General features: G+C 68.5%; 49 protein-coding genes (2 of these 49 running past the window's edge). 34 read left to right on the top strand and 15 right to left on the bottom strand.

The window, feature by feature from the left end:
• The 5 genes from kdd to KY501_RS02805 form a co-directional block, all read right to left on the bottom strand.
• Positions 1 to 67: the start of an L-erythro-3,5-diaminohexanoate dehydrogenase gene (gene kdd / locus KY501_RS02825; protein ID WP_224360885.1), read on the bottom strand. The gene continues 965 nt to the left of window position 1, outside the view; the window shows 67 of its 1,032 coding nt (coding positions 1-67); the start codon lies at positions 65 to 67; its stop codon lies beyond the left edge, outside the window.
• A 9-nt stretch (positions 68 to 76) separates the two neighbouring features.
• A complete protein-coding gene (locus KY501_RS02820; protein WP_224360883.1) occupies positions 77 to 1,084 on the bottom strand; it encodes an alpha/beta hydrolase in 1,008 nt (335 codons plus the stop codon).
• Between the two features lie 27 nt (positions 1,085 to 1,111).
• Positions 1,112 to 2,122 carry a uracil-DNA glycosylase gene (locus tag KY501_RS02815; protein ID WP_224360881.1) on the bottom strand — a complete coding sequence of 337 codons (1,011 nt, stop codon included), beginning with the start codon at positions 2,120 to 2,122 and terminating at the stop codon, positions 1,112 to 1,114.
• Positions 2,123 to 2,275: 153 nt separating this feature from the next.
• Entirely contained in the window at positions 2,276 to 3,520 is a 1,245-nt protein-coding gene (gene coaBC, locus KY501_RS02810) for a bifunctional phosphopantothenoylcysteine decarboxylase/phosphopantothenate--cysteine ligase CoaBC (protein ID WP_224360879.1), read from the bottom strand.
• A 50-nt stretch (positions 3,521 to 3,570) separates the two neighbouring features.
• Entirely contained in the window at positions 3,571 to 6,540 is a 2,970-nt protein-coding gene (locus KY501_RS02805; protein ID WP_224360878.1) for a carboxypeptidase regulatory-like domain-containing protein, read from the bottom strand.
• A 248-nt stretch (positions 6,541 to 6,788) separates the two neighbouring features.
• On the opposite strand from KY501_RS02805, the gene KY501_RS02800 reads away from it, so the two are divergent.
• Positions 6,789 to 7,928, top strand: a complete 1,140-nt coding sequence (locus KY501_RS02800; RefSeq protein ID WP_224360877.1) for an oxygenase MpaB family protein — start codon at positions 6,789 to 6,791, stop codon at positions 7,926 to 7,928.
• 3 nt (positions 7,929 to 7,931) lie between these two features.
• On the opposite strand, the gene KY501_RS02795 is transcribed toward KY501_RS02800, so the two are convergent.
• The 4 genes from KY501_RS02795 to KY501_RS02780 form a co-directional block, all read right to left on the bottom strand.
• Positions 7,932 to 9,320 carry a ribonuclease H-like domain-containing protein gene (locus KY501_RS02795; RefSeq protein WP_224360875.1) on the bottom strand — a complete coding sequence of 463 codons (1,389 nt, stop codon included), beginning with the start codon at positions 9,318 to 9,320 and terminating at the stop codon, positions 7,932 to 7,934.
• A gap of 12 nt (positions 9,321 to 9,332) precedes the next feature.
• A complete protein-coding gene (locus KY501_RS02790) occupies positions 9,333 to 11,747 on the bottom strand; it encodes a DEAD/DEAH box helicase (RefSeq protein ID WP_224360874.1) in 2,415 nt (804 codons plus the stop codon).
• Between the two features lie 71 nt (positions 11,748 to 11,818).
• A complete protein-coding gene (locus tag KY501_RS02785) occupies positions 11,819 to 12,460 on the bottom strand; it encodes a glutathione S-transferase N-terminal domain-containing protein (RefSeq protein WP_224360873.1) in 642 nt (213 codons plus the stop codon).
• A gap of 414 nt (positions 12,461 to 12,874) precedes the next feature.
• Positions 12,875 to 13,210, bottom strand: a complete 336-nt coding sequence (locus tag KY501_RS02780) for a DUF5953 family protein (RefSeq protein WP_224360871.1) — start codon at positions 13,208 to 13,210, stop codon at positions 12,875 to 12,877.
• 513 nt (positions 13,211 to 13,723) lie between these two features.
• Here KY501_RS02780 and KY501_RS02775 point away from each other — a divergent pair.
• Together KY501_RS02775 and KY501_RS02770 are read left to right on the top strand one after the other, a co-directional pair.
• Positions 13,724 to 13,924, top strand: a complete 201-nt coding sequence (locus tag KY501_RS02775; RefSeq protein ID WP_224360870.1) for a hypothetical protein — start codon at positions 13,724 to 13,726, stop codon at positions 13,922 to 13,924.
• On the top strand, positions 13,921 to 14,196 hold the full coding sequence (locus KY501_RS02770; protein ID WP_224360868.1) for a hypothetical protein: 276 nt from the start codon (positions 13,921 to 13,923) through the stop codon (positions 14,194 to 14,196). The genes KY501_RS02775 and KY501_RS02770 overlap by 4 nt, the downstream gene beginning before the upstream one ends.
• 84 nt (positions 14,197 to 14,280) lie before the next feature.
• Here the strand turns inward: KY501_RS02770 and KY501_RS02765 are convergent, their stop codons facing one another.
• Complete coding sequence (locus KY501_RS02765) at positions 14,281 to 16,719, bottom strand: lytic transglycosylase domain-containing protein (protein ID WP_373691546.1); 2,439 nt, start codon at positions 16,717 to 16,719, stop codon at positions 14,281 to 14,283.
• Between the two features lie 338 nt (positions 16,720 to 17,057).
• On the opposite strand from KY501_RS02765, the gene KY501_RS02760 reads away from it, so the two are divergent.
• The 6 genes from KY501_RS02760 (at position 17,058) to KY501_RS02735 (ending at position 24,970) form a co-directional block, all read left to right on the top strand.
• Positions 17,058 to 19,289 (top strand): patatin-like phospholipase domain-containing protein, encoded by a 2,232-nt coding sequence (locus tag KY501_RS02760; RefSeq protein WP_224360865.1) that lies wholly within the window; start codon positions 17,058 to 17,060, stop codon positions 19,287 to 19,289.
• A 153-nt stretch (positions 19,290 to 19,442) separates the two neighbouring features.
• Positions 19,443 to 20,123, top strand: coding sequence for a serine O-acetyltransferase (locus KY501_RS52975; RefSeq protein WP_255635727.1), 681 nt, complete (start codon positions 19,443 to 19,445; stop codon positions 20,121 to 20,123).
• Positions 20,124 to 20,134: 11 nt separating this feature from the next.
• Positions 20,135 to 21,109, top strand: coding sequence for an NAD(+) synthase (nadE, locus tag KY501_RS02750; protein WP_224360864.1), 975 nt, complete (start codon positions 20,135 to 20,137; stop codon positions 21,107 to 21,109).
• Positions 21,110 to 21,111: 2 nt separating this feature from the next.
• On the top strand, positions 21,112 to 23,127 hold the full coding sequence (gene asnB, locus KY501_RS02745; RefSeq protein ID WP_224360863.1) for an asparagine synthase (glutamine-hydrolyzing): 2,016 nt from the start codon (positions 21,112 to 21,114) through the stop codon (positions 23,125 to 23,127).
• Entirely contained in the window at positions 23,124 to 24,680 is a 1,557-nt protein-coding gene (locus KY501_RS02740) for a class I adenylate-forming enzyme family protein (protein ID WP_224360861.1), read from the top strand. Before asnB ends, KY501_RS02740 begins: the two co-directional genes overlap by 4 nt.
• Before the next feature lie 20 nt (positions 24,681 to 24,700).
• The gene (locus tag KY501_RS02735) at positions 24,701 to 24,970 is read left to right on the top strand and encodes an acyl carrier protein (protein ID WP_224360860.1); all 270 of its coding nucleotides are present in this window, start codon (positions 24,701 to 24,703) and stop codon (positions 24,968 to 24,970) included.
• 6 nt (positions 24,971 to 24,976) lie between these two features.
• Here KY501_RS02735 and KY501_RS02730 read toward each other — a convergent pair whose 3' ends face one another.
• Both KY501_RS02730 and KY501_RS02725 read right to left on the bottom strand, forming a co-directional pair.
• A complete protein-coding gene (locus tag KY501_RS02730) occupies positions 24,977 to 26,251 on the bottom strand; it encodes a Stp1/IreP family PP2C-type Ser/Thr phosphatase (RefSeq protein ID WP_224360858.1) in 1,275 nt (424 codons plus the stop codon).
• A 120-nt stretch (positions 26,252 to 26,371) separates the two neighbouring features.
• Positions 26,372 to 26,809, bottom strand: a complete 438-nt coding sequence (locus tag KY501_RS02725) for a hypothetical protein (protein WP_224360856.1) — start codon at positions 26,807 to 26,809, stop codon at positions 26,372 to 26,374.
• A 285-nt stretch (positions 26,810 to 27,094) separates the two neighbouring features.
• On the opposite strand from KY501_RS02725, the gene KY501_RS02720 reads away from it, so the two are divergent.
• The 7 genes from KY501_RS02720 (at position 27,095) to KY501_RS02690 (ending at position 32,512) form a co-directional block, all read left to right on the top strand.
• The gene (locus tag KY501_RS02720) at positions 27,095 to 27,733 is read left to right on the top strand and encodes a BMC domain-containing protein (protein WP_224360854.1); all 639 of its coding nucleotides are present in this window, start codon (positions 27,095 to 27,097) and stop codon (positions 27,731 to 27,733) included.
• Positions 27,734 to 27,804: 71 nt separating this feature from the next.
• Positions 27,805 to 28,107 (top strand): ethanolamine utilization microcompartment protein EutM, encoded by a 303-nt coding sequence (eutM, locus tag KY501_RS02715; protein WP_224360853.1) that lies wholly within the window; start codon positions 27,805 to 27,807, stop codon positions 28,105 to 28,107.
• A 57-nt stretch (positions 28,108 to 28,164) separates the two neighbouring features.
• Positions 28,165 to 28,455 (top strand): EutN/CcmL family microcompartment protein, encoded by a 291-nt coding sequence (locus tag KY501_RS02710; protein ID WP_224360852.1) that lies wholly within the window; start codon positions 28,165 to 28,167, stop codon positions 28,453 to 28,455.
• 7 nt (positions 28,456 to 28,462) lie between these two features.
• Positions 28,463 to 28,651, top strand: coding sequence for a hypothetical protein (locus KY501_RS02705; protein WP_224360851.1), 189 nt, complete (start codon positions 28,463 to 28,465; stop codon positions 28,649 to 28,651).
• A 40-nt stretch (positions 28,652 to 28,691) separates the two neighbouring features.
• Positions 28,692 to 30,218: an aldehyde dehydrogenase family protein gene (locus KY501_RS02700; RefSeq protein WP_224360850.1), complete on the top strand. Its 1,527-nt coding sequence runs from the start codon at positions 28,692 to 28,694 to the stop codon at positions 30,216 to 30,218.
• A complete protein-coding gene (locus KY501_RS02695; protein WP_224360849.1) occupies positions 30,211 to 30,780 on the top strand; it encodes a BMC domain-containing protein in 570 nt (189 codons plus the stop codon). Before KY501_RS02700 ends, KY501_RS02695 begins: the two co-directional genes overlap by 8 nt.
• A gap of 169 nt (positions 30,781 to 30,949) precedes the next feature.
• The gene (locus KY501_RS02690) at positions 30,950 to 32,512 is read left to right on the top strand and encodes an ATP-binding protein (RefSeq protein ID WP_224360848.1); all 1,563 of its coding nucleotides are present in this window, start codon (positions 30,950 to 30,952) and stop codon (positions 32,510 to 32,512) included.
• Positions 32,513 to 32,536: 24 nt separating this feature from the next.
• On the opposite strand, the gene KY501_RS02685 is transcribed toward KY501_RS02690, so the two are convergent.
• The 3 genes from KY501_RS02685 to KY501_RS02675 form a co-directional block, all read right to left on the bottom strand.
• Positions 32,537 to 34,033: a glycosyltransferase gene (locus tag KY501_RS02685; RefSeq protein ID WP_224360847.1), complete on the bottom strand. Its 1,497-nt coding sequence runs from the start codon at positions 34,031 to 34,033 to the stop codon at positions 32,537 to 32,539.
• Positions 34,034 to 34,061: 28 nt separating this feature from the next.
• Entirely contained in the window at positions 34,062 to 34,577 is a 516-nt protein-coding gene (locus tag KY501_RS02680; protein ID WP_224360846.1) for a hypothetical protein, read from the bottom strand.
• Positions 34,578 to 34,642: 65 nt separating this feature from the next.
• A complete protein-coding gene (locus tag KY501_RS02675; protein ID WP_224360845.1) occupies positions 34,643 to 35,143 on the bottom strand; it encodes a hypothetical protein in 501 nt (166 codons plus the stop codon).
• 795 nt (positions 35,144 to 35,938) lie between these two features.
• Between KY501_RS02675 and KY501_RS02670 the strand changes: the two genes are divergently transcribed.
• The 18 genes in view from KY501_RS02670 to KY501_RS02585 are tightly spaced (at most 15 nt apart) and all read left to right on the top strand, a layout consistent with a single transcriptional unit that may run on beyond the window.
• Positions 35,939 to 36,541 (top strand): Pvc16 family protein, encoded by a 603-nt coding sequence (locus KY501_RS02670; protein ID WP_224360843.1) that lies wholly within the window; start codon positions 35,939 to 35,941, stop codon positions 36,539 to 36,541.
• Positions 36,538 to 37,320, top strand: coding sequence for a hypothetical protein (locus KY501_RS02665; protein WP_224360841.1), 783 nt, complete (start codon positions 36,538 to 36,540; stop codon positions 37,318 to 37,320). The genes KY501_RS02670 and KY501_RS02665 overlap by 4 nt, the downstream gene beginning before the upstream one ends.
• Before the next feature lie 15 nt (positions 37,321 to 37,335).
• Positions 37,336 to 39,180 (top strand): phage tail sheath subtilisin-like domain-containing protein, encoded by a 1,845-nt coding sequence (locus KY501_RS02660; protein ID WP_224360840.1) that lies wholly within the window; start codon positions 37,336 to 37,338, stop codon positions 39,178 to 39,180.
• 15 nt (positions 39,181 to 39,195) lie between these two features.
• Positions 39,196 to 39,669 (top strand): phage tail protein, encoded by a 474-nt coding sequence (locus KY501_RS02655; RefSeq protein ID WP_224360838.1) that lies wholly within the window; start codon positions 39,196 to 39,198, stop codon positions 39,667 to 39,669.
• 14 nt (positions 39,670 to 39,683) lie between these two features.
• The gene (locus tag KY501_RS02650; protein WP_224360837.1) at positions 39,684 to 41,687 is read left to right on the top strand and encodes a phage tail sheath subtilisin-like domain-containing protein; all 2,004 of its coding nucleotides are present in this window, start codon (positions 39,684 to 39,686) and stop codon (positions 41,685 to 41,687) included.
• 3 nt (positions 41,688 to 41,690) lie between these two features.
• Positions 41,691 to 42,308 carry a phage tail protein gene (locus KY501_RS02645; RefSeq protein ID WP_224360836.1) on the top strand — a complete coding sequence of 206 codons (618 nt, stop codon included), beginning with the start codon at positions 41,691 to 41,693 and terminating at the stop codon, positions 42,306 to 42,308.
• 2 nt (positions 42,309 to 42,310) lie between these two features.
• A complete protein-coding gene (locus tag KY501_RS02640) occupies positions 42,311 to 43,666 on the top strand; it encodes a CIS tube protein (RefSeq protein ID WP_224360835.1) in 1,356 nt (451 codons plus the stop codon).
• Positions 43,657 to 43,833 (top strand): hypothetical protein, encoded by a 177-nt coding sequence (locus KY501_RS02635; RefSeq protein WP_224360834.1) that lies wholly within the window; start codon positions 43,657 to 43,659, stop codon positions 43,831 to 43,833. Before KY501_RS02640 ends, KY501_RS02635 begins: the two co-directional genes overlap by 10 nt.
• Complete coding sequence (locus tag KY501_RS02630; RefSeq protein ID WP_224360833.1) at positions 43,826 to 44,908, top strand: phage late control D family protein; 1,083 nt, start codon at positions 43,826 to 43,828, stop codon at positions 44,906 to 44,908. Before KY501_RS02635 ends, KY501_RS02630 begins: the two co-directional genes overlap by 8 nt.
• Entirely contained in the window at positions 44,908 to 45,567 is a 660-nt protein-coding gene (locus KY501_RS02625; RefSeq protein ID WP_224360832.1) for a phage baseplate assembly protein V, read from the top strand. Before KY501_RS02630 ends, KY501_RS02625 begins: the two co-directional genes overlap by 1 nt.
• Before the next feature lie 3 nt (positions 45,568 to 45,570).
• Positions 45,571 to 47,292 carry a hypothetical protein gene (locus KY501_RS02620; protein ID WP_224360831.1) on the top strand — a complete coding sequence of 574 codons (1,722 nt, stop codon included), beginning with the start codon at positions 45,571 to 45,573 and terminating at the stop codon, positions 47,290 to 47,292.
• Positions 47,289 to 47,675, top strand: coding sequence for a GPW/gp25 family protein (locus KY501_RS02615; protein WP_224360830.1), 387 nt, complete (start codon positions 47,289 to 47,291; stop codon positions 47,673 to 47,675). Before KY501_RS02620 ends, KY501_RS02615 begins: the two co-directional genes overlap by 4 nt.
• Before the next feature lie 6 nt (positions 47,676 to 47,681).
• The gene (locus tag KY501_RS02610) at positions 47,682 to 49,853 is read left to right on the top strand and encodes a putative baseplate assembly protein (protein ID WP_224360828.1); all 2,172 of its coding nucleotides are present in this window, start codon (positions 47,682 to 47,684) and stop codon (positions 49,851 to 49,853) included.
• Positions 49,854 to 49,855: 2 nt separating this feature from the next.
• Positions 49,856 to 52,072 carry a phage tail protein gene (locus tag KY501_RS02605; RefSeq protein WP_224360827.1) on the top strand — a complete coding sequence of 739 codons (2,217 nt, stop codon included), beginning with the start codon at positions 49,856 to 49,858 and terminating at the stop codon, positions 52,070 to 52,072.
• Positions 52,073 to 52,075: 3 nt separating this feature from the next.
• Positions 52,076 to 53,659 (top strand): DEAD/DEAH box helicase family protein, encoded by a 1,584-nt coding sequence (locus KY501_RS02600; protein ID WP_224360826.1) that lies wholly within the window; start codon positions 52,076 to 52,078, stop codon positions 53,657 to 53,659.
• Complete coding sequence (locus KY501_RS02595; RefSeq protein ID WP_224360824.1) at positions 53,652 to 55,679, top strand: ATP-binding protein; 2,028 nt, start codon at positions 53,652 to 53,654, stop codon at positions 55,677 to 55,679. Before KY501_RS02600 ends, KY501_RS02595 begins: the two co-directional genes overlap by 8 nt.
• A gap of 9 nt (positions 55,680 to 55,688) precedes the next feature.
• Positions 55,689 to 57,056, top strand: a complete 1,368-nt coding sequence (locus KY501_RS02590) for a hypothetical protein (protein WP_224360823.1) — start codon at positions 55,689 to 55,691, stop codon at positions 57,054 to 57,056.
• A gap of 10 nt (positions 57,057 to 57,066) precedes the next feature.
• Positions 57,067 to 57,671, top strand: partial view of a hypothetical protein gene (locus tag KY501_RS02585; protein WP_224360822.1) — the start only. It continues 745 nt past the right edge of the window; 605 of the gene's 1,350 nt are visible here — the first part of the coding sequence; it begins with the start codon at positions 57,067 to 57,069; its stop codon lies off the right edge, out of view.

The raw sequence follows: 57,671 nt of genomic DNA, 5'->3' as shown, positions 1-57,671 counted from the left end.
GCGCACGCTGAGGAAGCACACCCTTCTCGCCGAGGACCCGAGACAACCCGTAGAGATCGATGCCCATGTCCCGCTCTTACTCCCGCGCCATGCGCGGCACCAGGAACCCCAACGAGCGCTCGAAGCGGTACGTCACCCCCGAGTGCGAGTCATCGAACTCCTCGTGGGCCAGCTCCGCGCCGCTGGCCTTGAACTCCTCAGCCAGCATGCGCGTGCCCCAGCGCAGGTTGAACTCGTCCCGAGTCCCGCAGTCGAGGAACACCGACTTCACCTTGCGGAACGCATCCAGGAACTTCGGCACGAAGCGCACCGGATCGTGCACCAGCCAGCGGTTCCACACATCCAGCTTCAACCGCGCCGTCTGCAGATCGAACGGGAGCTCGAGGTTGAGCGGCTCGCCCTTCTTCGGCGAGTACGCCGCCGCCATGGCCAGCACGTTGATCACCGTGAAGTCCTCGCCGCGAGGCTTCGTCTCCCGCGAGCGCTTCTTGAAGTCCTGGTACCAGGCCTCCACCCCGCCCGCCTTCAGCAGCGCACTGGCCGCCTTGGGCAGATCCGGCAGGTAGCAGTACTCGAAGTAGCAGTCGCCGGCGTGGCTCCCCAGGTGGCTGAACAGCTCCGGGTGGTAGCGCCCCATCACCAGCGCGCCATAGCCCCCCGAGCTGTGCCCCACCACCGCCCGCGAAGCCGCCTTCGGCAGCGTCCGGTACGTGCGGTCCACGAAGCCCACCACGTCCTTGGCCACGTAGTCCCGGTAACGACCGATCGCGTCACTGTTGATCCACTGGCTGCCGCCCAGCGCCGTCCACCCGTCCGGGAACACTCCGATGACGGGAGGAATCGTCCCCGCCTCGACCAGCGCGTCCAGCCGATCCAGCGCACTCAGGCCGAATGCCGAAACGTTCGTCCACGAGGCCCCGCTGTTGGAGAAGGCATGCAGGAAGTACACGACGGGATAGCGCTGCGTGCCCTCGCTGTAGCCGGGCGGCAGATACACCCTCAACTGCCGGCGGGCCACGTCCGCCAGCGGGTTGGACTCCAGCGCGGGCGACGGCAGCTCGCGCGTCTCGAGTACTCCCTTCATCCGTGAAACCCCCTCCGGGCCTCCCTCTCAGGAACGGGAGCCGGGTTGCTTTCCGAAGATCTTCATCACCTGCTGCAAATCGTCCCACGCCTTCTTCTTCTCGTGTGGGCTCCGGAGGAGGTACGCAGGGTGGAAGGTCGGCATCAGCTTCACTCCCTGGTACTCGCGCCAGTTCCCCCTCAGGCGTGTAATGGGTGTGGAGTCCCGAAGCAACGTCTGTGCGGCGAATTTCCCCAGCGCCACGATGACCTTGGGCTGCAGCGCCACCAACTGCGCGCGAAGGAACGGCTCGCACGCGGCGATCTCGTCCGGTTCCGGGTTGCGATTGCCCGGCGGCCGGCACTTCACCACGTTGCAGATGTAGACCTGGTCCCGGGTGAACCCCATGGCCTGAATCATCTTCGTCAGGAGCTCTCCCGCAGGCCCCACGAAGGGCACACCCTGCAGGTCCTCTTGCTCTCCCGGACCCTCGCCCACGAAGACCAGCTCCGCCCGGGGATTCCCCACCCCGAAGACGAGGTTCTTGCGCCCCGTACACAGCTTGCAGCGCCGGCAGTCACCCAGCTCGCGCCGGATTTGATCCAAGGTGGGGATCTCTCCCTCCACCACGCCCGGCAGGGGGCCCGGGTACGGCGGCGCTTGCTGCGGTACGTCAATGAGCATCCCGCTGCTGGCCGCCGCGGAGGACCGGGCCGGAGCCGGGCGCGAAGGAGCCTCGGAAGACACCGCGCGAGGCGCCGGGGCCGAGCTGGCGGAGACGGGAGGAGCCACAGGCCGGGACACCGGAGGCGGCGCTGGAGTCGGTTCAGGTGCGACAGCGGCCGCGGGCTCTGGAGCCGCGGGACTCTCCGTCCCTGAAGGCGCTTTCGCGGGGCGAGCACCCAGCATCGCCCGGAGTGAACCCGCGCGCTCGGCGGCCTGCTTCGCCGCATCGACGAGCAGCGCGCGGCCTCCCGCCTCCTCCTGCCACAGCAGATGGCGGCGCAGGTCTTCTACGACTTCACCCAGTTCCTCGGCGGATTCGTGCGGGTCGCTCACGTTAGCTCGATGGGTAATGGAGGCGGTGCCTCCGGATCAATGAGCCAGCCTGCGCCCGCCCCCCGCACGCTTACCGCACGGGCGGGCACGGCGCCACGGACAACGGCACCATCTTACAGGTAGGCTCTCGCGATTCCAACCCACTGCGTCGGTTTACGCTCCGGGGGCCTGCTGGCCCGCCAGCGCGGGAGACAGGCTCATCAACAGTTGGAGGATGCCCTCGGCGACCTCGCGCTTGCTGCCCTGAAGCTCCCGGGGCTCGCCCGAGCGCGTCAGCACCGTCACCCGGTTGGTGTCCGTCCCGAAGCCCGCGCCGGGCACGGTGACGTCATTGGCGACGATGGCATCCAGCCCCTTGCGCTCCAGCTTCTCCCGAGCGTGCTCCAGCACTCGCTCCGTCTCCGCGGCAAAGCCCACCAGCAGCGGCCGCTTCCGAGCCCCCGCCACCTTCCGCGAGGCCTCCGCGAGCACATCCGGCGTGCGCACCAGCTTCAGTTCCTCGGGGCGCTCACCCTTCTTCACCTTCTGGGGTGCACGCGTCTCTGGCCGCCAGTCGCTCACCGCCGCCGAGGCAATGAACCAGTCCACCGACTCCACCCGAGAGAGCACCTCGCGCGCCATGTCCTCGGCGCTGACCACGTCGACCACCTCAAAGCCCGAGCGCTCCACCGCCCCCACCGGCCCGAGAACCACCGTCACCTTCGCCCCGAGCTTTCGAGCCGCCTCCGCGAGCGCCAGTCCCATCTTCCCCGTCGAGGGATTCGAGATGAACCGCACCGGATCCAGGAACTCGCGCGTAGGGCCAGCGGTGATGAGCACGCTCCGGCCCGCCAGCGGTCCGCCGCCCAGCCGGGACGCCGCCGCGGCCACGATGAACTTCACCTCCGCCAGGCGCCCGGCCCCCACGTCTCCGCAAGCCAGCATCCCCGCTCCGGGCCCCACGAATGCGTAGCGAGGATCCGCCGCCAGCGCCGCCACGTTCTCCTGCGTCAGGCGGTTCTCCCACATGGCCACGTTCATCGCCGGAGCCAGCAGCACCGGGCCTCGGAAGGCCAGCAGCGACGTCGTCACCGCATCCCCGGCCATCCCCGCTCGGATGCGGGCCAACAGGTCGGCCGTCGCGGGCGCCACCACATAGAGATCCGCCCAACGCGCCAGGTCCAGGTGGCCGAAGTTCCCCTCTTGGTGGGGATCGAAATAGTTCGTGAGGACGGGGTGCCCACTGAGTGCCTGGAAGCTCAGCGGGGTGACGAACTCCTTGGCCGCCTCTGTCATGGCGACGCGCACCTCGGCGCCCGCACGCCCGAGTTCGCGCACGAGATCGCACGCCTTGTACGCCGCGATTCCTCCGCCGACTCCCACGACAACCCGGCGGCCCTGCAATGCCGACACGTCCATGGGACTTCCTTATGCGCGGGCGAGCGGGCTCGCAACCTCACGGCGCACGGTCAGCGCACCAGCGAGAGTTCCTGCGAGCCCGGAACGTCCACCGTCCGGATCACCGGCCCCTCTGGGGTCTCCGAGTGGAAGTTCCCCCACACCACCGTGTACCGCCCCGGCGGCAGCCCTTGCAGCGTCACCCGCTCCGAGCGGGGTTGGTAGATCATCTGCCCGTAGCTGGCGCGCATCAGCTCCGTAGGAGGACTACCCACGGCGGCCACGTTGCCCGCCACCACCCAGAGGGCCTTGCCTCGCTCCGGCCTGATGACGATCGTCAGGGAGCCGGAGCCCGGTGCCGGTCCGATGTTCAGCCGCTGTTCCGTGCCATCAATCCGCACGAGCAGCGCAGGCTCCCCCGCGAACTCGCGATCCGCTCCGAGCATGAAGCGGTAGTTGCCCGGCGCCAGATCCACGCTGTACTGGCCATCTGGCCCCGTCACCACGACCACCGGGTCTCCCCGATCCGCGTTCACCCCCTCGAGCTGATAGCCCGCCGCGGGCTGACCGCTCGCCAGGTACACGGAGCCGGACACACGTGTCGCCGGCCGCAGGATGAGCTCCACCGGCCCATCATCCGAACGGGTGAGGGCCTGCGTCGCACTCAGCCGGCCCTTGCGCGCCGACACCGAGAACTGCGCCACGTACGGTGGACTGGAGAGCGTGAACCGCCCATCCGGCCCGGAGAGCACGGACTCGTCACACACCTCGCAGCTCACCACTGCGTCCCCTACCGGGGATCCGCTCTCGTCGCGAACCAGGCCGGAGAGCGTCGGAGCCCGCTGCAGCACCAGATCGCCGAGGTCCGGCGTCACGGGCCGATCCACCATCAGTGGCTCGTACCCCTGCGCATCTACCGAGACGATGACGCGATCGCCCGCAACGGGCAGCGCCACCTCGAAGCGCCCGTCCGGCGAGGACACGTCATGCTCGTCCAGGCGGAAGCGCTTCACTGGAGCCCCATCGTCTCCCACGACCCGGCCCCGGAAGACGGGGCGGCGCTTGAGCACCACCTTCACGGGAGGCCCACCCGGGCGGCCCTCGGCCCGATCGATCTGGTCATACCCGGGGTGCCGAGCCTCCACGCGGTAGGTGCTCTCCGGACGCAGCGCGCGGATCTCGAAGTGCCCGCGAGCATCGCTCGCCACCGGCTCACCGCCGCGAGGCATCACCACCAGCGTGGCCCCAGCCACGGGCGCGCCCTGATCATCCGCCACGTCTCCCGTGATCGAGGCGCCTGGCTTGAGCTCGGCGGTAGCCTTCGTGACCTGCCCGTCCGCCACCTGCACCTGCTGGCGCTCCGAGGGCAGGTAGTCCGGATGCGAGGCCACCATCCAGAAGGTGCCCACCGGCAGGCCGCGCATGGGCACCACGCCGTCCGGCCCCGAGGGACGATCACTGCGGAAGATGCCCTGCTGATCGACCCAGAGGACGACGTCCGCACCCTCCACGCGGCGGCCCTCGGACATCACCGTCACCTCCATGGCAGCGGCCTGCTCCAGCTCCAGCCGCACCCCGGAGGCGGGCGCCGTCACCTTCACCTTGCCGCCACCCCACTCCGAGTGGTGCGCGTGCAGCTCATACAGGCCCGGCGTCGGCACCTGCGCCGTGAAGCGGCCATCCACATCCGCGAACACGCTGTCGCCCGTCGGCTGGACGAGCACGGAGACGTTGGGTGCGGGCCGACCGTACTCGTCGATCACCTGGCCGGAGATGAGCGTCGCCTGGGACATCTCCAGTTCGAGCTGCGTCTCCCCGGCCTTCACTCGCGCGGGGAGGTCCACGTCCCGGAAGCCCTCGGCATGCCCGGACAGCATGTAGTCGCCCACCGCCAGTGGCCCCAACTCCACGAGCGCTCCCGTGGCGGCCTTCTCCTTGCGGATCACCTCGCCCTTGGCGGTGCGCAGCGTCAGCTCGGGCTGAGGCACCGGCTGGCCCGCATCATCCACCACGGTCACGAGCAGCTTGCCCGCCTCCTCCAGCTCCAGCGTCACCTGGGTGACCCGCTCTTCCAGCGTGAGGATGCGAGGCGCCGAGCCCAGGTTCCCCGCCTCGGCGGTGATGACCACCTCGTCCGGGTACAAGCTGGTGAACCGTGCCGGCTCGCCCTTCGTGCGCAGCTCGCGCGACAGGTGATCGCCCTTCACGCGCACGGTGGCCGGCACGGCGGCCCCGTCGTGCACCACCCTCACCTCCAGGGTCCGAGAGGGCGTCAGCCGCAGGTTCACCGGCTGCGGGCCCGCCTCCACCTGGGCCTCCACCGAGGGCAGGAAACCCTCCGCGTTGGCGACGACGTAGAAGGGCCCCTCGCCCAGCCCGTCCAGCGTGAACACGCCATTACTGCCCGCCACCGCATCATCCGGCAGCGAAGTCCTCCGAGACACCGCGTACACATGCGCGCCCGGCACGGGTTGCCCGGCGTCATCCAGCACCTGACCGGTGATGCTGCGCAGCGGAGGCAGGTACAGCTCCACGGGCTCGCCCGGAGCGGCGCGCTGCCGCATCGCCACGCCGTACCCCGGCGCCTTCGCCCATACCGAAAAGGACACTCCCGCCAGGTGCTGGAAGCGGAACTTCCCTTGAGCATCCGTGCGCGCGGTGAGCCGCGGCGTCAGGAAGCCGTGCTCATGCTCGAAGAACGCCAGCGTCTGGAGACCACTCTCTCGCGCCGGGCAGGACAGCAGCGGCAGACCACACTCCTCGCAGCGCACGGAGGTGATCGTCTTCTGCGCGCTCGCCGCGAGGAACACCTCCGCACCGGCGATGGGCTTCCCGGACGGATCCAGCACCCGGCCCGTGAGCCCCAGCCCCTCGGCTTCTCCGGAGGACACATCCACTTCCTGGAACTCAGGCAGCGCTCGAGGCCCTGAGCCTCCAAGAGCCGCTGACTGCACGGTCCGTGAGGGCTCGGGCCGCAGCCAGAACCAGGCCGCGCCGACCACCAGGAGAGCCGCCACCCCTATGACAAGCCATTTGCGCATCGGATGCCAGACGGGACCTTAGTCCGCGGCGAGCCCGCCAACTGCCCTTCTTTACGGGAAATTCCCTGCTCGTCCTGCGCTGGACGTCCTTCCCCTTCGGGAGAAGACTCACATTTCCGCTGCTCAGTTGTGGGCAATGCCTCGGCCCTGGAGCTGGGCCCTGCACCGGACACGTCCCCGGCCCCTGTCATAGTGCCTACGCACTCCTCTGCCTCGCGCGGGGGATGCACATTCCCTGGGGGGGAACCATGAGCAATCCAACCTGGTCGCAAGACTTCCTGGACTCCATGCGGGAGCAATGTGATCCACCCGCGGACGAGGCCGTCCGCCTCCTCTTCGAGCGGGAGAAGATCACCGCGGCCAACGCCCTGATGAAGCAGCTGGTGATCAACGAGAACGTCTCCGTGGAGATGCTCGCGCCGCCGCTGAGGGATTACTTCCAGCGGAGCGGCCAGTTGCCCTCCTGGACGGACATGACGCTCGTCCACCAGGGGGAAGAGCTCTTCAGCCGCTACGGTCCCCACATCATCACCGCGCTCTTCTGCGCCTCCCTGCCCTCCTGCTACGCCGCCGCGAAGGGGGTGCAGGTGCTCCACCTCACGGCGAGGCTCGAGACCGACCCGTACCGCCGCATCATGGAGACGGCGCAGATGATCGTCGACGTCATGGCGCCGGGAGGCCTGGTTCAAGGAGGCCGCGGCGTGCGGTCCGCGCAGAAGGTCCGCCTGATGCACGCGGCCGTGCGCCACCTGATCCGCCGCAGCGGCCACTGGAACTTCGCGTGGGGACAACCCATCAACCAGGAGGACATGGCGGGCACGCTGCTCTCCTTCTCCACCGTCGTGCTTCAGTCGCTGGAGAAGATGGGCTGCGTGCTCTCGGACACCGAGCGGCAGGCCTACTACCACGCGTGGCGTGTGGTGGGATACGTGATGGGCATCGATGAGCGCTTGCTCCCGGAGCACGTGACGGAAGGCTTCCGGTTCCAGGAACTCATCCAGCGCCGGGTCTACGGCCCCACTCCCGAGGGACGCACGTTGACCCAGGCGCTCCTGGAGATGATGGAGCACTCTCTGCCCGGCAACGTCTTCGACAACATGCCGGCCACCCTCACGCGATACCTGATCGGCGATTCCGCGGCGGACCTGCTCGCGGTGCCGCCCTCGAACTGGACGCGCGCGCTCCTCGGTCCCCTCAAGGTACTCGGCTGGGTGAGCGATGACGTGGTCAACCTGCAGGGCCCCCAGGCCTCGAAGCTGATCGGACTGGTGAGCCGCAAGCTGCTCGACGGGCTCTTGTGGGTGAACCGTGGACCGGATCGGGTGCCCTTCCGCCTGCCCACCACGCTGCGCGAGTCCTGGAACGTGCAAGGCTGGGAGCGAGCCTGACGGCTACAAACCGGCTCGGGGCGGAGGCTCGCCGAGCGCCAGCACGGGCTCCCGCCCCTTCCGGTCCGCCTTGCGCTCCAGGCGGGTGATGCGGTGGCGCTGCTCCTCGGGAGACTCGGCGGTGGTGGTGAGCCGCGCGTGGTGCAGGGCTCGGGCCGGATCCTTGAGCGCATGCTCGTACAGCTTGGTCAGCGCCAGGTGGAGGGGCGCAGCCTGGGTGCCCCGAGCGGACGTGAGCGCCTGCTGGAGCAGGGCCACGGCCTCCTTCGGGTCTCCAGCCCGCCGTGACAGCTGGGCGGCCAGGGTGAGCGCCGCGACGCCCACCATGCCGCCTCCCTTCGCCGCGGCCCGAGCAAAGGACTGCGCCCGAGCGGGATCCCCTGCTCGCATCGCCACGCCCGCGAAGCCGAGCAGATCGCGCGGGTCCTCCTCCTCCGCACGGGTCGTCCGGAAGCGCCGCACCAGCTCGCCCAGCAACGCCGCCAGGAGCAGGAGATCGTTCGCGTTGTGCTCCAGCACCGGCGTGAGGGCCGAGCTGCTCCCGCCGCGCAGGAAGCGGAAGTAGAGATCCGGGATCAGCGAACCGTCCACGTCATCGACCCGGCGGTGCCCGAGGATCTGCTCCTCCAGATGCACCAGCCGCGTGCCGGAGCCGCGGTGCTTGAACACCCGCCGCGAGCAGTGCAGCAGATCGAGGTGCGGCAGCTCCGCGGGAACGGGCACGCGGTTGAGCACGAAGCGGGTGCGCAGCAGCGGCCAGTCGAAGCTCTTCCCGTTGAAGGTCACCAGACAGGAGGACTCGGCCATGCGCTCGGCCAGCACTCGAAGCATGGGGGCTTCCTCACCCAGCCGGCGCAGGAAGAGCTGATGCACCCGGAGCGAGCGATCCTCGAACCAGGCGAGCCCCACGAGAAAGGGCACCGTGCCCGTTCCTCCCGCGAGCCCGGTCGTCTCCGTGTCCAGGTAGAGCACGCGGCGGAAATCCACGCCCGCCAGCCGGGGATCCAGCGCGAGGCTGGCCACCAGCGGAGCCTCCACCTCGCACGCGCCCGCCACAGGAGCCGAGCCATGGTGGTGGTCCGGCGCGAGCACGCGCTCGGCGACGTGGACGAGCCCATGAGGCGTCGTCCGAGGCTCGGCGGGCAGCGGCCCCGGAGGCAGCGGGACCGTCGTCCTCCGGCGTGCCTGCGTGGCGCCCTGACGTTCGGCGTAATCGCCGAGCATCTTGCGCAGCGCCGCGATGCGAGGATCCTGGGGCTTCGGCGCTTCGGGCGCGGGGGCCACCGGAGCGGCAGGGACCGGCTCCGGCGCGGGAGGCGCAGGGGCAGCCACCCCCGGCTTGCCGCCAGGGCCGACACCGGAGAGCCGTGCCAGCTTGCGCTTCAGGTCCACCAGCCACCTCGCCTACTGCGTCCTCACTCCGAGCGCCGACAGGATCTCCAGGCCCAGGGCCTTGCGAGGATGAGGCTCCACCCGCACACCTCCCGGCAAGGTGCCTGCCGCCGGGCCGATGCACGCGGGACAGCCGTCCTCGCACGAGCATGACTCCAGGAGGCGCTGCGCACGCCACAGCAACTCCTGGCGCTGATCGAAGAGTCGCGCGGCCAGCCCCACGCCACCGGGCACATTGTCATAGAGGAAGATCGTCGGGTCGAACCCCACCGCCCCATCCTTGCGCGGCGGCCCGTCGGCGTCGTCCTTGCTCCCGAGCGTCTTGCCCAGATCGCGCGGATCGATCATCAACCCCACGCAGGCCACGGTCCGCATTGCATTCGCGAGCCCGCGCAGGGCATCGATGACCGCGGGGCGCGGCGCGTTCATGGAGCGCACGACCGTCTCCGGCACCGTGAGCCAAACGGAGGTGGTGTGCATCTGCATCTCCGGGAGGTTCACGTCGCCATAGCCGACGTTCTCGTGGGTGTGGAACTTGATCTTCTTGTAGCCCACCACCTTCTCGATGACGCTCACCTCTCCGAACCCCGAGCGCAGGTCCGGCCCCATGGGGGCTTCCTGATCCGCCTGGATGACGTTCACGCGGACGTAGGTCATCGCGTCGGTGAAGTAGTCGGGGGCCACCTTGCGCACGTAGGCCTTGTGGTTCTCGTAGTCGAAGCGCTCCACCTGATACTGCTCGGCCTCGTGCTGATAGATGGCCTGCTCGTGCAGCATGGTGTGCGCGGAGCGGAAGTCCATCTCGGCCAGGGTCCGATCCGTGCCCAGCTCGATGATGACCACGTTGTCCCAGCCCACGCTGCGCAGCGAGACGTGGTTGGCCGGATACGCATCCGAGGACCAGTGGAACATCTGGCGGCCCTCGGGGCCGGGGGACGGGTGCACGACCTGGTGCTGTGTGAGGAACCCGAGCGCATCGGTGGTGGCCTCTGCGGGCACGTCTCCGAACGAGTCACCCTCCTCGAAGGGCAGCTCGAAGGCGGCGCACTTCAGATGCTGGACGAGGATCTCCACATTGTCCGGATCGATGCGCGCATGCTCCACGGGAGCACCGATCAAGTGACGCGGATCGGCCGCAAGGTACTGATCCAAGGGTGCGCTGGAGGTGACGAGGAGCGCGAGGCTGCCCGCGCCTCGGCGCCCTGCCCGACCGAACCGCTGCCAGAGCGCGGCCACTGAGCCGGGATAGCCTGCGCACACCACCGCGTCCAGGGAGCCAATGTCGATGCCCAGCTCGAGCGCATTGGTGGCCACGACACAGCGGACCTCTCCGGCCCGGAGGGCGGCCTCGGTGGCGCGGCGGGTGCCTGGCAGATAACCACCGCGATAGCCCTGGATGAGCGCGGGGTCCAGCTTCTCCTCGACGAACCGGTCCCGGAGGTACTTGAGCATCACCTCGACCGAGTTGCGCGACTGGCCGAACAGCAGCGTGGACACGTTGGAGCGCACCAGATCCGCCACGAGCCGCACCGCGCTCTTGAGATAGCTGGCGCGGATGCCCAGCTCCGCGTTCACCACGGGCGGGTTGTAGACCATGACGCGGCGCTCGCCTGAAGGCGCCCCGCTCTCGGAGACGAGTTCCACGGGTCGGCCCAGCATGCGCTCGGCATGGGCCTTCGGGTTGCCGATGGTGGCCGAGGCGAAGATGAAGACGGGCGACGAGCCATGGAAGCGCGCCACGCGCTGGAGCCGGCGCAGCACGTTGGCCAGGTGCGAGCCGAAGACGCCGCGGTAGGTGTGCAGCTCGTCGATGACGACGTAACGCAGGTTGGAGAAGAGCCGCGCCCAGTTCGCGTGGTGCGGGAGGATGCCCGTGTGCAGCATGTCCGGGTTGGTGAGCAGGACGCCGCTGCGCTCACGGGCCGCCCGGCGAGCATCCCCCGGAGTGTCTCCGTCGAAGGTGATGGCTCCGTGCTCCAACCCGGCCTCGCGCAACAGCACGCGCAGGGACTCTTCCTGATCGCGGGAGAGCGCCTTCGTGGGGAACAGGTAGAGAGCGCGGGCCTGAGGCTCGCGGGCGAAGCGCTCGAGGAGCGGGAGGTTGTAGCAGAGGCTCTTGCCCGAGGCCGTGGGCGTGGCGATGACCAGGCTCTGCCCGGAGCGCGCGAGCCGGAAGGCCTCGGCCTGGTGGGAGAAGAGCTGCTCGATGCCTCGACCGCGGAGGGCCTGCCGCACGGCGGGGGCGACATCCTCGGGGATGGGGGCATAGACACCCTCCCGAGCCGGAGTCACCTCATCGAGCGCGAAGCAGGGCCAGAGTTGCTTGTCAGCGCGCCAGCCCTGGAGCACGGCGTCGAGCCCGCGAGGCCCGTGCCACGGGATGCGTCGGGCTCCCGTGAAAGCCCCCTCTTCCTTCTCAGGCTTCATGGGGTCGAGCACTGTACAGACGTGCACCCCCTGTAGCAACTGGAGTTCTCACCCTTTGGGCCTTGTCGGCCTCAAGTGTCGAAACGAAAGGCCGTCCCGGCGGCGGAAGCGCGCGTGGAGAACTGCTGGCAGAACTTCTTCAACTCCGCGTAGGGGGCGGTGGGGAGAACCTCGCGGAACTCCAGGTGGGTCACGAGGCAGAAGAACGTGACCTCCAGGTAGCTCAGGCCCCGATCCGGCGGGAGCGCGGCGAGCACGGAGCCCACGTTCTCGTCGAGCCACACCATCATGTTGATCAGCGACTGTCGCATCTTCAGCTGGTGAGGGCTGCTGTCGCCGGCTCCGCCGATCTTGGACATGACCAGCGACACCTCCGTCGACATGGCCTGAAGCGCGAGTTCCTGCGCGTTGGCCAGCACCGGCTGGTCGAGATCCTCGGGCCAGATCACGCGGGGCCTGGAACTCGACCGCCGCCAGAGCTCGCGACAGACGTTGAGCGATCCGAACCAGACCCCTTGGGGCGTCAGCAGGCTCGGGATCTTGAGCGCGGGGTTACCGCCATACTCCGCTGGATCCGAAGACAGGAGATCGCGCACGACCCGAAAGGAGTAATCGACGCCCAACTCCGCGGCGAAGATCCGCGTGATGCGCGTGAAGTGCGAACTCGAACGGCCGATGATGACGGGGGTGCCGAGTTCTTCAGATGTGCCCATATCAGACCTCCGCGAACCGCGTGCGCGTGGCGCCCATTGGAGATGCTCAAGGTACTCGACCCCCCTTCGGGACGGAACACCTGGGCATGACCCACCTTGGTAACCAGTGGCTGCGAGGACGGTCGCGGTAGGGACGGCCCTTCGTCACATGGGCTCGGGCCGCCTCCCGCACAGATCCCAGCGAGCGCTGCTCACGCACTGGGCTCTTGCTTAGGAACTCCTGACTGTGTCAGCAGTACCGAACGAAGTGGCTACTCCTGACTGTGTCAGCAGTGCCGAACCAAGCGGCTACTCCTGACTGTGTCAGCAGTGCCGAGCCGGGCACCGGTCCAGGCGGCACCGTCCGCGAGCGCGGACGGTCCCCGGAGGACTGTTCTCGTAAGTGCCCGTTTTCTCAAGATCCGGTCCGATGACTCAGCGCGGAGGCACGCGCCCACCAATCTCCGGGAAGCGCTCATACGCGCGCAAGAGCGCCTCCAGGTGCACGGGGGTGTCGAGATCCAGCGGCGTCTCTGTGAGCCGAACGACCCACCCGCCCGTCGCAGTGGGCCGCGCCCGGGAGAGCAAGTCCGCATCGCGGGCAGGGTCCGGGAACCCGATGGCCTGTGCGGTGGCTGCCGACCAGTAGTTCAGCCACCCGAGGTGATGGGGTATCGCTGGCGATCGAATGTGCTTGGGAAGGTTGAGAGCTGGGAGCCCCCGGGGCGGAAACCCTGGCTTATGCACCGGATCGATTGTCTGCCCAGCCATCTCCACCGCCGCGATGGGGGCGCACTCCAGGAACAGCAACGGCTTGGCGGAGCGCGCTGCACGTTCGGAGCTTCATTCCACATCCTTTCCTTGAAGAGGCGCGGTGTGGGCCAATGCAGGGCCGCATCTACTCGGGAGACGGCCAGGATGCCCCCCCAGAGCGCACCACGAGGCCTGCGGGCTCTGTTAGTGGAGTGTCCGCGAAGTTTTTGGACATAGTCGCTGCGGCTGTTGTCTGCCGAGAAGGGCCGATACCCAAAGGCGGGTGTGGTTCTCATCCTGAGCAGGGAAGCCACGGACTTGAGGCCCTGGCGGCGACGCATGGTACAAACCTGTTGGACAGTTGGACAGGTTCGGCTCGGTCGCTTCCGGCGGGTCCCCTCGCAAGCTCAGGTACCGATCGCGACCATGTCCAAGAACTTTTAAGACAGTCCACTAGGCGTGACGCTGCCGTTCGTGAACGGAGACTCAACGGCCCCAGAGGACGAGTCCCCAACGAAGGCATGCGCTGCGATGATGACCACCATCCTGTCGAAGCTGGCCGCGCGCGAGCGTGTGGAGTCGCTCACACCAGATCAGCGGCGCTGCCTCGCCGCCCGCCTTTACGAGGAGTGCACCGCGAGCCTGTTGGAAGCGGTTGAAAATGCGCCGGCTGGGAGTTGGGGCGACAGCCCAAGGGTGCGGCGCCTCCATGAGCCCTGGAGCAAGCCATGACCGACGACGACTGGGACAGGCCGTTTCTCACCAAGGAGGAGATGAGAGAGGCTTTCGGCGACCCCAAGGAAGTCACCCCCGAGGTAGTAGCATGGGTCAACGCGAAGGCACGCGAGCTGCGCGCCACCTCCGGGGTGGAGGGGCTCATGGAAGCCTTCGCAGAAGGGCGGCAGCGCTTCCCGAAGTGCGGCAGGACCTGGTCCCTTCTCTACTTTGCCTTCGCCAGCAACGAGGACATAACCCTGCCAGAGCCGCCGAGCGGCTCTCCCTGAAACCCTGCCGCTGCCATTCAACGACTGTCCCGCTGCCCACTGCTTGAACTCCGCACCGGGTATTACCGGCGTCGAGACGCAGCCCTACCTGCTCGGCACTGCCGGAACCGAGCCGGTCTGCGGCTCGCGCGCCGCCAATCCCGCGCCCTTACCAGCGCCCGCGCTCACCGCGCTGATCTGCAACAGTGGAGACTGGGTCGTGTACAGCAGCTTGTACGCGTTGTAGCTGCCGAGCACCTTCTTCACGTAGTCGCGCGTCTCGTCGAAGGCGATGTGCTCCACCCACTCGTCGACGTCCGCCTGGGGCAGCGCCCTCTGCCAGCGCTCCACCGCCCCAGGACCCGCGTTGTACGCCGCCACCGCATAGGCGGTGTTCCCACCAAAACGCTTGAGGAGCTGCCCCAGGTAGGCCGCGCCCAGACGAACGTTCTCGGCCGGCTCCAGGAGCTTCTGCTCGCCCAGCGCCGGAAGCTTGAGCGCCGCCGCCACCTCACGCGCCGTCGCGGGCATCAACTGGCTGAGCCCCAGTGCCCCCGATGACGAACGGGCCCGCGGATTGAAGCGGCTCTCCTGCCAGATGAGCCCCTGCAGCAAGTCCGGATCCAGCCGGTTCACCTTCGCCTGACGCTCGATGATCGAACGGAACGCGAGCGGCCACGTGGCCTCCCAGATCGGCCGGGACGCAGGGCTCAGCGGACCACTCACCTCGTCCCGCAGCGTGGAGCGCGCCACCTTGCGCGCCGCCCAACCGCGCCCCGTCTGCTGGATGACCTGGTAAAGCAACCGCCCCGGGCCCTCCTGCAACCCTCGCTGATCCACCGCGAGCAGTTCATCCACGGCGCCGCGCATCCCCATCCGCAGCAGTTCCACCCCCGCCGCGAAGTGTGCATCCCTCGCGAGCCGCCCCATCGGCAACGGCCAGACCACACTCGAGTCCGCGGCAGGCGCCGCGGCAAGCTCCACCAGGGAGGCCACTTTGGAACCAGACGCCTGGGAAGCAGGCAGCACGGCCGTGGGCGTCGCCTCCGCGACCGGCCCCACTCGCATCGACCGCCCAGGAGACAGCAACGCCAGGCGCGAGCGGGCCAGCATCCCGTACCACGTCGCAGGGCGATCATTGGCGATGCGCTCGTAGCTCGTGAGCGCCAGGTCCACCTTCTGGGACTCCATCACACGCGCAAGCCAGTACTGAGCACGCCAGAGGGCCTCGTCAGTCCGCGCGGCCTGCGGGAGCTTCTCGACCGCCAGCAACGCAGTCACCGCTGCCTCATGCTCGCCGCGACGCTGGTGCAGCCAGAACGCCCGGAAGAGGGCCTCGGAGGCGAAGTTGCCCCCAGGATAGCGCTGCGACAGCTCCTCATAGCGAGCCAGTGCCGTATCCAACTGCCCGCGACGCTGGAGGATCCAGGCCTCGAAGAAGAGCGCATCGTCGGCGTAGCCGTGCTCCGGATAATCCCGCGCCAGCGTGTCATAGGTCGCGACGGCGGCCTCTGGCTCCATCACCGACTGCGAGTAGCCCAGCAGGAACAGCGCCTGGGGCCGCACCTCCGGCAGGTCGCACTGCTGCACCACGGGCGTGAGCACCTGGATCGCCTTGCGGTGCTGCCGCTCCTTGCGCAGGGCCTCGCCGTAGATGAGGCGCGCGTTGCATGCCAGCGGATCCGGCAGCGCCGCATGCGGGAGCACCCCGTCAAGCAGTCCCATCGCCGCGGAGTTCCGATGCAAATCCAGCAGGGCCTCGGCGCGGCGCACCCGCCACTTGATGGGCAGCGGCAGCCCCTGCAATCGCCTCCGAGCCCGCTCCGCCTCATTCGACAGCGGGCTGGTGGCCCACACCTCCAGCAGCGCCCGATGCTCCGCGTTGTACTGGCCCTGCTTGCGCGCCAGATCGCACGTCTTCATCAGGGCCTGCATGCGAATCGAATCCGGCCCCCGTGCCTTGCGGCTCTCGATGAGCTCTGCCAGCGAGCCCAGCGCTCCATCGATGTCCCGCCGGCGCTCGAGCACCCGGGCCAGGCTGAAGCGGGCATCCGGATACAGCGTGGACTCCGCGCTGACCGCCCGGTACTGCGTGGCCGCCAACTCCAGATGCCGCAGCGTCTCATGGGCCTGCGCGGCTCGGAGCAGGCAGTGGTCTCTCAGCGGCACATAGTCCTCCGCCAGGGCCGAGAACTCATCCGCCGCGGTGGCGAAATCCCCCAGGTTGAACGCGGCCTGCGCCTTCAGGAAGCGGACCGGCAGCGTCTGCTCCTCCTTGTCCAGGAGCGCCCGCGTGCGCCGATAGCGGTACCGGCTGAACTCCGCCCGAGCCTGCGCCAGCGTGCCTTCCGCGAAGTACGGCGCGAGCTGCTCCAGCCCGAACATCGTCTCGTTCAGCTCTCCGTTGGAGGGCTGCGAGGCGGGCACATCGAGCAACTCCTCGAGCTGCTCCTCCGAGAGCACCTCATCCGCGGCCCCCTCCTCGCCGGGAGCCTGCGCCCAAGCCGGCCCCGCGCCGAGCACTCCCACGCACGCCACCAGCATCACCACGGCATCCGACGAAACAGAGCAACTCTTCCGAACGCGATCGAATCCGACCATGCCAGCACCCGCCCGTAGTCCTGGGCTGACATGGATGGTCACGAGTGCCGCGACCGGAATGGCCGCGGGGGCGAGGAAGGCGCGTGCCGTCGTCCAGATGATACGCAGCAACACAAGCCCCACCGCCGGTGCACGAAAGGCGACGGCTCACCCCCCTGCCCCCTTTACTCCGTGCGTAGGCAGCCATGGGAGTGAGTGGCGTGTGAACCTACCTGCGACTTCCCCGAAGGAGGTACCATTCCCAACCATGCGCTCCCCGGTGTGGGAGCCCGAGGCGAAGCATGAAGAAACGGGGGGGGCGTCATTTCATCGGCAGGCTCCGGGCCTGGAAGCGGGTCTGGGCTCGCGGCCGCACCGTGCAGTGGCTCCGTCCTCTCATGGAGTGGGTGGGGCGCTATCCGCTCCTACTCGTGTTCCCCACGCTGCCGCTGCTGTGCATCTGGGGGCGGTTCAGCGACATGGGGCTGCCCCGGCTCTTCCTCGCGGAGGATGCGCAGACCTCCTTCTATGCGGGCTTCTTCACGGCACTGCTGCTCGCCGAGGCGTGCTTCATCGGCTACCTGCTCGACGCGGATGAGGACTGGGCCATCGCCCGCCGAGGCCCGAAGCCGTGGGGCACCTCTCCCAGCGTCACGTGGTACTTCTTCGGAACGCTCACGTATCCGGCGGGGGTGGCGCTCCTCGTCATCCCGCCCCTGCGCGAGGGGGATTACCCCTTCTTGGGCGGTGTCTTCCTGGCCATGGGCATCCCGCTGGTCTGCCTGCTGCTCCTGGCGGATGGGCTGCGCAGCCGGTACCTCTCCCAGCGGGAACAGTGGCCTCGGCTCCACAGGTTCCTGGGAATGTTCACCCGGCGCTACCCGACCCAGGTCCCCGTACTGCACCTGCTGCAGTTGGGTTTCGCCGCGCTCTACGTGATCAGCTACTTCGGCTTCGCCGCGATGGTCCTGGGGGGCAACCTTTCATGGGCGACGCCGGCCGCGGTCATCTGCGCGCTCCTGGGGCTCCTCGCGGCGATCTATGGCGCGGTGCACTTCTTCTTTCCCCTCCACACCCCGGGCGCGCTGATCATCGTGGGCATCGCCCTGCTCCTGGTGACACGCATCGGCAGCGACGAGGACGTCTACGACGAGTTGCCGAACCGTGTCCCCCCCGCATACGAGGACACCAGTCTCGTCCCGCGAGAAGTGGCCGGGCTGCTGCCGGACGACCAGGCGCTGTCCGCATGGCTGAAGCAGATGCGAGAGGTGCCGCCTCCCGGCCCCCAGGGTCCCCTGACGGAGAGCTCCGTGCGCCTGTGCACTGCGGGCCCCAAGCCCCGGCTGGTCCTGCTCGCCACCAGCGGTGGAGGCATCCGTGCGGCGGTGTGGACGGCCCGCGCGCTCGAGGAGTTGGACAGCTCGATAGAAGGATTCCCCCGCTACGTGCGGCTCGTGTCGGGCGCCTCGGGCGGCATGGTCGGAGCAGGCCTGTGGGCTTCCTCGATCGATGCCACGGGCAAGGTGAACGTGCCGATGAGCCTCTCGAAGGCCATGGCGGAGGACAGCCTCTCCCCCGTGGCGCTCTCCATGCTGCTGCCCTTCGATGACGGGCGGGGCCGAGCACTCGAACAGGCCTGGGTGCGACACACCCGCGGAGTGCTCGATCAGACCTTCGACATGCTGAGGCCCGGAGAGGCCGCGGGCTGGCGCCCCTCGCTCGTCTACTCACCCATGATCGTCGAGGACGGACGCCGGCTGCTCGTGAGCAACCTGGATCTCTCCGCGCTGCTGACCTCCAGCGCCATCACCCTGGGCGCCGGAACCTCCTCCGCGACAAGCACCGCGCTGTCCCTCTCGGGACTCCAGCTCTTCCAGTTGTTCCCCGGGCGGCAGCAGGCCCTGCGCGTGGCCACCGCGGCGCGCATGAGCGCCTCGTTCCCTTATGTGAGCCCCGCGGGCCAACTGCCCACGGTCCCTCCCGTGCGCGTGGTGGACGCGGGCTACTACGACAACTACGGCGTGGACCTGCTCGCCCTCTGGATCCAGGAGCACCGCGCGTGGCTGCGCGAGTGCACCTCCGGCGTGCTGCTGATCCAGATCCGGGATCAGCTGGAGAATGGCTGGCGCACGAAGGTGGGCTTGAAGAAGCAACCGACGTTCTGGGCGCGGGTGGTGGCGGGATTCACCTCTCCGCCCGAGGCCGTCCTGAGCGCCCGCAACGCGAGCATGTCCTTCCGCAACGACGAGCTGCTCGAGCTGCTCCAGCGCGAGTTCAACGAGGCTGACTCCTGCTTCTTCACCACCGTGGCCTTCGAGCTCAACCAGCCAGCGCCCCTGAGCTGGGCCCTCTCCTCGGAGGACGAAGAGCTGATAGAGCACTGCGCCCGCGGAGAGGACTTCCAGCGCAGGCTGATCGCGGTGCGGAGCTGGCTCAAGGCCTCTCCGGAGGAGCTGGAGCTCGCGAAGCAGCAGCACCGGTGCCCGGGAGCAACGGAGGCGCCCCTTCCTCCCGCCAGCCTCACACCGGAGTAGGGAGTGTGAAGCCAGGCGGACCGAGGGCTTGGACGTTCGGACAATCCGTCCCGGCCGATCTGTGCGTCCTCGAACCCTGACTGCCTCCTTGAGGGCGGTTTGTGTCCCGGGGGTCGGCCCCTACCTTGCCCGAGTCGTTGGGGGGACTCGGACATGGACGCATCAACCCTGTGGAGCCTCGGACGGAGGCTGACGCGGTGGCGTATGCCCTTCGCCGCGCGCATCGTGCGCAAGCTGGGGCTCGTCCTCTACAACGCCTACCTCCCGGCGGACGCGGAGATCGGCGAGGGCACGGTGCTCGGCTACGGCGGCATCGGCATCTTCCTCCATCCACGCTCGCGCATTGGCCGCCACTGCGTGCTGTCGCCCTTCATCTCCGTGGGAGGCATGAAGGGCCACGAGCAGGTTCCCATCATCGGGGACTACGTGCGCATCGGTTCAGGGGCTCGCATCCTGGGCCCGGTCCACATCGGTGACTTCGCCGTGGTGGGCTCCAACTCCGTGGTGGTGCGAGACGTGCCGGCGGGCACGGTGGTCTTCGGTGTCCCGGCCCGAGTGGTGACGACGCTCACGAATCCCGTGGAGGCGTATGAGCGGGAGACGGGACGGCGTGTCTCCGCTGAAGATCGCGCACGCGCATCGCAGCCTCGTGCCCAGCCCTCCAGCACGTCTGGGACAGTCAGGCCGGAACGCAACGACCTCCGCCCTGGAGAGCAGCCCGACCTGTTCAACGAGGGAGCACCCCTGCGCGTCCCGGAGGAGGCCTCTGCCTACGAGTCCCCGCTCGGGGATGACTCGAAGCCGATCACCGAAGCCAGGGCCACCACCGAGTGAAGAGACCCTCCATGATCTCTGCGCAGTCGCTTGCCATCGACGCTCCCGCCGTCGTGGAGCAGATCACCCACGCCATCCGAACCCAGGTGCTCGGCACGCTGCGCCGACGCGGAGTCGTGGTGGGAGTCTCCGGCGGGGTGGACAGCGCGGTCGTGACGGCGCTCTGCGTCCGTGCGCTCGGGGCCGACAGGGTGCTCGCGCTCCTCATGCCCGAGCGGGACAGCTCGGAGGACGCGCTCCGCCTGGGCCGGGAGGTGGCGAACACCCTGGGCGTGGAGACGCTGGTGGAGGACATCACTCCCGCGCTCGAGGGGCTGAATTGCTACCGGCGCCAGGAGGAGGCCATCCGCCAGGTCTTCCCCGAATACGGCAAGGGGTGGCGCTGCAAGCTGTCGCTGCCACCGTTTCTCGAGGGAGAGCGCCTCAACATCTTCCAGCTCACCGTGCAGGAGCCGGGCGGCACACGACACACGAGCCGGCTACCAGCGAGCGCCTACCTCCAGTTGGTGGCGGCCACCAACTTCAAGCAGCGCGTGCGCAAGCTGCTGGAGTACTACCACGCGGATCGCCTGCACCGCGCCGTGGTGGGTACCCCGAACCGGCTGGAGTACGACCAGGGCTTCTTCGTGAAGCAGGGCGACGGTGCGGCGGACCTCAAGCCGATCGCGCACCTGTACAAGACCCAGGTGTACGCGCTGGCCGAGTGCCTGGGCATCCCGGAAGAAGTCCGCCGCCGCCCGCCCACCACGGACACCTTCTCGCTGCCACAGACCCAAGAGGAGTTCTTCTTCTCGCTGCCGTACGCGCAGATGGATCTGTGCCTCTATGCCCATGACCACGGCGTGCCGGAGGACGAGACCGCGAGCGCGCTCGGCCTGACGCCGAGGCAGGTGGTCGCCGTCTACCGGGACATCGAGGCCAAGCGGCGCTCCACCCGTTACCTGCACGAGCCTCCCCTGCTCGTCCAGCCAGTCCGGGAGGGCTGAGCATGTGCGGAATCGCGGGAATGTTCTCGCTCGAAGAGGGCATGGCACCACCAACCATCGATCAACTCAGCCGGATGGCGGCAGCCCTGCAACATCGGGGACCGGATGCCTCCGGCCTCTTCCGGGACCTGAGGACCGGACTGGCCCACACGCGGCTGGCCGTCGTGGATCCGGCGGGCGGACAGCAACCCCTGGGCAACGCCTCGGGCACGGTGTGGCTCGTCTTCAATGGCGAGATCTTCAACCACGTGGAGTTGCGCGCGGAGCTGGAGGCGCAGGGGCACCACTTCCGGACGCGCTGCGACACCGAGGTGGTGCTGCAGGCCTATGAGCGCTGGGGGCCCGCGGCCTTCGAGCGCTTCAACGGCCAGTGGGCCGTGGCGGTATGGGACGCGCGCGAGCGCAGGCTCGTGGTGTCACGGGATCCCATGGGCATCCGGCCCCTCTACCTCTGTGTCCACGAGCGGAGGCTCTACCTGGCCAGCGAGGTGAAGGCGATCTTCGCCGCGGAGCCCTCCCTGCCGCGCGAGCTGGATCCCGTGGGGCTCGATGAGACCTTCACCTTCTGGACGACCGTCGCTCCGCAGACCGTGTTCCGAGGCATCACCGAGCTGGAGCCCGGCCACACGCGCATCTACCGCGCCGGCCATCCCGTGCAGGACCACTGCTACTGGCGGCCCCGCTTCCCACCGGAGGTGGAGCCCTTCCGAGGCTCCCTCCAGGAGGCCGCCGACGCCGTGGGCCAGGCGCTCCGGGAGGCCGTGAAGTACCAGGTGACGCGGGCGGACGTGCCCGTGGGCAGCTACCTGTCGGGAGGCCTGGACAGCTCGCTCATCGCGGCGATGGGGCGCCAGAGGGTCTCAGGCCCCTTCTTCACCTTCTCCCTGCGCTTCACCGACGCGGAGTTCGACGAGACGAAATACCAGCGGCTCGTGGCCCAGCGGATCGGCAGCGAGCACCGGGAGCTCCTGGTCTCGCGAGCGGATATCGCCCAGGCCTTCCCGCACGTGATCGCGCACACCGAGCGGCCGCTGCTGCGCACCGGGCCGGTGCCTCTGTTCCTGCTCTCGCGGCTGGTGAAGGAATCCAGGCTCAAGGTGGTCCTCACCGGCGAGGGCGCTGACGAAGTCTTCGCCGGCTACGATCTCTTCCGCGAGGCGAAGGTGCGCCGCTTCTGGGCGCGGCAGCCCCACTCCACGCTCCGGCCGAGACTGCTCGAGAGGCTCTACCCGTACCTGGCACGCTCTCCTGTCTCCGAGTCCGCCATGGCGCGGCGCTTCTTCGGACGCAACCTCGCGGGCTGGCAGGAGCCGGGGTTCTCGCACGCGCCGCGGTGGCACTCCACGTCGGCCCTCAAGCGCCTCTTCAGCCCCGCGCTCCGGGAAACCCTCAAAGGACAGAGCGCCATCGACCGCCTGCGGAGCTCGCTCCCGGAGGAGTTCGGCCGCTGGGGCGCACTCGCGCAGGACCAGTACCTGGAGATGCGCACCCTGCTCTCCGGCTACCTGCTGTCCTCGCAAGGGGATCGGGTGCTCATGGCCAACTCCGTGGAGGGACGCTTCCCCTTCCTCGACGCGAACGTCATCGCGCTGGCCGCGACGCTGCCTCCCTCCTTCAAGCTGCGCGGACTGGACGAGAAGCACGTGCTCAAGCGCGCTGGCCGCGAGTTGCTGCCACCCGCAATCCTGGAGCGCAAGAAGCAGCCCTATCGCACCCCGGACGCCAGCTGCTTCGTGGAGCCCGCCGCGCGCGAGTGGGTGGAGGCCCTGCTCTCCGAGCCCGCGCTCGACGACAACGGGCTGTTCGATCCACGCGCGGTGGAGCTGCTCTGGCGCAAGTGCCTGACCGAGGCGGGCCGGGGTCCGCTCTCCAACGCGGACAACATGGCGCTGCTCGGCGTGCTGTCCACCCAGCTCCTCCACTTCCAACTGGTCCGCCGCGATCCGGAGCGGAGCCCTGCCCTGCGCAACGGCTCGCTGACAGACCTGCTGCCTCTCCCCTTGAGGGCTCTCCCATGAACGAAGCTGTTCCCCTGCTGCACGACTTCCTCCACCACTCCGCGCACAGGCTCCCGAGCAAGGGGGCGCTCGTGTGTGGAGAACAGCGGCTGACCTACGCCGATGTGGAGCACCGCTCCAATGCCCTGGCGCATGCCCTCGTGAGGCGCGGCGTCGCCCGAGGCGATCGCGTCGTCGTCTTCGCGGAGAACACCGCTGAGGCGGCCATCTCTTTCTGGGCCGTGCTCAAGGCCAACGCGGTCGTGGTGATGGTGAACGCGCAGACGCGGGCCGACAAGCTGGCCTGGTACCTCAACGACTGCCGTGCCGTCGCGCTCATCTCCGAGAGCCGCCTGTCCACCGAGTTCCTCTCCGCCATGACGCGCACGCGCCACCTGCGCTCCGTCATCATCTCCGGCCCCCTGCCCACTCCGCTGGTGGAGGGCCCCGTGCCCCTCACGGCCTGGGACAAGGCGCTCGCCGACGAGTCCCCCTCCTTCCCTCCCACTCGCCGCTCCATCGACCTGGATCTGGCGGCCATCATCTACACCTCGGGCAGCACCGGCGAGCCCAAGGGCGTCATGCTCACCCACCGCAACATGTTCGCCGCCGCCACCTCCATCTCCAGCTACCTGCGGATGGTGGAGGACGACGTGGTGCTGAACGTGCTGCCGCTCGCGTTCGACTACGGCCTCTACCAGCTCATCCTCACCGCACGCGTGGGCGCGAGGCTCGTGCTGGAGCGCTCCTTCGCCTTCCCCGCCCGGGTGCTGCTGAAGATCGTGCAGGAGGGCGTGACGGGCTTCCCTGGCGTGCCCACCGTGTTCTCGATCCTCTCGGAGATGAGGGGCCTGTGGAACCAGGACTTCTCCCGGGTGCGCTTCGTCACGAACACCGCGGCGGCGCTCTCGCCCAAGCACATCCAGATGCTCCGGGAACTCTTCCCCCAGAGCCGCATCTACTCCATGTACGGACTCACCGAGTGCAAGCGCTGCACGTACCTGCCGCCCGAGGATCTCGATCGCAAGCCCGGCAGCGTGGGCATCCCCATCCCCAACACGGAAGTCTGGGTGGTGGACGAGAACGGCCAGCGCCTGGACTCGGGCCAGGTGGGCCAACTCGTCGTGCGGGGCCCCACGGTGATGCGCGGCTACTGGGAGAAGCCCGCCGCCACCGCCGAGCGCCTCAAGCCAGGCCCGCTCCCAGGCGAGTCCATCCTCTACACCGGAGACCTGTGCCGCATGGACGCGGAGGGCTACGTCTACTTCGTGGCGCGCATGGACGACATCATCAAGTCCCGCGGAGAGAAGGTGGCGCCCAAGGAAGTCGAATCCACGCTCATGAACATCCCGGGCGTGAAGGAGACCGCCGTCATCGGCGTGCCGGACGCGACGCTCGGCCAGGCCGTGAAGGCCTTCGTGGTGCTCGAGCAGGGCGCCGCCGTCACCGAGAAGGATCTCCACCGCGCGTGCCTGCGCAACCTGGAGCCCCACGCGGTGCCCCGGTACTTCCAGCTCGTCCCGAACCTGCCGAAGACGAGCACCGGGAAGATCAAGAAGACCGACCTGAGCTGACAGCCAAGGAGGACAGGGCCATGGAGATCCATCGCGCGCTGTGGCAGTTCATCACCACCCAGTTCTACCCGGGTGAGGACTTCGTGCTGGGCGAGGACACCTCCCTGATCGACTCGGGCCTCATCGACTCGACGGGCGTGCTCGAGCTGCTCACCTTCCTCGAGTCCGAGTTCGGCATCACCGTCGACGACGCGGAGGTGGTGCCAGAGAACCTGGATTCCCTGGCCCGCATCACCGCGTTCGTCCTGCGCAAGCAGGCCGAGGCCACTCCCAAGGCCCGGCCCGCCTGAGCCCGCTCACTCCTCGGCGAAGGGCTGGACGGACTGCGCCACCGCCAGCTCCTGGCGCGCCTCGCTGAGCTCCGAGTTCGTCGCGCGAAGCCGGTCCGACAGCACCTGCACGAAGCTCCAGAGCATCTTCACCGCGAGGATGGACTCGCGCTTCATGAGGCTCATCAGGTCCGGACGGGAGATGACCATGGTCCGCGTGGGCTCGGTGGCGCGCACCGTCGCCGAGCGCGGCGCGTTGTCGATGAGCCCCATCTCGCCGAAGTGTCCACCGGCGCGCAGCTCCGCGATCTCCACGCCGTTCTTCTCGATCACCACCCGGCCGCGAATGACGACGAACAGCTCCTCGCCCGGCTGGCCCTCGACGACGATCTCCCGGCCCGCGGGGAACGTGCGCGTGGTGGCGATGGACAGCACCGCCGTCTGCTCCTTGTACGTGAGGTGGCGGAAGAGCGGGATCTTCCGCAGCGCCTCCATGCGCGACTGCGCCTCGCTCGTCTCCTCGCTGGCCACCGCGCCGTCGCCGGCCACCTTCACCACCACGGCGGTGATGTTGTCCTTGCCGCCGCGCTCGTTGGCCGTGTCGATGAGCTTCTTGGGCAGATCGCCCGCGGCCACCGAGCTCACCATCGGCAGGTACTCTTCATCCTCGACGTAGCCGTGCAGGCCGTCCGAGCAGAGGACGAAGACGTCCCCGGGCATCAGGTCGACGATCAGGGTGTCCACCTGCACGGACTCCTGGATGCCGACCGCGCGGGTGATGACGTTGCGGTATTGCGAGCTGGCCGCCTGCTCCTTGGTGATCGTCCCGGCCTTCAATTGCGCGGCCACCAGGGTGTGATCCTCGGTGAGCCGGTGGCACTGGCCGTGGCGCACCAGGTACACGCGCGAATCTCCCACGTGACCGATGACACCCTTGTTCCCGCTGAGCGCCAGGCACACGAACGTGGTGCCCATGCCGCGCTTGGCCGCGTCCGCCATGGCCATGCGGTAGATGTCCGCGCACGCCCGCTGGATGGCGACCTCCACCAGCGCCGCCGCCGCCGCACGGCTGTCCTGCGACGGGTTGGTCGCCAGATCCTTCAGCAGATGCTTGTTGGCGGTGATGTGCTGCTTGACCACCTCAGTGGCCCGAGCGCTGGCTACCTCTCCCGCGGCGTGGCCGCCCATACCGTCCGCGACGATGTAGAGACCCAACTGCGGATCCACCAGCATCGCATCTTCGTTGTGCTGGCGCTTACGGCCGACATCGGTCAAACCGAACGCTTCTGTGGTCAATGCCACTTCGATACTCCCTTGACTCCGAGGGATGACTCCGCACGTTACGCAGCAGCCCAGAGACCTGGCAAGGTCACCCCCGCAGGTCCTGCGCTCCGCCCCGTGGTCATAGGCGACACCCCCGTGTCAACGCCAGTCCGCGAACACGCCCAGGAGGAATCCACCCGCGAAGGGCCTCACCACGCTGCGGCGCTTGAAGTTGAAGGGCTCGCCATACCCGATGGCCCCCCCCAGGACAATGCTTCCGAACTGGCGGCCCACCTGAAGCCGCCCTTCAATCAACCCGACGGTGTAGCGCTCGTCCGGCAAGTGGGTCAGGTGGCCCCCGTACCAGAGCGGGCCGCCTGTCACCTGGAACCCCCAGTGCAGCCCGCCCAGCGTCTGCTGGCGGTAGCCCAACCCGATCTGGGCGGTGTTCTCGTAGAAGGAGTTGAAGGGCACATCGAACCCCTCCACGGCCGTGTCCGGCCGGGCAACCGAGTACCCCGGGCCCCCCTCCACCAGCACCACCAGCGTGTCCTTGCGCTGCTCGTAGAAGGTGAACTCCCACTGCAGGCGCGGCACGGGGGTCACCACTCCACCCCTCAGGTAGGTGCCGAGAAAGGCCTGGCGGGGCAGCCAGAAAGGCGTCCTCCCGCCTTGGTAGTAGGTTCTCTCGACAGGGGTGGAAAATACTTCGGTGCCTTGCTCGGAATCTGTCTGCGCAGCCGAGGAGAGTCCGAACAAGAGGGAAATCAGGAGCAGATGGCGTGACATGCCATCTTTACCGCCACTCCAGACGGCGCTTGTCAACGAAGTGTTGGGTTGGCTATAGCAGCCCACCTCTACCGGCTGTACCGGGAGGGTCTTTTGGCCACGTCGCTCCGGGCGTTCGTTTTCCTCGACTCACTGCAGCCGCAGCTGGCCGCGCACATCTGCACCACGTGCCGCGGCTACTTCCCCGTGCCCTACGTGGCCTCCATCTTCGTGGAGATCGCCCCCGGCATGGCCATCCACGGCCTCATCGACACGGCCCTCAAGACGACCCGTGTTCACCCGGCGACCCTGGTGGTCGAGCGTGCCTATGGGATGCTCGAGGTCCACCATGAGGACAAGGGCGAGGTGCGCAGCGCCGGAGACGCCATCCTCAACCACCTGGAGGCCAAGGAAGAGGATCGGATCAAGCCGAAGCTGGTCTCCAACACCATCATCCGCGGCATCGAGCCGATGCACGCGATGATCCTCGACAAGATCCGCTTCGGCTCGATGATCGAGCCCGGCCAGTCGCTCTTCATCCTCGAGTGCGAGCCCGCGGCGTACGCGGCGCTGGCGGCCAATGAGGCGGAGAAGGCGGCCAACGTGAAGCTGGTGGACGTCACTCCGTACGGCGCCTTCGGCCGGCTCTACATGGCGGGCGACGAGGCGGAGATCGACGCGGCGGCGGCGGCGGCGGTGGCGGCGCTCAAGGGCATCACCGGCAAGGAGCCGGCGTCCTTCAAGGACAAGTGATTCAGTTGCACCCCGGGCCCGTACGGCCGGCGTGATGTGGTTTCACCGCAACAGCGGAGAGGAACGAACAGATGGCGGATGCACTCGGGCTGATCGAAACGAAGGGCTTCGTCGGCATGGTCGAAGCGGCGGACGCGATGGTGAAGGCGGCCAAGGTGGAGTTCGTCGGCTACGAGAAGATCGGCGGCGGCTACGTGACGGCCATCATCCGCGGCGACGTGGCGGCGGTGAAGGCGGCCACCGAGGCCGGAGCCCGCGGTGCCGAGCGCGTGGGTGAGCTGGTTTCCGTGCACGTGATTCCGCGCCCGCACGGCAACCTGGACCAGGTCCTGCCGCTGGGCCGCAAGGGCAGCGCCAAGGTGGAGAACACCTGAGCCCTTGGACCTTCTCCTTCACGGAGGGGGTCCGGGTGAGCCAGCCAGGAGCCGCGCATGTTGATGGGCATGGTGGTGGGGACGGTGGTCTCCACACGCAAAGAGCAGGAGCTCGAGGGCCTGAAGCTGCTCGTGCTGCGCGGCATGGACCTGGAGGGCAAGGTGAACGGGCCGGTGGTGGTGGCGGTGGATGCGGTGGGAGCGGGCGTGGGCGAAGTCGTGCTCTACTGCTCCGGCTCCAGTGCCCGGCAGACCCAGGTGACGAAGGACCGCCCCGTCGACGCGACCGTCATGGCCATCGTCGACCAGTTGGAAGTGGGCGGAACACTGAAGTACGTCAAGGAGTAGGCACCCCATGCCAGTCGTGAAAGTCCGGGCCCCCAAACGCGTGGCCACAGGCGACTCCCTGGTTCGCAAGGTGACCGAGACGACCAGCGACCTGCTCGCGCAGAGCGACCGCGTCCTCGTCGTCTACGACAAGGAGACCGCCAGCATCTATTACGAGGGCTCGGAGTCCCAGCCCTCGCTCTCCCGCACCTCGTGAGCGAAGCGGCGGGCGCCCTGCCCCGCCGGGAGCCTTGCCGATGAGCCTCGACGCGAAGCAGATCGACGCCATTGTCGATCAGGTGGTCCGCAAGCTCTCCAAGGAGCTGTCGGATCTGCCCCAGCCCGTGCCCTCCCCCGCCCAGCCCCCTCAGGGGCACGCTGATGACCGGCGCGGCAGCGAGCGCAGGTACGGCACGTACACGCCGCTGCCACCGCCCGCCTCGTCCCCCGCCCAGCGCGCGCCTGCCTTCCACAAGGGCCGCAAGGGCATCTTCGACGACCTGGACGGCGCCACCGAGGCCGCCCGCGCTGCCTTCGAGGCCTGGAGCGAGGCCCCGCTGGAGCTGCGCAATACCGTCGTCGAGGCCATGCGAGATGCCACCCGCCGCGCCGCCCGCGAGCTGTCCGAGATGGCGGTGAAGGAGACGGGCCTGGGGCGCGTGGAGGACAAGATCAAGAAGAACCTCCTGTGCGCCAACAAGACTCCGGGCCCGGAGATCCTCCGTCCGGGGGCCTTCACCGGCGATCACGGGCTGGCGCTCATCGAGCGGGCGCCCTACGGCGTCATCGGCTCCATCACCCCGACCACCAACCCCACCGAGACGATCATCAACAACGGCATCGGGATGATCGCCGGGGGCAACGCGGTGGTGTTCAACGTGCACCCGAGCGCCAAGCGGGTGAGCGCGCACCACATCCAGCTGCTCAACGAGGCCATCGTCTCCGCGGGCGGGCCGGAAAACCTGCTGTGCGCGCTGGCCGAGCCGACGATCGATTCGGCGCAGGCGCTGATGAAGCACAAGAACGTGCGCCTGCTGGTGGTGACGGGCGGGCCGGCGGTGGTGCGCGCGGCGATGAACTCGGGCAAGCGGGCCATCGCGGCCGGCCCGGGCAACCCGCCCGTGGTGGTGGACGAGACGGCGCACATCGATCGCGCGGCGAAGGACATCGTCGACGGCGCGTCGCTGGACAACAACATCGTCTGCATCGTGGAGAAGGAAGTGTTCGCGGTGGCCTCCATCGCGGACCAGCTCAAGCAGCAGATGGAGCGCCACGGCGCCTTCGAGGTGACGGGCGCGGCCATCCACCGGCTGGAGAAGCTGGTCGTCCACGACGGCCACCCGGTGAAGGACTGGGTGGGCAAGGACGCGGAGAAGATCGCGGAGGCCGCTGGCATCCGGGTTCCCAAGGGCACGCGGCTGCTGTTCGCGGAGGTGGACCCGACTCACTCGTTCGTCCAGGCGGAGCTGCTGCTGCCGGTGATCGGCTTCTCGCGCCTGCGCAACGTGGAGGACTGCATCGTGGCCGCCCTGCAGGCCGAGCACGGCTTCGGGCACACGGCGACGATGCACTCGACGAACCTGGACAACCTCAGCACGATGGCGCGACTCATCAACACGTCCATCTTCGTGAAGAACGGGCCCTCGTTCGCGGGCCTCGGGATGACGGGCGAGGGTTACACCTCTTTCACCATCGCATCGCCCACGGGCGAGGGGCTCACCACGGCGGTGAACTTCACCCGTGAGCGGCGCTGCACCCTCAAGGACTCGTTCCGCATTGTCTGAGCCCACGCCACCCCTGCCTGGACCCGCGCTGGCGCTGCTGGAGCTGGACTCCATCGCGCGCGGCTACGTCGTGGCCGACGCGGTGGTGAAGCGCGCGGCGGTGACGCTGTCGCTCGCGGAGGCCGTCACTCCGGGCAAGTACCTGCTGCTCTTCTCCGGCGAGGTGGCGGAGGTGCAGGAGTCCTTCCAGGCCGGCGTGGAGACCGCGGGCCGCACGCTGCTGGACAAGCTGCTGCTGCCCTATGCCGCGCAGGGCCTGGTGGACGGGCTGCAGGGCCGCTTCCCCGGCGTGTACGGCGAGAGCGTGGGCATCGTCGAGACGCACACGGTGGCCGCCGCGCTGCTGTGCGCGGACACGGCGCTCAAGCGGGCCGACGTGGTGCTGGAGCGGCTCCAGCTCGCGCGAGGCATCGGCGGAAAGGGCCTCTTCGTGCTCGCTGGAGAACTCCACATGGTGGAGGCGGCGCTCGAAGGAGCCGCGGCCGCGGTGGAGCCGCACCTGCTGCAGACCACGGAGCTCATCCAGCGCCCCAGCCCCGAGCTGCGCGGCCGAGTGCTCTAGTCCCCCACCCTCACGCAGATACAACTTCAGCGGGGGCGTAAAACACGCTGATACACGCGTCTCACATGTGACCGAAGGATCACGCGCAACGTGTGATGGTCGACGAATGCGAGCGGGAGGCGGCCTCGCGCCCTCCCGGGATTCTCGTGTCGAGAGTACACATTTCTACATGAGTGACGTGCGCGGGCCTGCCGAACCGGGGGGAGAGGTGGCGGAACATCCTCTGGGTGCGCGGGCCGTGCCGGCCCTGGCTTCCGAGCCATGCCCCGCGCAGGAACAGGCTCTGCCGTACCAGGCGCTCTTCCTGGCGGTGGCGGAGGAGCTGCCGGACGCGATCTTCACCAAGGATCTCCACGGCCGCTACACGTACATCAACGCCGCGGGGGCGCGGTTCCTGGACCGGCCCGTGGAGGAGATCCTCGGCCGGAGGGACAGCGAGATCCTGGGACAGGAAGAAGCTCGGAACACGCAGGAGTTCGACCGGCAGACGCTGCTGGCCGGGCGCACGCTGCGCGCGGAGATGAGCGAGTGGATGGCGGGCGTGCAGCGCGAGTGGCTGTCCACGAAGGGCGTGCTGCGGCGACCGGATGGGCAGGTGATCGGGCTGTTCGGTATCTGCCGGGACATGTCGGATCAGCGGCGCAGCGAGGCAGCTCGGAATCAGAGCGAGGCGCTCTTCCGGACGGCGTCGACCAACAGCTTCGATGCCTTCTTCATCGTCCGCCCCGAGCCGGAGGGCCTGCGCCTGCTGCACCTCAACATGCACGCCGAGGCGCTGCTGGGCTGCGAGGCACGCGCGGCGGAGGGCCACCTGCTCTCCGAGTTCCCGCATGCGGCCTTCATCGCTCCCCTGGCGCTGTGCCAGGAGGTGTGGCGGACGGGCAAACCCCATGACGAGGAGCTGAAGCAGCTGCTGCCGCAGCATGGCCGCCGCTGGTTCCGCCGCCAGCTCAGCGCGGTGGGCGAGTGCATGGCCGTCACGGTGCGAGACATCACCGAGCACCGCGAGAACGAGCTGCGCCTGAGGCTCAATGAGCGCATGGCGGCGGTGGGAATGCTGGCCTCGGGAGTGGCGCACGAGATCAACAACCCGCTGGCGTTCGTGCTCAGCAACCTGCACTACATCGAGAAGGAGCTGCGCCGCCTGAAGCTCGTCCACACCGACATGGGCGAGATGATGGAGGCGATCGCCGATGCGCGGGAGGGAGCCGAGCGCGTGCGGGGCATCGTCCAGAGCCTGCGGGCGCTCGCGAGGGGGGACTCGGTCACCACCCAGCCGATGGATCTTCACGAGGTGCTGGACAACTCGGTCCAGCTCGCATGGGGACGGCTGCGCAGCCGTGGGAACGTGGTTCGCGAGTACGGCGAAATACCGCAGGTGATGGCCAACTCGGTGCAACTGTCTCAGGTTTTCGTGAACCTGCTGGTGAACGCGGCGCAGGCACTGCCCGATTCCGGGAACGGAGAGGTCCGCATCCTGACGCGCCAGCACAGCGACACCCTGGTGCTGATCGAGGTGCAGGACAACGGCTGCGGCATCCCCGCGGAGAACCTCGAGCGCATCTTCGAGCCCTTCTTCACCACGAAGCCGGTGGGAGAAGGCACGGGCCTGGGGCTGTCCGTGAGCCACGACATCATCCGAGGGCTGGGGGGCCAACTCTCCGTGACCAGCACGCCGGGCGCGGGCACGACGTTCCGCGTCCTGCTCCCGAAGGCCTCCGAGGTCCACTGAGGGCGCACGCGAAGCCCTGGCCCTTCACGTTCGCCGGTGCCGCAGCGCCAACAGCTCCCAGGTGATCTCCTGGCCGTCGGTGTCCTTCCGCAGGAGCCCGAAGCGAGCCTGCGCGTGGCTGCGCTGGTGCCCTGGCACGAAGAAGTCGATGGAGTCGACGTCCCAGTAACTCAGGTGCGTGGGATTCCGATAGGCGTCGTCATGGTGGCGGTCCGGCAGCCGGATCCGGATCACCGCGTTGTGCCGGGCGATGCGCCAGAGTTCCTCGATGATCTGAACCTTGTGCGCCATGTGCTCGATGACGTGAAACGCGAGGATCTCGTCGAACGAGTCATCGTCGAAGGGCAGCCGGGGATTGAAGGGATCCACCGAGGCGGCCACGTCGAAGCCTGGGAGCTGCTGCGTGCTGAAGTTGAGGTAGCCGGGCTGGATATCGGGCTCATAGCCGAAATTCAGGCGCCGGCTGGCCTGAGGCTCGAAGAGGCGCAACAGATCGGTCCGCAGCTGCTTGAGGCTGAGGTTCCGAGAGGCGAAGGCCCGCGCATTCGCGCTCATCCGCATCCGGCGCTCCGGCTCCCGGTAGAGCAGCTCGCAGTAGTGCTTGAACTCCTCGTTGCTCTCGCAGAGGAACCCGTTGTGGCCATGGATCACCTGATCCACGAGCCCTCCACGATTCTCCACCACGGGCACGACGCCGGCCGCCATGGCCTCGGTGACCGTGCGGCACCAGCCCTCGTGCCACGAGGTTTCATCCGTCTTGAAAATCAGGACGTCGAGCCGTGCCAGCAGCTTCTCCACCGGCAGCTCCCCGTTCTCCAGGAAGCGCACGCGCGGAGGGAGTTCGACTCCTCGGAACTTGCCGGGGATGCCCATGCACAGGAACTCGGCCTTCGGGATGTCGATGCTCTCCAACAGATCGAGGAAGTCATCCGAGTACTTGCTGTCATCGCCGCGGCTCCACCGCCCGATCCGGAAGAGCCCCTCGTCGGCGCGGCGGACAGATCCATAGTGATCGGTGTCCACCCTGGGATGGATGATGGAGCAGGACTCGAAGCTCTGGGGGTCCAATCCCGGCGTGTTGTGGAGGCTGAAGCTGCTGGCGAAGACGAGGCGCGAGATGCCGCGATCCCGCAGATGGTTGTAGCGCTCGATCCGAGCGCCACACAGGCCTGGCGTGTGGACCCAGGCGCACAACACGACTCCGGGCGGCTCCTTGCGAAAGCGCACGTACTCGCCTCGGAACCGATCGTCATGCCCCACGCAGTGGTAGAGGACGCCGCGCAACTGAGGGCTGACATCGTCCTCGGTGACGATGGCCTTGCGTCGAATGGAAATCCCCTGCTTCTCGAGCTGCTTCTGGAGCTCGGGCGAGAACCCGCCATCGTGGTTGATGAAGAAGACGTGCCGGTATTCGGGCAGCGCGCGAGCACAGTCGACGGCGCAGAGCACGTCTCCCGCCACATACAGGCCCTGAAGCTGATGGAAGAGAACGGGCTGAATCGGTCGACGCGACGGGCTCATGGCGAGGAGCAAAGCGTACGACGCGGGCTCATGAAAGCCACGGCATACGCGCCCGCTCCGGCTCACCCACGAGCTGCCCCGACGGCGGGATGAGGCTCAGCGCTGCTTTGGTCACGTGCTCCCACCTGCGGAGAAAGGACTGATACTCGGGAGGCTGCCGCGCATGCACCTCGGCGCGAGTGCGTTCGTCGAGCGGCTCTGCACCGGTTGCTGTCGCCACGATCCGCGGGTTTGCCTCCAGGAGTTCGTGCCAGGAGCCAACGTCGACCACGATGTCCGATCCACTCCGGGCGACCACGTGCGTCCAGCGCGAGTCGGGAGCATGACGATGCACCCCCGTCCAGGGGCCCTCCCGTACCATCTCGCTGACGGCATCACGGATCCTCACCGGATCGATGCGTGCGCTTCGGTAAGGAGGCCCACCGCGAACCCGATCGTCGGACCAGATGATCAGACCCTCAGGCCATGCGACGAGGATCCCCCGATCCTCCTCACGTCCCCCGGTGACGGTGATGAGCACGGCTGGCGATTCAGCTGAATCCATGACCCTTCCTCCGTCAGAGCGTCACACTCTCCGCCCCAGCCCTCGCATGCCTGCGAGGCCGCACCTCAAGAGCCGCAGTAACGCCTCTTCTGCCGCCTCGCGAAGTCGAGTTCCTGCTGGACCTGGCTGCGGCAGGTCGCATCGGTGCCGCACTCATCGATATGCGACTCATAGCAGGGGACCTCGGCGCTGTATGCCGTACACTCCGAGGCATTCGGGTCCACGCCAGACCTGAAGTTCGGGCGCTCGACATCGGCGCCCGTGCAGTCGACCTGGTCGCGGTGAGTCGCCTCGTGCACCCTGACACACTGGGCGACAATGCGTTGCGCCGTCGGGTTCGTGACGGTGCGGTTGATGTTCGCCGTCCACACGCAGACGTGCTTCGTGTTGTTGCAGCAGATGATGCCGCCGTAGTCCCCCCTGTCCAGACCGCGGCTGCGCGCCGTCTCACAGCAATCCGCGGCCGGAGCCGCCGGAGGCGGAGGAGATGGCGGAGTCACTCCGGGAGCCGGAGCAGGTGTCTGCCTTGGGAAGGGAAGCTCCGCCGTCTCGTCATCGGTGGCCACGCGATGCGCAGCCGCCTGATCCTCCTGCTCACAGGCCGAGCAGCGGTGTGGAGTCTCCTTCTCTTCCGACTCGCATGCGGAGCAGCGGTGTGGCGCGGTCTTGGATTCAGCGCGCGCCGGAGCACTGGACACACCGAAGTAGCTCCTCCGCTCCTGAGAGGGCTCGTGGGGACCAGGGGCTCCCCTTCGGCTCGATGTCGCCCAATGAAACCAATGCGGATTCGTCGGTGGAGCGTTGGATGGCCGCTGGGGCGTGGGCTTTGACACGGGAGCACGCGTCGTACACGGACGCGGTTTGCGGTCGAACGCGAGCATGTCTCACACCCCCCACGCTGTTTGGCAGAGTCTACCACGCCAATCCCAGCCCACCCCAGCTCTCGCGACAGCACTCTACGCGCAGGCAATCACGCGCATGGAGGCGTTGGCCGACTGGCTGCGTTCGGATGGCCAGCCTGCCCTGTTCGAAGTCCATCCACCGCTCTAGAAATAGCCAGTCCCCGCCACCTGGCTTCGTCGACGCGGCCTCACCCGAAACACAACCCGGCCGGTCCTCTCGCTGCGCAGAGCGTCATCGCAAGTGTGCGTTTTGGACCAATCGCATGCATGTCGTGCCGGTAATTTTCCGGCATCACGCGCCGCCAAGATCAGAGATCGCGGAGTTAGCGAAGGCATGTGATCAGCGCGCATCTGCCGCCCTAGCACGTCATTGACCAGACAATGTTGGCTGATACTCTCCGCGCGGTTTCGCCGAGTCGCGCTGTGAACGCTGCACTACTCCGTGGGGGGAAGTGACGTATGGCGAGCTTCGCGGGCATCTCCGCGGCTGGGAAGAGCCTCGAGAGGCTTCTCACGGCGTGCTTCACGGAGGAGCAGCCGGTCCCTGGCAAGCAGACCCGTGCGCTCCTCGTGCGCACCGAGGACTTCGCCCAGAGCAACGGCGCGCTGAGCTTTACGCTCCCAGCCCTCACGCTCTACCTGTACCGCGTCGACTTCAACAAGACGACGCGCGCCGCCTGGTCTGGCGTGGGCCACCTCGACGGGCGCGGGCACCTCCCGCTGGATCTGCACTTCCTCCTCACCGCCTGGGCCGACAACGCTGAGTACGAGTACCGCATCATCGGCAAGACGATGCAGTGCCTGGAGACGACGCCCATCCTCAACGGGCCGCTGCTCTATCCGGATCCCACCGCGGACTGGGCCCCCAACGAGGCGATCCAACTGGTGCTCGAGGAGATCAGCACCGAAGCGGTGATGCGGACGTTCGATTCGCTCCCCACCGACTACAAGCTCAGCATCCCGTACATCGCCCGCGTCATCCGCCTGGACAGCAGGGTCTCCTACGCCTCCCCGACCGTCACCAGCGTGACGAGCGGCATCAAGCCGAGTTCGTCGCCATGAACCAACGGCTCCCAGAGAACTTCAGTGAGCACATCCACCAGCTCGCGCTGGGGCTGGAGCCCATCGACGCGCTGCGACGGCAGCGGCTCGCCCAACGTCTGGAGGTGCGGGTGGAGGGTGTGTCCCCGGCGGTGGCGCGCCTGCCGGGCTTGCGCATTGCCCGACACGAGTCGTGCGTCCATGCGCTGCTGCGCTACCCGGGGCTTAAGAGCCCTCTCATGGTGCGCTTCCAGGACGACACACGCCGCTTCGTTCCCCGCCGGCTGAAAGTGCCTGTCGCTCCGGGCACTCCCACCATTCTGCGTCCCGCCTTCTTCCCGGGCGCCGCCTATGACGTGACGGATCGCTCCACGGGCCTGCGCGGCCTGGTGCACCGCGGCGGCCAGCCCCTGCGCTGGGCTCGTGTGGAGGCGCGTCTCCCCGCGGCCACTCCAGGCAGCGGGACACTGGTGGGACGGGCCCATGGCGACGATCGCGGCGAGTTCCTGCTCCTGCTCTGGCCCGCCGCCTCCACGCTCGGCGTGCTGACCCCCACCCTCCAGGTGGAGGTCACCGTCTTCGGACTCAAGAACCCCCAGATCCCCGCCACGCCCTCGCTGCCGTTGGAGGATCCGCTCTGGGATGTGCCCGAGGAGGAAGTCCCCGCCTCCGGCACGGATACCGTCACCCCTGGGGAGCAACTCCCCAAGGACTACGAAGCAACCCTCACCAGCCGTCTCACCATCCCGTTCACGCTGGGGAAGCTCACCAGCACAAACCAACCCATCGTCTTCTCTTGAAGCAGGAGCCGCGCGATGCCCGAGTACCTGGCACCGGGAGTCTATGTCGAGGAAGTGAGCTTCCGGTCGAAGTCGATCGAAGGTGTTCCCACCAGCACAACGGGCTTCGTCGGGGTGACCCGCTTCGGCCCGGTGCAATACGCGGATGGCCCGAAGACAACCGAGCCCCGCCTCATCACCAGCTTCACCGAGTTCGAGTCCGTCTATGGCGGACTGGAACCGCTGGCGGTGGGCGCCACGGCGCTGACCGCCGAGGAACACCTGCCCTACACCGCGCACGCGGCCCGGGCCTTCTTCCTCAACGGCGGCGCGCGCCTCTATGTCTCGCGCGTCTTCGTTCCTCGCAGCGGCACGGATCTGGGAATCGCCAGCACCTCCGTGCAGGTGGGCAGCACCACCGCGAAGTGGAAGGCTCGCTGGCCCGGAAGCTTCGGCAACGTGTGGGTCGACAGCCAGGTGGTGCGCAGCAAGAACATCGCCTACATCGACAATGATCTGGGCGGCATCGTCCAGGTACGCCGCGCGAAGAAGGGCGCCGTGGTGGAGATCATCACCTCCGGCACTCCGCCCACGGGCAATGCCCCGCTGGTGATTGGCAACCTGGCCCAGGTCGACATCGACGGGGACGGCAAGCAGGTGTTCGTCCGCGGCGGAGCCACCGTCACCCCCAACGTCACCGACATCATCCAGCTCGTCGAGCTGCGGGTGCTGGTGAAGGTGACCCCCGAGCGCACCAGCTTCTATGACGAGCTGGGCGCCGACCCGGCGCAGACGCGCTACGTCGGGAAGATCCTCCAGAAGGATGACCCCGAGGACGAGAACGCCGTCATCTGGCTGGACTACGATCCGGATCTGGCCGGAGATGACGCCGCCGCCAAGCTGATGGTGGCGCTCCAGGGCAACACCACCAAGCGCCTCACGGGCGGCAACGACGGGCAGATGCCTGCCCCCTCGGACCTGGCGGGCAGCGCGGCGGACCCGGACAACGCCTCCATCAAGGCGACGGGACTGGAGGCGCTGGGAGAGATCGAGGACATCGCCATCGTGGCGGCGCCTGACTCCGGCACCTATGAGGACGAAGACCTGTGCGCCGCCGCGACGGATGCCCTCATCCGCCACGCCGAGGCCCAGCGCTACCGCATCGCCGTGGTGGACGCGCCCGCGCACAGCTCCATCAGCAAGGTGCGCGAGTTCCGCGGCCGCTTCGACAGCAAGTACGCCGCGCTCTACCACCCGTGGATCGAGATCCTCGATCCCACCCAGCGCCCCGCGCAGGGTGCTCCGCCGGACCGGCTGCTGCTGCCGCCCTCGGGCTTCGTGACCGGCATCTACGCCCGCAGCGACATCGAGCGCGGCGTGCACAAGGCACCCGCCAACGAGGTGGTCAACGGCTTGACGAAGTTCGAGCTCAACATCAACAAGCCCCGCCAGGACGTGCTCAACCCGGAGGGCATCAACGCGTTGCGCTTCTTCGAGGGCCGCGGCAACCGGGTGTGGGGCGCCCGGACGATGAGCTCGGATCCCGAGTGGAAGTACGTCAACGTCCGCCGCCTCTTCATCTACCTGGAGCACTCGATCGACAAGGGCACGCAGTGGGCGGTGTTCGAGCCCAACAACGAGCGGCTCTGGGCCAACGTGCGGCAGACGATCGAGGACTTCCTCTACGTGCTCTGGAAGGACGGAGCGCTGTTGGGCACCAAGCCCGAGGAGGCGTACTTCGTGCGCTGCGATCGCACCACGATGACGCAGAACGATCTGGATAACGGGCGGCTCATCTGCCTCATCGGCGTGGCGCCCACCAAACCCGCCGAGTTCGTGATCTTCCGCATCGGCCAGTACACCGCCAACGCCAAGGCCTGAACGGAGACCTGACGCATGCCTACCTATCGAGACAATCCGTACGGCGCATTCAACTTCCTCGTCTCCCTGGGCAGCGGCCCTGGTGGCAGCCAGGGCGATGGCTCGCTCGGCACCATCATCGGTGGCTTCTCGGACGTGAGCGGCCTGGGCTTCGAGGTGAAGTACTCGGAGTACCGCAACGGCAACGAGAAGGTGAACCTGGCCCGGAAGATCCCCAACACGCACACCGTGGATGACATCACCCTGAAGCGAGGGCTGGTGGGCTCGGACGATCTGTTCACGTGGCTGAAGGCCGTGCGCGATGGCACCGCCGATCCGCGCAACGTCACCATCACCCTGCTGGACGAGGCTCGCAACGCGGTGGCCACCTTCACCCTGCGCAACGCGCAGCCGAAGAAGTGGAGCGGCCCCACGCTGGCAGCCAAGGGCGGTGGCGAAGTGGCCATGGAAGAGCTCCACCTGGTCCACGAAGGCATCGAGTACAAGTAAGCGAGGGCCCCTCCGTGACCGAGCGACTCCGTCTGGGAGCCCCCGGCGTCTATGAGCTACCAGACGTCCCTCTGCGCGTCCTCACGGGCGAGCGGATGGACGTCTGCGCCTTCGTGGGCGTGGCGCCGAGAGGCCCTGCCCGCAAGCCCTTCTTCCACGAGCCGTGGGCTCCGGCCCCGTGCGCGGAGGGCCAGCCCGTGCAGCGCTCCGTGCCCGTCGTGGTGGAGAGCTGGAGCGCCTATCAACGGCTCTTTGGTGGCTTCGAAGGTCCCGGGCTCCTCCCCTACTCCGTGGCCTCGTTCTTCGAGAACGGTGGGCGCCGCGCGTATGTGGTGCGCATCGTTCACGACTACGGCTCGGGGAATCCCAGCAACGATGCGGGAGTGGCTCGGGCCCGGCTGATGGGCGTCACCCTTCCTGGCGGAGTCCCGCTGTGGCTGCGAGCCCGGAACGAGGGGACGTGGGGCAACAAGCTCTCGGCTCGGATGTCGTTCTCCGCGCGGCCGCTCGCCTTCGATCCCGGCACGGCCACGGCGACCTCGCTGGCGCTGGCTCGGGACACGGAGCTGCCTGCCGGCTCGCTGCTGCGGTTGACGCTCGCCGGTGGAACCCAGGTGCTCAGCTTCGTGGCGGATGCTCGCAACGAGTGGGACCCGGAGAGCGGCGTGACGGTGCTGCGCGCCACCCTTGCTTCCTCCGTGGGCGGCGTGCCCGAGCTGGCCGAGATCGTCGAAGGGCTGCTGACGGTGGATGACGGTGACGGCCGCACCGAGCGGCTGGAGCGGCTGGGGCTCGCTTCGTCACACCCTCGCTGGCTGGCCCGGGCGCTCGTGGAGCAGTCCGAGCTGCTGTACCCGGATGAGCGCCCGGACAAGGTCTGGGTGGATCAGGAGCTCGTCCTCACGCCCGCGCTGGCACCATGCGGCACCGAGCCGTTCACCGGTGGCGAGGATCGGTATCCGGAGATCATCCCCGAGGACTTCATCGATACGGGCTGGACGCCGGGAGACGAGTGCCCCGGAGACGGTGTGCAGTCGCTCGCGGACACCGCCGAGATCGCGCTGCTCGTCGTGCCGGATCTCTACTCTCCGGAGCCTCTCGTCGCGGTGGAGGACGTGGTCTCTCCCGTCTCACTCGCTGGCGCGGAGTTCGCGCCGTGCGTGCCACTGGCTCCTGCACCCGAGCAGGCGGCTCCCGTACCCGAGCTGAAGGGGCTGCAGCTCAACCCGGAGCTGCCCGCGGAGCTGGACACGATCATCGCGCTCCAGCAGGAGCTCGTGACCTTCGCTGAGCAGTGCCAGTCCTTCATCGTCCTGCTCGACGTACCTCCCCGGCTGAATACCCGGCGCGTGCTCGCGTGGCGCACGAAGTTCGCCTCCGCCTTCGCCGCCGCCTACTCGCCCTGGCTGATGGTCACCCGACGGGATGACCAGCGGGACGCGATCATCCGTGTGAACCCCTCGGCGGTGGCGGCGGGGATCATCGCCCGGCGGGAGCTGGAGTCCGGCGTGCAATACGGCCCCGCCAACGTGCTGGCCGAGGGCGTGGTGGACGTCACCGACCGCCTGGCGTCCGCGCAGCACGACACGCTCCATCAGGCCTCCATCAACGTCTTCCTCCGCGAGCGGGACGGCATCCGGCTCACCGCGGCGCGCACCCTCTCGCTCGATCCCAACTACCGCCAGCTCAGCGTGCGGCGGCTGATGACGCTCCTGTGCCGGGTGCTGGAGCGACAGATGCAATGGGTCGTCTTCGAGCCCAACAACGGCCGCCTGCGCGGCGAGGTGCGCCAGCTGCTGCGCACGTACCTGCGTCAGCTCTTCCTCGCCAACGCCTTCCAGGGAGCCCGCGAGGAGGAGGCCTTCTTCGTCCGCTGCGACGAGACGCTCAACTCGCGGCAGGTGGTGGACAGCGGCCGGCTCATCGCCGAGGTGGGCGTGGCGCCCGCCGAGCCCCTGGAGTTCCTCGTGCTGCAGATCGCTCGCGAGGGCGACGGCACCCTGCGGGTGGGAGGCTGAGCCATGGCCCCCATCGACACGGGCAGCCGCCGGCTGGCGAACACGTTCAACTTCCGCGTCGCCTTGCGCCGCAGCGCCGGGCCTCCCGCGGGAGCCTCCGCGGGCTTGTCCCTCAGCGCTTCCGCCAGTGTCTCCGTGGGTGCCGGGGGCTTCTCCGCGAGCGCCCAGGCATCGGCCTCGTTCGGCGTCTCCACGGGCGGGGACCTGCTGGGGGATGGCGGCTTCCAGGAGTGCTCGGGGCTGGAGATCTCCATGGACGTCCAGCAGCTCGAGGAGGGCGGCCGCAACGACGGCGTCATCCAGCGCGTGGGCCGCGGCAAGTACTCGAACATCGTGCTCAAGCGCGGCTTCTTCTACGACTCGAGCGGCCAGGTGAACGCGGAGCTGTGGCGCTGGCTCCAGGGCATCTTGAGCGGCGTGCGGCCCGTTCTTCGCTATGACGGCGTCATCGAGGTGCTGGACGCGAGCGGCGAGGGAGATGACGCCACCGTGCTGGCCACCTGGACCTTCGACCGCGGCCTGCCCTCCAAGCTGGTGGGGCCGCAGCTCAATGCGCGCTCCGGAGAGATCGCCATCGAGGAACTCCACATCGCACACGAGGGCTTGAGGCTCTCCATCTGATTATGAGCGGACTCGTCAAGGCCACGCTCCAGCGCATCTGGAGCACCGAAACGGACACCGAGACCGAGGGCGACCCGGTCGAGGTGCAATTCAACCCTGCCTCCCTCCGGCTGGCCCTCAGCAACACCGTGGAGGGCGGCCAGTCCAAAGGCCGCCAGGCCCGCCAGTTCATCGGCAGCAGCTCCACGAACCTGTCCTTCGATCTCGTCTTCGACACCGCCGACGAGGGCACCCCCGATGGCCGTCCGCGCTCCGTGCGCGAGAAGACGGCATTGGTGGAGCAGTTCGTCGTCCCCGAGGTCAAGGGTAACGACAAGCAGGCTCCGCCCAAGGTCCGGTTCCAGTGGAACGACCTGATCATCGACGGGATCATCAGCAGCCTCACCATCGATCTGGACTTCTTCGCCTCGGACGGCACGCCGCTCCGCGCGAAGATGGGCGTCTCCATCCAGGAGCAGGACGCGAAGTACCAGTTCCTCCAACGAGGAGCTGGGGCCAACCGCGACAACCACCCCACGGACAAGAGCGCGCTCGCGCTCGCCGGGGAGAGCCTGGCCGACTTCGCCACGCGCATGGGGCTGGATCCCGCCGCCTGGCGCGGACTGTCCGCCTCGGTGGAGGGCACACTCTCCCTCGAAGCCGGCGTGGAGATCGACTTCAACAGCAACCTCTCGGCGAGCGCGGGCCTCGGTGCCAGCATCGGCGTGGAGGCGGGAGTCTCTGCCTCGCTGGAGGCCTCCTTCGGGCTGGAGGGCAACGCCAGCACGCGAGACACCACCTCGTCCGGTCTCGCGCTCGCGGCCTCGGGCGGCGTAGGCGCGGCCATTGAGACGGTGCAGAGCCTCAAGGCGGATACAGCAGCCGACGCCGCGCGGAAGTCCTTCGGCGTTCCCTCCGCATCGACAGCGTCCTCGACGACCGCGACACGGACCCCTTCTGCCCTGACGACCACGAGCCCCGTGGCACGGCCCTCGATGCCAGAGCAGTCGCGGACACCGCTCTCTCTCAGTGGCGTGCCTTCGCTCACCCAGCAGGCCCAGGCTCCGTCGCGCCCGGCACCGCCTCAGGCGGATCCTCGCGCCACGAGCTTCGGGCTCGGCGTGCCACTGCGTCCCCGCGTGACCGGCGCCGTGGACCAGCGTGCGGGAGCTGTCTCCGGCCACGTTCCCTTGCGCCCTGCCCAAGCATCCAACCAGGTCCCCGAGACCCGCGATCCCGCCGCGCCGCCGTGGACCCAGCTCCCCGCCGGGGACAAGGTCCGCGCCGCCGCCCAGGCCCGTCAGGCCCAGCGCAGCCCGAGCCGCAAGTGCGGCTGCCGGGGCGCGTGCTCGCATGGGGGAGGTCCGTCATGGCGGTGAGCGTGGAGAACCTCACGTCCGAGGTCGTGCCCGAGCACGGGCCCGGCCAGCAACCCTCCGGAGCCGAGCCGTCCACGCCGTGGCAGGAGGTGGAGCGTCTGCGGGCCGCCATCGCGCGCCTCGCCGAGGATCGACTGCGGACCCACGCCGAGGGGTTCGATGACTAGGCTCTTCGCCTCGGCAGCGCCCGTCTTCAAGGTAGATGGCGAGACTCGTGGAGAGCTCGCCCGAGACGTGCTGCGCCTGGAGATCGACGAGAACACCGAGGGGCTGAAGACGCTCAGCCTGCGGCTGCTGGCCCAGGGTCCGCGCAATGACTCCCGGGAAGAGGGCCTGCTGTACCTCGAGGGCTCCCGGATCGACTTCGGCCAGTCGCTCGAGGTGTCCATCGGCCGCACGGGAGATGACCGCACCGTCTTCAAGGGCACCATCAGCGCCCTGGAGGCCAGCTTCCAGGAGGGCTCCGAACCCGAGGTGGTGGTCTTCGCCGAGGACAAGCTGATGCAGCTGCGGATGACGCGCCGGTGCCGCACCTATAAGGATGTCACGGACGCGGACATCGCCCAGGCGATCGCCTCCGAGCACGGCCTCAGTGCGCAGATGGAGGCCCCAGGCCCCACGTACGACGTCGTCCAACAGTGGAACCAGAGTGACCTGGCCTTCCTCCGGGATCGCGCTCGCCTCATCCAGGCGGAGCTGTGGGTCCAGGACGATGCGCTGCACTTCAAGACGCGAGGCAATCGGCGCGCGTCCGAGCTCACCCTGGTCCAGGGCAACGAGCTCATCGAGGCCCGGCTGCGCGCGGACCTGGCCCACCAGCGCACCAGCGTGGCGGTGAGCGGGTTCGACGCCTTCCAGCGAGATGCCATCCACCAGGAGGCAGGCACGGACGTCCTCGCGGAGGAGGTATCCGAGGGGCGCACGGGAGCCTCCATCCTCCAGAGCGCCTTGGGCGAGCGGGCCTCGCACCGCGTCCGGAACGTGCCCCTGGCCAGCGGCGAGGCGGATGCCTGGGCTCGCGCCGAGCTGCTCCGCCGGGGGCGACGCTTCGTCACCGTGACGGGCATCACCAGCGGCAGCCCGAGCATGGAGGTGGGCAGCCGGCTCACGCTGGAGCGAGTCGGCCGTCCGTTCAACGGCGCCGGCTACTACGTCACCCGAGTCCGCCACACCTATGACTTGACCCATGGCCACCGCACCCACTTCGACGCGGAGCGCCCAACCGTGAGCGAGAACACCTGATGAACGACACCTACGCTGATGGCGGTGGGCCTCGCTACTTCGGCCTCTACCCTGCCCTGGTCACCAGCATCATGGATGAGAAGAGCCTCGGCCGCATCGAGGTGAAGTTCCCCTTCCTGGGAGACCCGGGCAAGGACGTGCGCGCGTGGGCCACGCTGCTCACGCCCTACGCGGGCGACAACCAGGGCTTCGAGGTGCTGCCCGAGGTGGGCACGCAGGTGGTGGTCGGCTTCGAGGCCGGGGATCTGCGCCGGCCCTACATCGTCGGCGCGTGCTGGAACGGTCAGCAGGCCCTTCCCTCCGCTCCCGAGGAGGCCAACAACAAGCGCCTGATCAAGACGCGCTCCGGCAGCACGCTCGAGTTCGATGACACCCAGGCCGCCTCCAAGGTGACGCTGTCGCTGGCCAGCGGCCACAAGCTGGTGCTCGATGATGGCGGCAAGCGGGTGACGCTCTCGCATTCGAACCAGAGCTCGATCACCTTCGAGCAGAACGGAGACATCGTCATCTCGGCCAATGCGCGGCTCGTCATCACCGCGAGCTCGGTGATGGTGCAGGCGCCGTCCACGACGCATACGGGCAGCGTCACCTGCACCGCCCTCACCGCCACCTCCGTCACCTCGCCGCTCTACTCCCCGGGTGCGGGCAATGTCTGGTGAGCCATGACGACCGCCCATCCCTGGAAGCTCGTCGCCCCCTGGTACCGCTGGCAGCGCCAGATCACCGAGGGTGTGGCCAAGAATCCCCGAGAGACGCGGCCCGCGTTCCAGAAGTTCGACCGCCCTGACTTCGTGGAGGGCTTCATCAAGGACCCGCAGCACTCGCTGCGGTTCAAGGAGGAAGTGGACCGCATCTTCAACGTCCAGTTGGTGGCCGCGCCGATCTTCAACGGTGGCTTCTTCGACAAGAAGGCCACCAGCTTCTACGCGCCGAAGCTCAACCCGAAGGACGATCCCAAACCCATGAGGGCGAACCTCGTCCCCACGGGCACCCGGAAGATCTACCTGGAGACGCACCGGCGCTACTACCTGGTGGTCTGCGAGCTGCACTGCGACATGCCCGGCTTCCCCACCGCCTCTTCCAGCGAGGTCTGCCAGGCTGGCTTCGTGGTGCGGCGGCGGGTCCTGCAGGTGCCGGACTCCGCGCGCAAGCCGGCGCTGGAGCTGCTGCGGCAGATCGTCGCGCTGGAGGCGCAGGTGGCGGAGCTGGACGAGACAGCGCCCCTCAAGCCTCGCGCCGCCCAGAAACGCCACGAGAAGATCGAGAAGATGAAGGCCGACGGGACGTTCGGCCCCAAGAGGGCGGAGTACCTCCAGCAGATCGCCACGAAGCGCCAGGAACTGCAGCAGTGGAAGGATGACAACGGCGTCGTCACGCTCCACGAGGGTTGGGTGCCCAGCCCCTTCGACAAGATTGGCCAGTGGCAGCTCGTCGAAGAGACGCCGCAGGATCTGCTCGAGATCACGTTCCCGCTCTACCCCCTCTTCGCGGATCCCACGGTCCCCCAGCATGATGCGAAGGGGAAGACGCTGTACTTCGGCGTGATCCCCACGAGCACCTTCGAGACCGATCCTCGCGGCGAGGCACGCTTCGATGAGCGGACGCACTACGAGATCCGCTGCTTCGTGCGCCGCCACGAGCCTCAGTGTCCGCGGCGCGTGGACTCACCGGACTGCTGTGGAGAGCTGGTCTGGAGCGCGCCCACCGAGGCCTACCGGCTGGCCTCCCAGAGCGATCTGCAGGGCACCAGCAACCGGCCCATCACTATCCAGATGCCGGATCTGGGCGAGCTGGCAGCCCAGGCCTCCCACCTGCCGTTCGGTTCGTTCTCGCCGATGCGGTTCGTCCAACCCCAGTCGCTCAAGCCCACCATCGCGGACAACGCGCTCAAGGGCGGAGCCATGGGCGCTCAGGCCGTCTGCTTCTTTGCCATCCCGCTCATCACCATCGTCGCCCTCTTCGTCCTCAACCTCTTCCTGCCCATCATCGTCTTCCTGTTCGGGCTGTGGTTCCTGCTCGTCCTCAAGTTCTGCATCCCCCCCAGCTTCCAGATCGACGCTGCGCTGGATGCGCAGCTCACCGCCATCCCCCCGAGCGTCGACCTCGATGTCGACCTGTCGGTCAGCGTCACATCCCAGATCAACGAGGATCTGAGGATCGAGCTGTCGGACGGCATCTCGGACTCCGTGGGGCTGGAGGCCGGGAAGGTGAAGGACGACCTCGACAAGTACACCAACACGCCACTGGCCGAGCTGCACAAGAGCATGGCCGCTGGCGTGAAGGCCACGGACCCGGCCACCAACGGAGGCAAGCCCTTCGGTCCGGATCTGCTGGCCCAACTCGAATTCGAGCCGCGCGTCACCACGGAGGTGAAGGTGTCATGAGCTCGCTGCGCTTCCTTGGAAAGGGCTGGGGCTTCCCGGTGAAGCCGGGAGCGGATGGAGCGCTCCCCCTGGCGGAGGGCCCGGAGAAGGTGGCCGAGTCCATCCGCATCATCCTCGATACCGAGCCCGGCGAGCGCATCATGCGCCCCAGCTTTGGCTGCGGGCTGCGCCGCTACCTCATGCGCCCCAACTCGAGCGCCACCCGCGCGCTCATCCGCCACGACGTGGAGTCGGCGCTCACCAGCTTCGAGCCTCGCATCCAGCTCACCGAGGTGCGCGTGGATCCCGGAGACGACCCGGCGATGGTCCTCATCCGGATCGCCTACGTCCACGTGCGAGACGGCCGGCCCGGCAACCTCGTCTACCCCTTCTACCTGCAGTAGCGCGCCATGCCCCTGCCAACGCCCATCCTCGACGACCGCTCCTATCAGCAGCTGCGCGACGAGCTCGTGCGGCGCATCCCCGTCTACTCGCGCGAGTGGACCGACCACAACCCGAGCGACCCGGGCATCACCCTGCTGGAGCTGTTCGCCTTCCTCGGCGAGAACCTGCTCTTCCGCTTCAATCAGATTCCCGAGGCCACCCAGCTCGCCTTCCTGCGGCTGCTGCGCATTCCCCTGCGCACCGCCACGTCGGCCCAGTCCATGGTGGCCGTCACCACGACCGAGCCCGCGGGCAGCCTCGTCCCCGTGGGCAGCGCGGCCCTGGCGAGCTCCATCCCCTTCGAGACCACGAGCGAGGTGCTGGCCCTGCCGCTCTCCACGCTCGCCGTCTGCAAGTCCCGGACGGCTCCGCCGCAGCCGGGAGATGAGGCCGACTTCGCCCAGGCCGCGCTGGACGTGATGGAGATCTCGGAGGACGAGGCGGACTACTACCGCAACGAGTCCGTTCCGCTCGATCCCTCCAAGCCGGGCGCGCAGCCGGTGGACTTCCAGCGCGCGGTGGACGGGATGATCTGGGTCGCGGTGCTGGAGCAGACCGGGGTGACGGATCTGACGAAGCTCGCGGGCCGCACGCTGAACCTGGGCTTCGTCCCAGATGAGCAGATCACCAGCCTGGATGATGTGGACAGCCCGTCTCCCGGCGAGGGCTCGCAGGAGCAGAGCCCGGAGGTGATCTGGGAGTACTCCACCGGCCTCATCGACGCGGAGACGAAGCAACCCATCTATCGGACGCTGGCGGTGGAGGGAGACACCTCGCGCGGCCTCACTCAGCAGGGCGTGGTGAGGCTCAAGCTGCCGAAGGATGTCACGCAGCTCGGCGCGTTCACCCCCGAGGATCCGGACATGCTGGGCGCCGGCCAGTTCCCTCCCGCGCTGGAGGACGAGGAGCTCGCCCAGAAGGTGAAGTTCTGGATCCGGGCGTGGAGGCGAGTGAGCAGTGATCGCCCCTTTGGCCGTGTCCTGTGGGTCGGCGCCAACGCCACCGAGGTGGTGCAGGCGCGCAAGGCTCGTCCCGAGTTCGTCGGCACGGGCAACGGGCAGCCGGACCAGCAATTCCCCCTGGTGCACAAGCCGGTGCTGGAGGGCAGTCTAGTGCTGGAGGTGGAGGAGCCGGGTGGCTGGCGGCCCTGGACGGCCGTGGAGGACTTCCACGCCAGCGCGGAGGACGACCGGCACTACGTGGTCGATCTGGAGGCGGGCACGGTCCGCTTCGGCAATGGAGTAAAGGGCCGTGCTCCACAAATCGGAGAGCGCGTACGCGCCACGGAGTACCGCTACGGCGGCGGCGCCGAGGGCAACGTCCCGGCCAAGGCGATCTCCAAGCTGGAGGCGCTGCCTTCGCTCAAGCTCTCCAATCCCCTGCCCGCCCGTGGAGGTGCTCCCGCGGAGTCGATCTCCGAGGCGCTCGAGCGCGTCCCCGCTGAGTTCCGCCGTCACGATCGCGCCGTCACCCGGAGCGACTTCCAGGAGCTGGCGCTGGCCACTCCGGGAGCCAACGTGGGCCGTGCCGAGTGCCTGTCCCTGTTCCACCCGCCCACCCGTGAGTTGAGAGCCGCAGGCGTCGTGAGCGTGGTGGTGTGGCCACGAGAGGATCGGCAGCACCCGAACGCGCCCATGCCGGATCGCACGCTGTTGCGCTCGGTGTGCCGCTGGCTGGATGCGCGGCGCCTCATCACCACCGAGCTGTGGGTGATTCCGCCGACGTACCGCAAGGTGGCTGTGGCCGTGGGGCTCCAGGTGAAGGCCGGCTATGGCATCGAGGCGGTGAGCCGCTGGGTGGAATTGGTGCTCCGGCAGTACCTCGCGCCGCTGCCGCCCTATGGCCCTGAGGGCAATGGGTGGCCGCTGGGCCGGCGGGTGCTCGGGCGCGAGCTGGAGGCCGCCGCGCTCCAGGTGGAGGGAGTGCAGTACCTCACCGATGACGTGAAGGTGGCCGGCTGGGACGACACCCAGAAGAAGTGGGTGGCCGGAACCGTGGACCTGAAGCCCTGGGAGGTGCCGGAGCTGGCGGAGATCACCGTCGTGGAGGGCGATCCCCTCGAACCCGGTGAAGCGCTCGGTCCGCCGCCCTCGCCCAAGGTGGGCGTGCCCATCCCCATCATCAAGGAGGAGTGCTGACCGTGGCTCCCACCCGGCCATTCGCGCTGGTGCGCACCCGGGACCAGTGGCTCCGGTCGGCTCACGAGGACACGTACCTCGATCCGATCTCGGATGCCCTGGAGCTGGATTGGAACTCCCCTGCGCACTCGGACACGGACGCTCCCGCGCCGCCGCTCGGCGCGGGCCTCGCATTCGATCAGGAATGCCGCCTCTACCACTCCCGCCCCGAGCAGGGCGGTGTGGAGCGGGTGATGTGGGCCGCGCGCCAGAACACGGGCGAAGTGCCCGCCCCCATGGAGCTGTTCCCCACTTCCGAGCCCGCGACAGCGAGCCAGGGAGATTTCGCCCCGGCAGGCCCTTCGGCGAAGGCGCTCGCGACACCTCGCGGGCTCGCTGTGGACGTGGATGACCGCCTCTTCATCGCGGAGTCCGGCGCCAACCGCATCCTGGTGTTCGAACTCTGGAGCCGGCGGCTGCTGCGCAAGGTGGTGCTCGGCTCTCCGAACGCTGGCGGACCTCGTCCCCTGGATCTCGCCGCTTCCGGTACCACCGTCTATGCGGTCCTCGCGGCGCCTGCAGGGCTGATCCGGCTGGCGGCTCGGAAGGACCCTGTCTCCATTCCTCTGCCCCAAGGAGTAACGGCACCCTCGCGCATCGCCGTGTCGCCCTCGGGCGAACTCTTCCTGCTCGATCGCGCGGCGGTGGCGGAGGCCCGGGTGGTCCCGCTCGCCCATCCCGAGGATGCCTTCCCGGTGCCGTTCGCCACGGATGTGGAGTGCGAAGCGGACGGCGTGGTCGTGGTGGCTCGGAGGCCGGGTGCGGACTTCCGGCGCTTCCGCGTGGCCCCTGGCGCGGTGGAGGAACTGCCTCCCTACAAAGCGCGCGGTTACGACGGGCTGGGCATCGTCCGCACGCCGGGTGACAAACCGCTGATCGGCTTCTGGACCGCGCAGGGGTTCCGCCACGCGGTTCCCGCCCGGGTCGTCTACGCCCGCCGTGGGCGTGTCACCTCGTTCCGGTTGGACAGCGGCGAGTTCCAGACCGTCTGGGGCCGGCTCTTCATCGATGCCTGCATTCCCGAGGGCACCGAGATCCGCGCGCACTTCATCACGCAGGACGAGCCCACCGACGAGCCCACCCTTCCGTGGACCCTGCCGGAGAAGCTGCTCAAGGAGGTCGTTCCGAGACCGGACCTCTCTCCACCGCTGCCGCCGCTATCGCTCGTCCCCACCGTGGAGCAGGTGGACCAGCTGCTGCACCGTCGCGAGAGCGGCCGCGAGCTGCCCTGGGCCCAGCAACCACCCGAGGATCACTTCGTCACGTACGAGGCTCCCATCCAAGCCCCGGCCGGGCGCTACCTGTGGGTGACACTGGAGCTGTCGGGCAACACTCGGCAGACGCCTCGCGTGCGAGGCCTGCGCGCCGAGCACCCGTCACACGACTACCTGCGCCGCCTGCCCAAGACGTTCTCGCGCGACGCCGAGGCAGCCGACTTCCTCCGCCGGTACCTCACTCCGCTGGAGGGCTTCCTCGGAGACCTGGAAGCCCGCGCCGCCGAGCGCCATGCGCTCCTCAACCCACGCGCCACTCCGGACGAACTCCTCCCGTGGCTGTCGAGCTTCGTCGGCCTGGTACTCGACGAGCGCTGGTCCTCCGAGGTGCGCCGGGCGCTGATCGGCGAAGTCATCTGGCTCTTCCGCTACCGTGGCACGCTGCGCGGACTGGAGCGGTTCATCGAGCTCTGCCTGGGCGTGAAGCCGATCCTCATCGAGCACTTCAGGCTGCGAGGGCTCGGAGGGGCTGTACTGGGAGACGCGGGTCCGACGTTCTCCAGCTCGGTGCTCGGCGGAGGCTTCCGCGTGGGCGGACAGGTCGGCGAGCCGGGAGAAGCGCCCCTTCAGGGCACCACGGCGGACGCGTTCAAGACCCACGCCCACCGGTTCAGCGTCCTGGTGCCTGCGGCGCTCTCCACGGAGCAGCACGCGATGCTGGAGCACCTGCTGGAGGTCCACCGCCCCGCGCATACGATCTTCGACATCTGCACCGTGGACGCGGGGATGAGGGTGGGACGAGGGCTCCACCTCGGCCTGTCCTCGATCGTGGGCAGGACGGGGGGCTTCAGCCCGCTCCAGGTGGGCGGCACCGCGATCCTGGGACGTGACTCCATCATCGGAAGGCCCTCGGAGGGGCTGACCTTGGACGGCAGCCGGCTGGGCGCCAACAGCCGGGTGAGATGAGCCATGGAGACCCTCCGCATCCACCAGTTCACGACGCGCTACCGGCTCCCGGCCTCGGCCCAGGACGAGCGGGCCCGCCTGGACCGCGTGCTCCAGCAGGCCCTCGACGAGGTGCTGGAGGCGGCCCTGGAGCGCGCCGGAATCCCCACGCACGAGGAGATCTGCATTCGAGAACTCCACGTGCCGGTGCGGCTGCGGATGGACGGTGCGGACTCCTCGCTGGCGGTGGCCTGGAGTCTGGCGATTGTGGAGGCCCTCCAGGCGACCCTGGCACAAGGAGGGTCAGGGGTCGTGCACTACGGCTCGCGCCACCACGCGTTGGTGGATGTGGCTCACAGCGCCGCGAGAGGCGAGCTGTCGCGAGCGTGGGCGTGGAAGCAACTCGGGATGTGGAGCCTCGCGGGCGGCGGTGTGTCCGAGGTGGAGGCCGTGCGAGAGGCGAACCGCGCGCTCCTGGCCGAGCCTCGCGCCATCGTCCCTGTGCTCGCGGAGCTGGCTCGGGATGGAGTACTGCTCCGGTTCATCGAGCTGGCACGCTCCGAGGGCACCACAGCCCTTGCTCGCGCCGCCCTCACCCACTCCGCCGCGCCCGCTGCGCTCGCTGTCCCCGCTCCCTCCGAAGAAGTGCCCCGTTCGACCTCCTCCTCTCTGGAGCCTCAGCGGGCGCGCATCCTCGGAGCATCGAAGATCGCGCGTGCGCTCCTCAGTGGCTCGAAGGCAAGCCAGGTACTCGTTGGCGAAGCCCGATCCCTGCGCGCGCTGACGGTCTTCTCGGTGCTGGAGGCGGAGCCCACTGCCTTCAGACAGGGGCCTCGGTCCAGCTCCCATCTGTTGCTCGAAGTGGAGCAGGGGCTGCGCATCGCCATGGCCAAGGTCTCCGCCGAGGCGCGCGAACCCTCGCGTGATGCCTCCGCGCCAAGCAGGGAGTCCGGCCGCGCCTCCCCCGCTCCGAAGCCAGAGCCTGCTTCGAGTGCCTCCTCGCGCCGACAGGAACCTGACGCCCCGGCCCAGAAGCGAGAGCTGACGTCTGATGCCCCCGCCATGGAGCAGGAGCCCTCGCCGGACTCTTCATTCCTCGAGGTCCGACGCCAAGGACACACCCGCGCCGCGGGGCTGCTCTTCCTGCTGCACATCGTGGATGAGCTGGGCCTGCCGGACGTACTCCTCTCCAGCGAGTTCGCCGCGAGCCGCGGTCCGCGCTGGATGCTGCATCAGCTCGCACTCACCCTTCAGCCCCTGGAGCCGTGCGATCCCGCCGCGCTGGCCTTCGCCGGTCTGGCTCCCGACGCCGCACCTCCCAATGAAGGAGAGCCCCCGCCCACCGACACCGAGCGAGACTTCCTGGCGGACTGCGCGACGCGCATCGTGGAGCGCACTCGGGAGCGCCTGGGCCAGCCGGAAGAACCTCGCGAGAAGCTGCTGCTCTTCGTCTGCCGGCGCCGCGGCGAGGTGGTGATGGATCCCGGCTGGATCGAGATCCGCATGGAGCTGGACGAGGTCTCCACCGAGCTGCGCAGGGCCGGCCTGGATCTCAACCCGGACTGGCTGCCGTGGCTCGGAGCCGTGGTGAGGTTCACCTATGCGTGAGCCCAGCCTGAACATCGAGAGCCGGTTCCCAGGAGGGATTCCGCCCGGCACGCGGCTCGCGCGAGAGACGGGCATCTTCGCCGGCCGGCTGGCGCAGCTCCTCGGAGGAGCCCTCCCCTCCGAGAACCCGCTGAGCCGCCAGAGGGAACTCCTGGAGCAGATCTTCCGCACCACCGCGGGAGAGCGTCCCCTGGCCGATTGGGAGGGCAGCACACTCGATCGCATGGAGGATCCGCCCCATCCGCTGGATCGGCTCGCGATCGCCCTGCGTCTGGCCCCCGTGGAGGTGGATCTGCTGGTGCTCGCGGGAGTGCCCGAGCAGCACGAGGGGCTCTGCGCCGTACTGCGCTCACTGCACCCTCGCTCCGAGCCATGGATGAGCGTGGGGCTCGCCGCGCAACTGCTCTGCCGCTCCAACGCGGAGCGGCTGCTACTGCGCGAAGTGCTGGAGACCGGCGCGATGGTCCGCGCGGGAGTGCTGCGACTGACCGGGGATGCACCCTTCTTCGAGCGAAGCCTCGTGCCCGCGGAGTCACTCTGGGCCGCCTTGCACGAACATGACGTGTGGCCCACGGGCATCCTCCCCCGGGAGGCCCCGGCCACGGTGAGCGGGCTGGAGGGCTGGCTCGCGACACCGAACGCCCGGCTCGCTATCCGAACACTCCAGACGGGCGAGCCCCGCACCGTGCTGGTGGCCGCCGACTCCGAGGACGTGGCTCTCCCGCGCGCAGCGGCCCTGACTGCCGCCGCCTCGGTCCCCTCGGCCAACCTGGCTGCCGCGGGCCCATGGACGCCAGAGCTCGTGCGGTTGGCCTGCCTCCACTCCCTGGCTCGCGGCGTGACGCCGGTACTCCGCCTCTCGTCTCCCGAGGGCTCCAGCACCGTCGAGGTGCCCTCCTTCGATGGCTTCCCCGGGCCGGTGGTCATCGCCGGGCGAGAGGGAGCCACCGCCATCCGAGGCCTGCGGCCCGCGCAGACCCTCTATGTGGATCGCCCCTCCCCGACCGCCCGCGCACAGGCCTGGGGTGAGCTGCTGCCAGAGCTGGCCTCGGTGTCCCACGTGCTCGCCACGCGTTACAGCCTGGAGCCCGCGACGGTGCGAGAGGTTGCCCAGGACGTCCGAAGCGCGGCCCAACTGGAGGGCAGTGCACCGGGCCTCGCCCATGTGGCCGCGAGCGTGCGAACCCGCACAGGGCTCTCGCTCACCCCCAGCGTGAAGCTGATCCAGCCCACGGCTCAGTGGGAGAACCTCGTGCTCTCACCGGACCGGCTCTCCCAGTTGCGCGAGGCGGTGGATCGGCTCGGCCACCAGCAGAAGGTGCTGGACGAGTGGAGGCTGCTCGCGGGGCGTCCCGGCGCGCGGGGAGTCCGTGTGCTGTTCGCGGGTCCGCCCGGCACGGGCAAGACGCTCTCGGCCGAGGTGCTGGCCAGCGCGCTGGGCGTGGATCTGCTGCTGGTGGACATCTCGCGGTTGGTGTCCAAGTGGATCGGCGAGACAGAGAAGAACCTCTCTGCCGTCTTCGACGCCGCCGAGCACACCCAGGCCGTCCTCCTCTTCGACGAGGCGGATGGCTTGTTCGGCCGGCGTTCCGAAGTGTCCGACGCGCACGATCGGTACGCCAACCTGGAGACGGCCTACCTGCTCTCGCGCCTGGAGCGCTTCGAGGGGCTGGCCATCCTCTCGACGAACCTGCGCAACAACATCGATCCAGCCTTCATCCGGCGGCTGGAGTTCGTCGTGGACTTCGACGAGCCCACGCACGAGGAGCGCCTGGCGCTGTGGCGCTGTCACCTTCCCTCTCAAGTCCCGCTCGCCACGGAGGTCGACCTGGCGGAGCTGGCTGCCCTCTACCCCATCTCCGGAGGACTCATCCGCAACGCCGCCGTCGCCGCCGCGTTCCTCGCGGCCGCCCAAGCCACTCCCATCACCCGTCATCACCTCGTCCGCGCCGTGTGGCGCGAGTACGCCAAATCCGGCCGAGCCTTCCCCGGCATCCCTGCCGGGGTGGCCGAGCCCTAGAGGAGCCCCATGCCTACCTCACTTCTTGATGCCGCCACTCAAGAGCGCGACCTGTACAAGACCGCGCGGGACAATGCTCGGAGCAGCCTGGGCACCGCACAGGCCGCTCTGGCCGCCGCGCGCACCCAGCTGAGCGCGGCCCTCGCGCTACTCCAGAATCTGGAAGAGCAGATCGCCGCGGGCCGGGCGAAGCTCGCGGTGACGACGGTGCCCTCGGAGGCCGCCGTGCTGCTGGGGCAGATTGCCGCCCTGAGCGTCCAGCACCGTCAGCAACAGGCCGAAGTGCTCGATGCTCGCGCCACGCAGGGAGCGGCCCAGGCCAAGGTGGCCAGCACCCAGTCGACGCTGGAGCTGGCCTCCGCCCGGTTGAGCAGTGCCGAGGCGAAGCTCCAGAAGGCCACCCAGGAGGATAGCCGGCGCCTGGCCTTGAAGACCGCGGTAGGCCAGGCCCCGCTCGTGGATCTGCGCACCGCCGCAACCAACGTGCTGACGGGAGTGGGGAGCACGCTCTACGCGGATGCCCAGAGCAAGTTCGCGTCGAGCGTCATCCCCACCAAGCTCTGGGATCTCGCGGCCCAGCGCTACACACTGTGGGCTGATCGCCTGAAGCAGGCGCGCAAGGCGGTGGACGAAGCCGAGGCACAGGCCGCTACCCTGCGCGACACCAACGGCGGACTGCCGGGCAAGGCCGAGAAGCAGGGGGTGAGCTTCCGCCTGGCCGAGCGCCGCCTCACCGAGTACGCCCTCACCGCCAACGACCGCTACACGCGCGCCGTCACGCTGCTCCAGAAGATCGCCCAACCCACCAACTCGGTGCTCACCGCCGCGGAGATCACGGACGTACAGGACGATCTCACCGATCGGAACGCCGCCGCGGATCTGGAGAAGGCGCTGAACACCGCCCAGAGCACGGTGGATACGCGGCAGGCGGCGTACGACGACGCGGTGCTCGCCGCCTACGCGAAGGATCCCAACGACACCGACGTGAGCGACGACGCCGGCGTACAGGCCGCGAAGGTCCCGCTGGACTCCGCGAAGAGCACGCGAGACACCGCCGCGGGCAAGCTCGGGACCGCGGAGAAGGCGACGCTGCTCGACTGGGCGTCCGTGGTCCCGGACGCCGCGTGGCGCCAGATCCTGGCCTTCCTGGAGGCCACCACGCTGCTCACGGAGATCAAGGACACGCCCAACACCCTGGTGGCCGACCTGACCACCGCCGAGACCACCTACGCCACCGCGCTCATCGCGGCGGCGAAGGATGCCTACTCCCTGGCCTTCCTCGAGAACGCCATCGCCACGCGGAAGGCGATGCTCGAGACCCTCCAGGCCGACCAGCCCACCCGCCTGCTGAGCGCCATCCGCGGCGACGGAATCTGAGGAGCCTCCCATGCCCCAAGTCCTCACCCAGGCCAGCACCTCCACCACCGCGCAGCAGGCGGATGTGCAGCTCCCGATCAATCCCTTCACTGCGCTCCAGGTCCACTTCGGCATGCTGCTCGGGGTCGACGATCTCGAGACGCTCGAGGGTTACCCTCGCGGCAAGCTCCGCCTCCACAACGCCTGGCTCCATGGAGCGGGAGTGGTGTGGGGGCTCGGAATTGATATCCAGGAGGAGCGCGGCGAGCTCCAGGTGAATCCGGGTCTGGCGCTCGACGCGAGTGGCCATGAGCTGCACCTGGACACCCCGAGCTGCGTCAACCTGGGCGCCTGGTACGCGGCCCACAAGGACGATCCGGGCTTCGTTCCCGAGATCACCGACACGGGCGTGAAGTTCGATGCCCACGTCGTCATCCGCTTCAAGGCCTGCCTGACGCGGCCCGTGCCCTCCATCTCCGAGCCGTGCGAGGGCGCCACCCAGAACGTGGCGTTCTCGCGTGCCCAGGAGACGGTGGAGCTCTTCCTGCGCCCCAACCTCGCGCCTCCGCGCGCAGTGCCATACCACCGGCTCCGGCTGCTCTTCGGCCTGGATGACCCGCGGCAGGACGACGGTAC

Source organism: Hyalangium versicolor, from assembly GCF_020103695.1.
GTDB classification, from domain to species: Bacteria; Myxococcota; Myxococcia; order Myxococcales; family Myxococcaceae; genus Hyalangium; species Hyalangium versicolor.
This window is presented reverse-complemented; position numbering and strand designations above follow the sequence as displayed.

Coding starts and splice junctions, on each gene's coding strand:
- KY501_RS02820 (WP_224360883.1), bottom strand. CDS start 1,084: ATGAAGGGAGTACTCGAGACGCGCGAGCTGCCGTCGCCCGCGCTGGAG.
- coaBC (WP_224360879.1), bottom strand. CDS start 3,520: ATGGACGTGTCGGCATTGCAGGGCCGCCGGGTTGTCGTGGGAGTCGGC.
- KY501_RS02805 (WP_224360878.1), bottom strand. CDS start 6,540: ATGCGCAAATGGCTTGTCATAGGGGTGGCGGCTCTCCTGGTGGTCGGC.
- KY501_RS02800 (WP_224360877.1), top strand. CDS start 6,789: ATGAGCAATCCAACCTGGTCGCAAGACTTCCTGGACTCCATGCGGGAG.
- KY501_RS02790 (WP_224360874.1), bottom strand. CDS start 11,747: ATGAAGCCTGAGAAGGAAGAGGGGGCTTTCACGGGAGCCCGACGCATC.
- KY501_RS02785 (WP_224360873.1), bottom strand. CDS start 12,460: ATGGGCACATCTGAAGAACTCGGCACCCCCGTCATCATCGGCCGTTCG.
- KY501_RS02780 (WP_224360871.1), bottom strand. CDS start 13,210: ATGGCTGGGCAGACAATCGATCCGGTGCATAAGCCAGGGTTTCCGCCC.
- KY501_RS02775 (WP_224360870.1), top strand. CDS start 13,724: ATGATGACCACCATCCTGTCGAAGCTGGCCGCGCGCGAGCGTGTGGAG.
- KY501_RS02770 (WP_224360868.1), top strand. CDS start 13,921: ATGACCGACGACGACTGGGACAGGCCGTTTCTCACCAAGGAGGAGATG.
- KY501_RS02765 (WP_373691546.1), bottom strand. CDS start 16,719: ATGCTGGTGGCGTGCGTGGGAGTGCTCGGCGCGGGGCCGGCTTGGGCG.
- KY501_RS02760 (WP_224360865.1), top strand. CDS start 17,058: ATGAAGAAACGGGGGGGGCGTCATTTCATCGGCAGGCTCCGGGCCTGG.
- KY501_RS52975 (WP_255635727.1), top strand. CDS start 19,443: ATGGACGCATCAACCCTGTGGAGCCTCGGACGGAGGCTGACGCGGTGG.
- nadE (WP_224360864.1), top strand. CDS start 20,135: ATGATCTCTGCGCAGTCGCTTGCCATCGACGCTCCCGCCGTCGTGGAG.
- asnB (WP_224360863.1), top strand. CDS start 21,112: ATGTGCGGAATCGCGGGAATGTTCTCGCTCGAAGAGGGCATGGCACCA.
- KY501_RS02740 (WP_224360861.1), top strand. CDS start 23,124: ATGAACGAAGCTGTTCCCCTGCTGCACGACTTCCTCCACCACTCCGCG.
- KY501_RS02735 (WP_224360860.1), top strand. CDS start 24,701: ATGGAGATCCATCGCGCGCTGTGGCAGTTCATCACCACCCAGTTCTAC.
- eutM (WP_224360853.1), top strand. CDS start 27,805: ATGGCGGATGCACTCGGGCTGATCGAAACGAAGGGCTTCGTCGGCATG.
- KY501_RS02710 (WP_224360852.1), top strand. CDS start 28,165: ATGTTGATGGGCATGGTGGTGGGGACGGTGGTCTCCACACGCAAAGAG.
- KY501_RS02705 (WP_224360851.1), top strand. CDS start 28,463: ATGCCAGTCGTGAAAGTCCGGGCCCCCAAACGCGTGGCCACAGGCGAC.
- KY501_RS02700 (WP_224360850.1), top strand. CDS start 28,692: ATGAGCCTCGACGCGAAGCAGATCGACGCCATTGTCGATCAGGTGGTC.
- KY501_RS02690 (WP_224360848.1), top strand. CDS start 30,950: ATGAGTGACGTGCGCGGGCCTGCCGAACCGGGGGGAGAGGTGGCGGAA.
- KY501_RS02685 (WP_224360847.1), bottom strand. CDS start 34,033: ATGAGCCCGTCGCGTCGACCGATTCAGCCCGTTCTCTTCCATCAGCTT.
- KY501_RS02680 (WP_224360846.1), bottom strand. CDS start 34,577: ATGGATTCAGCTGAATCGCCAGCCGTGCTCATCACCGTCACCGGGGGA.
- KY501_RS02670 (WP_224360843.1), top strand. CDS start 35,939: ATGGCGAGCTTCGCGGGCATCTCCGCGGCTGGGAAGAGCCTCGAGAGG.
- KY501_RS02665 (WP_224360841.1), top strand. CDS start 36,538: ATGAACCAACGGCTCCCAGAGAACTTCAGTGAGCACATCCACCAGCTC.
- KY501_RS02660 (WP_224360840.1), top strand. CDS start 37,336: ATGCCCGAGTACCTGGCACCGGGAGTCTATGTCGAGGAAGTGAGCTTC.
- KY501_RS02655 (WP_224360838.1), top strand. CDS start 39,196: ATGCCTACCTATCGAGACAATCCGTACGGCGCATTCAACTTCCTCGTC.
- KY501_RS02645 (WP_224360836.1), top strand. CDS start 41,691: ATGGCCCCCATCGACACGGGCAGCCGCCGGCTGGCGAACACGTTCAAC.
- KY501_RS02640 (WP_224360835.1), top strand. CDS start 42,311: ATGAGCGGACTCGTCAAGGCCACGCTCCAGCGCATCTGGAGCACCGAA.
- KY501_RS02635 (WP_224360834.1), top strand. CDS start 43,657: ATGGCGGTGAGCGTGGAGAACCTCACGTCCGAGGTCGTGCCCGAGCAC.
- KY501_RS02630 (WP_224360833.1), top strand. CDS start 43,826: ATGACTAGGCTCTTCGCCTCGGCAGCGCCCGTCTTCAAGGTAGATGGC.
- KY501_RS02625 (WP_224360832.1), top strand. CDS start 44,908: ATGAACGACACCTACGCTGATGGCGGTGGGCCTCGCTACTTCGGCCTC.
- KY501_RS02620 (WP_224360831.1), top strand. CDS start 45,571: ATGACGACCGCCCATCCCTGGAAGCTCGTCGCCCCCTGGTACCGCTGG.
- KY501_RS02615 (WP_224360830.1), top strand. CDS start 47,289: ATGAGCTCGCTGCGCTTCCTTGGAAAGGGCTGGGGCTTCCCGGTGAAG.
- KY501_RS02610 (WP_224360828.1), top strand. CDS start 47,682: ATGCCCCTGCCAACGCCCATCCTCGACGACCGCTCCTATCAGCAGCTG.
- KY501_RS02600 (WP_224360826.1), top strand. CDS start 52,076: ATGGAGACCCTCCGCATCCACCAGTTCACGACGCGCTACCGGCTCCCG.
- KY501_RS02595 (WP_224360824.1), top strand. CDS start 53,652: ATGCGTGAGCCCAGCCTGAACATCGAGAGCCGGTTCCCAGGAGGGATT.
- KY501_RS02590 (WP_224360823.1), top strand. CDS start 55,689: ATGCCTACCTCACTTCTTGATGCCGCCACTCAAGAGCGCGACCTGTAC.